Origin of the sequence: Streptomyces sp. 6N223 (assembly GCF_052246635.1) — a bacterium.
Lineage (GTDB): Bacteria > Actinomycetota > Actinomycetes > Streptomycetales > Streptomycetaceae > Streptomyces.
Genome location: NZ_JBQQCA010000055.1, coordinates 1 through 49,250 on the forward strand (window position 1 = coordinate 1; position 49,250 = coordinate 49,250).

Consider the following 49,250-nt stretch of genomic DNA (forward strand, 5'->3'; position numbering starts at 1 on the left):
CAGCTTCGCCCGCAACTGGATGGCCGAGTACAACGCCGGCCTGCCCCGCTACAACGAGTACAAGAAGGCCGACGGCGACCACCTCCTGGAGACCACCGGCAAGGAGCTGCGCAAGCTCATGAGCTGGATGAACGAGGACCAGTAGCCCCACCGCGCCACCGCTCGGGAGGAACGAGATGACAGAGACGACCGCCGCCCCGGAACGCGTACGCCGTACCGTCGACGACTATCTGGGTCCCGGCGAGAAGCGGTTCTTCGGAGCCGGTTACAAGCGAGCCGATCAGACCCTCGGGGACGTCGCGCTGGACGTCGGTCCGGACGGCGACGGAACCGTGCGGGCCCGGGCGTCCGTACGCTACCCGGAGGACTGGTCCAAAAAGGGGCAGCGGAGCCAGGCCCCCCACCTGAGCAGTATCGACGTACTGTTGCTGGCCGGTGAGGTCGCGGAGCTCTACCTCACCCACGCGCTCGGCCTCGACATCGGCCGCCGCAGCGAGATGCGGCTGCGCCGGGTCCGGATGAAGGCCGGCGTCAGCCCCGTTGAGGAGGCGCTCGACGGGTTCGACGTCCGGGCGGCGATCACCATGCTGCCAGCGGAGCAGGATGCCGAACGACGGGTCTGTGTGGCCGACTGCCAGGTGGGGGCATTGCGGGCCCGCTGCGAGATAGAGCACCCGGCCGGCACCGTACGCCCGGGCGCGGCCCGCTATGACGGCCCGGACGACCTGCTGGGGCCCGCCGGCCTCCGGCCGTTCCGGGCCGCGCACAGGTGCAAGAGCCAGCTCATCGACGATCTGCGGGTGGACTTCGCGCAGCAGCGCGCGCAGGCCACGGTGAGCTCCCGGACAGCAGCACCGGACGGGCTGCCGGTGCAGGGGATCGAGAGCTACAGCCACCGAGGCACGTCGATCGTCGACGTCTTCGTCTCCGCCATCCAGCTCGGGCAGATCCTGCTCTACGAACTCGACGGGGTGCCGCGCTCCGAGAGCAACACCCTCTGGATGCGCCAGGCCGCGCTCCACATAGGCGACACCCGGCGACCGGTGACGTCCCCCGCCCCACTCTCCGTCCGGCTGTCCGAGCCCCGGATGCTGACCACACGAGAAGGCGACACCTGGAGGTCCGTCGAGATCGTCGGGGAGCTCCAGCACATGTCCGTCACCTGCTCGGCCGCGCACCGGCTGCCGCAGCACCTGTCACGAAGGGACACAGCGATGAATGGTGACCATCATGCGCACACCCGCCGGGGCCGGTCATGAGCCGCGCCGCCGTCCTCACCGGCATCGGAGCCATGGTTCCGGACCGGATGGTGGACAATGACGAGATCTCCACCCTGGTCGACACCAACGACCAGTGGATACGCACCAGAACGGGCATACAGCGGCGCCACTGGGCCGACCCCGGCGTGAGCACCGGCGACCTCGCGGTGGAAGCGGGACGTCGGGCCCTGGAGTCGGCGGGCGTCGACTCGGTCGATCTGGTCGTCATGGCGACCAGCACCCCGGATCAGCCGATGCCCGCCACGGCCCCGCGCGTCGCCACCGACCTGGGCCTGGGCGGCACCCCCGGCTACGACCTCTCGGCGGCCTGCGCCGGATTCATCTACGGCCTGCACTCCGCGGCCGGAGCGATCACTTCCGGCAGCTGCGAGCGGGTCCTGGTGATCGGCGCCGATATCTGGTCCACCCGGCTCGACCCCGAGGACCGCGCGACCGCGATCATCTTCGGCGACGGCGCCGGTGCCGCCGTGCTGCGGACCGGGGACCCGGACGAGCCGGGCGTGCTCGCCGGGTTCGACTTGGGCAGCGACGGCGCCCACCAAGACCTGGCCGTACTGCCGGCCGGCGGATCGCGTCAGCGGTCGCGCAGGGAGCCGCTGCGCGAAGCGGACAACTACCTCTCCATGCGCGGCAAGGAGATCTTCGCCCACGCCGTCGACCGGATGGCCGGCTCCTCCACGGCCCTGCTGGGACGGATCGGCTGGCACACCGGTGACATCGACTGGTTCGTCGGCCACCAGGCCAACGCGCGCATCCTGAACACAGTCGCCGACGTGATGCACGTGGACCGCGAGCGCGTACTGCTCCACCTGGACCGGGTCGGCAACACCTCCGCCGCCTCCATCCCCCTCGCGCTCACTGACGCCGCGGCCGACGGCCAACTGCAGCCGGGACACCGTGTTCTGCTGACCTCCTTCGGCGGCGGCCTGAGCTGGGGCTCCACGGCCCTGCGCTGGCCCGACATCAAAGCGCTCGCCCCGCGCCCCTCGCCCCTGAGCCGGAACTCGTGCCCCTGAGCGGCGCCCCGGCACCCCTAGGCCATCCGACGGAAGGCACTCATGGACGCCATTGCCAAGCACATCGTGAACATCCTCGTGGAGAAGTTCTCCGTGGACGACGACATCACCGCCGCCACCGAGTTCTCCGCCCTCGAACTCGACTCGCTGGTCATGCTGGAGCTCTCCGTGATCATCGAGCGCGAGTACGGCCCGCGCATCCCCGAGGACGAACTGCTGGAGGCGGGCAGCGTCAACGGCATCGTCGCGCTGATCCGCGCCGACGTTCCGGCCGCATGACCTCGCGCCGTACCCACCCCGATGCAACCTCACTCAACCACCCCGTCGGCACGGCGTCACCGGCCGACGAGCAAGCAGGAGGCACCATGACGCTGAAGAACCGTTCAGGACAACCCGTCGCTCAGGGAGAGATCGACGCACTGCGCACCGTCGTACGCGGTGACGTCCTCGGCCAGGAGGACGAGGGCTACGCCGAGGCACGACTGGTGTGGAACGGCTATTTCAACCGCCACCCGGGGCTGATCGTGCGGTGCGCGGGTACGGCCGACGTGGTCGAGGCCGTACGGTTCGCCACTCGGCATGATGTGCTGCTCGCCGTACGCAGTGGCGGGCACAGCTATCCGGGGCACTCGACGATCGACGACGGCCTGGTCGTCGACCTGTCCCGGATGAAGGGCATCCGGGTCGACCTTCAGCGGGGCGTCGCGATCGCCGAGCCCGGTCTGCTGCTGGCCGACCTGGACGACGAGACCTACCGGTTCGGGCTCGCGGTGACCGGCGGCCAGATCTCGCACACCGGTATCGCCGGTCTCACCCTCGGCGGAGGCATCGGCTGGCTGTGCCGGGCGCAGGGCCTCACCGTCGACAACCTCCTGGCCGCCGATGTCGTCCTCGCGAACGGCGAGGTGCGGCGGGCGAGCGCGGACGACGACGTCGACCTCTACTGGGCGATCCGGGGCGGAGGCGGCAACTTCGGCGTCGTGACGTCGTTCGAGTACAAGCTGCACCCCCAGGGCGCCTGCCGTACCGGCGTCGTGGTCTACCGCGGCGCCGATCACCAGCGTGTCGCCGAGGGCCTGTCCGCGTTCGCCCGGACCGCCGCCGAACGGCTGGGACTGGCCGTGGGCTTCCTCGACCTGGAGGGCGGCGAGACGGGCATCGCCATCCGCTATGTCGACACCGCTCCCGCCAAGGACACGGACGCGCTGATCGACAGCCTCGCCGGGTTCGGTCCCGAGCCTGTCATGCGGACCACCGAGACGATGGACTACCCGAAGGTCCAGCAGCTCGGCGACGCGGACATGGTGCACCACCGCCGCTACTACACCCGGTCCTTCATGATTCCCGCCGTCACCGACGAGGCCCTCGTCACGCTGCTCGAAGGATTCCGGGAGCGCAAGTCGCCGCTGACCCAGGTGGGCCTCATGCTGCTCGGCGGACAGATGGCGCGGGTCGCGCCTGAGGCGACCGCGTTCCCGCACCGGAAGGACGGCTTCCTGGTGACCCTGCTGGGCGGATGGACCGACGCGAAGGACGACGACGCCAACACAGCTTGGTGCCGCGAGGTATACGACCGGATGCAGCGGTTCACCTCGGGCGGCGTGTACGTCAACGAACTCCTCGACGAGGGCGATCGGCGCATCCTGTCGGCCTACGGGCCGGGTCACTACGAGCGGCTGTCCCAGCTGAAGGCCAAGTACGACCCGCACAACGTGTTCCGGGTGAACCAGAACATCAAGCCGGCGCAGCCGGCGCAGCCGTGACCCGAAGGAACCGCCCGGGCGCACCTGATCGCCGATCCGCCTGCTGCGCGCACCGAACCGGGCGCCCGGGCCCGGGCATCGCCTGAGAGAGGACCATGGCCAACGCAGGTGTACCGCACCGCGCCCGGCCGACGCGTACGCCGAGTACGTGACCGCACCGGCCCGGCACTTCGCCCCCGCCCCACGGGCGCCACGTCCGCTGGCCGCCCTGACCGCGTGGCAGGCCCCTGGTGGCCACCGCGGACGGTTCGCTCCCTGCCGCCCCCGCCCCGGCGGAACGCCGGTCTCCCTGCTGCCCTTCGACGAGCTTCGACATGGGCCGAGCCCGGAGCCCGGACGTACGCGCCGTGTTCATGCTCGTGGAGCCGGATCGGGCCGTTCTGTCAGTGACCGCTTACCCCCCCGAGAAAGGGAAGACAGCCATGACCACCGCAGTACCGACCGCCCGCGAGGTAGTCACGTCCTTCTTCGACCGCTACGGAAGCGGGGACATCGCCGGTGCTCTCGACCTGTTCGCCGAGCACGTCGACTTCAGGGTCGGCGGGGCGGCCAACGTCCCCTGGGTCGGCGGCCGCTCCACCAAGGACGAGATAGCTGATTTCTTCGCCGTTCTCGGCCAGGAACTGAGCCCGGCAGAGGAATTCATCATCCACACCACGGTCGCCGAGGGGCAGCACGTGGTTGTCCTCGGCCGCAGTCGCTTCGAGGTGCGTGCGACTGGCAGGACGTTCACCAACGACTTCGCCCTGCACATCAGCGTGACCGACAGCGGAATCACCGTCTATCACATGTACGAGGACTCCCACGCCATCAGCTCGGCCTTCCCACCGGCCCCGGTGCGACAGCCCGCGGCCGGAGGCACGTCTCCGTCTGCCTCGCCGGAGTGTTGAACCGCACTTTCGCCGAGGAGTCCGCTACGTCGCGCACCCGCACTCTCATTGGGCCGGGTCCTCCCCTACAGGGCGACAGCGGAGGACCTGCCTCCATCACTTGCACATCACCACTTCCAGAAGCTCCCGCATCGACGCCTCCTTCGACGTGAACATGGTGCGCAACACGATGCGCACTCTCGCGTCGAAAAAGTTCGCATTCCCCGTCGGGGATACGCGCCGGCGGCACCCATGCAAACCGGGAGCGGACAGGGCGTGCCCGGCTGGCAATACCATCTCTCATGCCTCTCGTGCCCCTCGCCCTCGTGCACTGACCTCCAGGACGGAGCCACCGATGGTCGCCCCCCAACGCCTTCGCGCCGACGCGGCACGCAACCGCGCGAACATCCTGCGCGCGACGCGGGCCCTGTTCGCCACGCACGGCGAGGCGGTCGGCATCGACGACATCGCGCGCGAGGCGGGCGTCGCGGTCGGCACCCTCTACCGGCACTTCCCCACGAAGGCGGACCTCGTGGGCGCGGTGGCGTCCGAGCTGGCCCACCGGGTCTTCGCCGCCCTCGGCGAGGCCGTGGCCCGCGTCGAGGCCGAGGGCAGCGCCATGCGGGAGCTGGAGGTGCTGACCGAGCGCATCAGCACCACGGCCGGCGAGGACCGCGCGGTGAAGGTGGCGCTGCGCAACCTCGGCGTGGAGGAGCCGCGGGAGGAGCGGCAGAAGGCGCTGACCGACCTCTCCCGGATCGTGGCGGCCGCGCACCGGGAGGGATCGCTGCACCCGGACGTCACCGTCACCGACCTGGTGCTGGTGATGGAGACGCTGCCGGGCGACGAGCTGCCCGAGCGGGCGCGGCGCCGCTGGGTGCAGCTCATGCTGCGCGGCCTCGGCAGCGGCGCCGCCCCTCGGGACGGCGCCGCGCGCTCCCAGGTGCCCGCGCCCGCTACGGGCGGGCCGGCACGTACGGCGCGAGGAGCGCGGCCAGCTCCTCGCCCACCTGGGCCTTGATCAGCGTGCCCTGCCCGGTGTGCTCCTCGGAGAGCACCTCGCCCTCGGCGTGGACCCGCGAGACGAGCCCGCCCTCGGTGTAGGGCACCAGCGCCTCCAGCTCGATGCCGGGGCGCGGCAGCTCCGTCTCGATCCAGGCCATCAGCTCGTCGATGCCCTGCCCGGTGCGGGCGGAGGCGGTCACCGCGCGCCGCTCGGCGCGCAGCAGGCGTTGCAGCGTCAGCTCGTCCGCGGCGTCGGCCTTGTTGACCACGACGATCTCGGGCACCTCGTGCGCACCGACGTCGCGGACCACCTCGCGGACGGCCGCGAGCTGCGCCTCGGGCGTGGGGTGGGAGCCGTCCACCACGTGGAGGATCAGGTCGGCGTCGGCGACCTCCTCCATGGTCGAGCGGAACGCCTCGACCAGGTGGTGCGGCAGGTGCCGGACGAATCCCACGGTGTCGGTGAGCGTGAACCCCCGCCCGCCCGGCGTCTCCGAGCGGCGGACCGTCGGGTCGAGGGTGGCGAAGAGGGCGTTCTCCACCAGCACGCCCGCGCCGGTGAGGCGGTTGAGCAGCGAGGACTTGCCGGCGTTGGTGTACCCGACGATGGCGACCGAGGGGATCCGGTTGCGGCGGCGCTCGCGGCGCTTGATCTCGCGCCCGGTCTTCATCTCCGCGATCTCGCGGCGCACCTTCGCCATCTTCTCGCGGATGCGCCGCCGGTCGGTCTCGATCTTGGTCTCACCGGGGCCGCGCGTGGCCATGCCACCGCCGGCGCTGCCGGAGCCGCCACCGCCCATCTGGCGGGAGAGCGACTGGCCCCAGCCGCGCAGCCGGGGCAGCATGTACTGCATCTGGGCCAGCGAGACCTGCGCCTTGCCCTCGCGGGACTTGGCGTGCTGGGCGAAGATGTCGAGGATCAGCGCGGTCCGGTCGACCACCTTCACCTTGACGACGTCCTCCAGGTGGATCAGCTGGCCGGGGCTCAGCTCGCCGTCGCACACCACGGTGTCGGCGCCGGTCTCCAGCACCAGGTCACGCAGCTCCTGTGCCTTGCCGGAGCCGATGTACGTGGCCGGGTCGGGCTTGTCGCGGCGCTGGATGACGCCGTCGAGCACGAGGGCACCGGAGGTCTCGGCGAGGGCGGCGAGCTCGGCCAGGGAGTTCTCCGCGTCCTGGGCCGTGCCGGAGGTCCATACGCCGACGAGCACGACGCGCTCCAGGCGCAGCTGCCGGTACTCGACCTCGGTGATGTCCGCGAGCTCGGTCGACAGGCCGGCCACGCGGCGCAGCGCGGCGCGCTCCTCGCGGTCGAACTGCTCGCCGTCGGGCATGTCGTCCGCCTCGGCGTCCTGCCAGGCGACGTCCTCATCCATCAGGGCGTCTGCGCGGCGGCCGACGGCGGGGCGCTGGTGGTCCTGAGGGAGGGAAGAGAAGGTCAAGTCAGTCCTTAGGGGTGGGGTGCGTGTCCTGGGTGAACGCCGGTGAGCCGCGGATCATTCCCCCGGCCGCCGTGCCGGCCGCCGGGGCCGCCCCCATGGTGACACGGCCGATCGGCGGCGTCACGCGGATTAGCGCGCCGCCGCGCCGCCGCGCCGGGCGGGCGGCGAACGCCGGTCAGCCGGTGGCCCGCGAGGCCCGCGTCACGTCGTACACGCCGGGGACGCGGCGCATCGCGCGGATCAGGCGCGGCAGCCCGGAGGCGTCGGGCAGCCGCAGCGTGTAGGTGTGGGTGACGCGGTGCTGCCGCGGCGGGGTCACCTCGGCCTGCAGCACGGCCGCGCCGTGCGTGGCCAGCGCCTCGGTGAGGTCCGCCAGCAGATGCGGGCGGCCGAGCGCCTCGGCCTGGAGCGTCACCCGGCAGCCGACGGACTCCGAACGCCAGCTCACCGGCAGGGGGTGGCGCCCGGCGGCGGCCATCCGCACGGCGGCCGGGCAGCCCTCGCGGTGCACGGTGACGGTCCCGCCGTGCACCGCGAAGCCGCGGACGGCGTCGGGCGGGACGGGGGTGCAGCAGCCGGCGAGGCGGACGCGGGTGGCGGGGGCCCCGACGACGACGGCGGCCTGCTCGCGGCGCGCGGCGCGCCCGGCCACGCGGTCGCGCTCGCGCTCGCCGCCCCGTTCGGCGGGAGCGGGGGTTGCCTCGGCCTCGGCGGACGCGGGCGCGGCCTCGGGCTCCGCGCCCTCCGCCGCGTGGCCCTCGATCCAGCGGCGGATCGGGATCCGCGCGGCCGGGGTCACGGCGTGCTCCAGCCACTCCGGCGAGGGCCCCGAGGTGCCCTCGGGTGCGAGCAGCAGCCGCACGGTGTCGCCGTCGCGCAGCACGGTGCGCAGCGTCGCCAGCCGCCCGTTGACGCGGGCGCCGACGCAGGCGTGGGCGGCCTGGCCGTGGCGGGCGTACGCCGCGTCGACGCAGGTGGCGCCCGCCGGCAGGTGCAGCGGCCCGTCGTCGGGGGTCTCGCCGAAGACCGTGATCTCCCGGTCGCGGGCCAGCTCGTCGCGCAGCGCGGTCCAGAAGGTGTCCGGGTCGGGCGCCTGCCGCTGCCACTCCAGCAGCCGCGACAGCCAGCCCGGGCGGGTGGGGTCGGCCCGCTCGGCGTCCGCGCCCTCCTCGGGGTCCCCGCCGGCCGCCGCCTCGCCGCCCCGGTGCGGGTCGCCGAGGGCGACGACCCCGGCCTCGGCGACGCGGTGCATCCGGTGGGTGCGCACCAGCACCTCGGCGACCTGGCCCGAGGCGTCGGCGATGGCGGTGTGCAGCGACTGGTAGAGGTTGAACTTCGGGGCCGCGATGAAGTCCTTGAACTCCGCGACCACCGGCGTGAAGCAGGTGTGCAGCTCGCCGAGCACGGCGTAGCAGTCGGCGTTCTCCGCCACCAGGATCAGCAGGCGCCCGTAGTCGCAGAGGCCGAGCTCGCCGCGTTTGAGGCGTACGCGGTGGACCGACAGCACGTGCCGGGGCCGGATCTGCACCTCGGCGGCGATCCCGGCCTCCCGCAGCACGCCCCGGACCGCCTCCGCCACCTCGGCCAGCGGGTCGGGCCCGTCGCCGCGGTGCGTGCGGATCAGCTGCAGGGCGCGGGCGTGCTCCTGCGGGTGGAGCACGGCGAACACGAGGTCCTCGAGCTCCGTCTTGACGGTCTGTACGCCGAGCCGCTCGGCGAGCGGGATCAGCACCTCACGGGTGACGCGGGCGATACGGGCCTGTTTCTCGGGCCGCATGACGCCGAGGGTGCGCATGTTGTGCAGCCGGTCGGCGAGCTTGATCGACATCACGCGCACGTCGCTGCCGGTGGCGACCAGCATCTTGCGGAAGGTCTCGGGCTCGGCCGCGGCGCCGTAGTCGACCTTCTCCAGCTTGGTGACGCCGTCGACGAGGTGCCGGACCTCCTCGCCGAAGTCCGCCCGCACCTGATCGAGCGTCACCTCGGTGTCCTCGACGGTGTCGTGCAGCAGCGAGGCGGTCAGCGTGGTGGTCTCCGCGCCGAGTTCGGCGAGGATCAGCGTGACGGCCAGCGGGTGGGTGATGTACGGCTCGCCGCTCTTGCGCATCTGGCCCCGGTGGGCGGACTCGGCGAGCAGGTACGCGCGGCGCAGCGCGTCGAGGTCCGCGCCCGGGTGGTGGCGGCGGTGGACCTGGGCGATGTGCTCGATGGCGTCCGGCATCCGGTCCCGGTCGCGGGCTGCGGTGCCCGCGCGGAGGAACGCCGCCCGCCCGAGCTTGCGCAGCCTCAGCACGTCGCGGCGATGGCCGCGCCGCCCGGGCGGTGGTGGATGGCCGGCGTCGTGGACACCGGCATCACGGACACCGGAGTCGTGGATGCCCTCGCCGCCGGTCGTGTCGCTCGCGTCGACGGTGTCGCTCGGTGTGGTCGCCTTTGCGCTCATGGGGTGGCACCTCCCGCGGTCTCTGACCGGACCGCGGCCGATCCCCGTGATCCCCCGTGATCCCCTTGACTCCCCGTGATCCCGTGATCGCTCTGTGGTCCAGCAGCGGCGCCGGTGCTTGATGCTACCGAGCCCAGCGCCCTCCGCCGTCCCACGGCCGCCCGTCTCGTGGTGGATCACCCGCCCGAGTGACTTTTGTCTGGGGAAAGCTGGCCGAAAAACGGGGCCTGGCCGGGGGGATGACGGAGGTTCAGCGCAGCCAGTCGCGGTCGATGGTGCCCTCGGCCACGATGACGGCGGGGCCCGCGAGGGTGACGCCGCCGTCGGTCTCCTCGGTGACCAGCAGCCGCCCGCCGGGGACGTCCACGGTGTAGGTGGCGGCGCGGCCGTCGGCCGCCGGGTCGCGGCCCTCGCGGCGGGCCGCGGCCACCATGGCGGCGCAGGCGCCGGTGCCGCAGGAGCGGGTCTCGCCGACGCCGCGCTCGTGGACCCGCAGCGCGATGTGGCCGGGGCCGCGCTCGACGACGAACTCGACGTTGGTGCCGCGCGGGTACGCCCCGGCGGGGTGGACGGCGGGCGGCGCGAGCAGCGGCCCGGCCTCGGAGAGGTCGGAGACGAAGGCGACGGCGTGCGGGTTGCCCATGTCGACGTGGCGGGCGGGCCAGCGGCGGTCGCCGCCGGCGTCGGCGACGGTCACGGTGACGGTCTCCCCGGGGCCGCCGGGGAGCCGGGCCTGGCCCATGGCCACGGCGACGAGGCCATCCTCGCCGACCCGCACCCGCCGCACCCCGGCGCGGGTGGCGACGGCGAGCTCCCCCGGCTTTGCCAGCCCGGCGCGCAGCAGGTAGCGGACGAAGACGCGCACGCCGTTGCCGCACATCTCGGCGACGCTGCCGTCGGCGTTGCGGTAGTCCATGAACCACTCGGCCTCGCCGGCCATCCCGCGCGCCTCCGGATCGGCGGCGGAGCGCACGGCGCGCAGCAGCCCGTCGCCGCCGATGCCGGCCCGCCGGTCGCACAGCCGCGCCACCGTGGCGGCGGGCAGCGCGAGCCGCCCGTCCGGGTCGGGGAGGATCACGAAGTCGTTCTCGGTGCCGTGTCCCTTGAGGAAGGGCACGGGCTGCCGCGGGGGCGGGGCGGTGCTCACCCGGTCGATCCTAAGTCAACGCCGCGGGGCGGGGCCGGCCGGCGGCGCTCAGCGCAGCGCGGCCACCCGCCAGACGGCGAGGGCGGCGAGGACGGCCAGGCCCGCGCCGTAGAGCAGCAGCAGGCGCCAGTCGGGGGGGCGGCCGGAGCCGCGGGGCGGCAGCCCGGGCCAGGTGTAGCCGACGCGGCGGGCGGCCATCATGCCCCAGCCGGCGGCGCTGCACCCGATGAGCAGGCCGAGCATGGCGACCACGGCCCCCGCCTCGTCGAAGGCGAAGGCGAGGGGAAAGGCGAACATCAGGGAGCCGAGCAGGCTCAGCAGCGCGATCGGGGCGAGCTGGGTCAGCCGCAGCCGGCGGGAGGGCCGCAGCTCGGCGTAGGACTCCGACTCCGACTCGGACTCGCCGCCGTCGGCGGCCGAGGGCCCGGCGTCCTCCTCGTCCTCCGCCGTGTAGGGTCCGCCGGGCACGCCCGGCGCGGTGAAGTCGCTGAGCCCGGCGTCGGCGAGCGGCTCGTCGCCCAGGCGGCGCTGAGGGATGTCGCCGGTCCTGCCGTCGCTCTCCCGAGGGCTGGCCTCCATCGCCACGCGCCCTCCCAACTCAACGTCTTCACGGCTGCAGCATTGGTCGATGATGGCACGCTCCGCACCCGCTCCCGGCCGCCTGGAGCGTCCCGATGCCATCACGTGATCAGGATGTGACCGTCCGTTCGACGAGCTGCCAGGCGTGCGCCGCGAGGGCCTCGGGCGCGCGCTCCTGCCGCCCGGCGCGCAGCCAGTGGACGCGCCGGTCGCGGCGGAACCACGACTCCTGGCGGCGGGCGAAGCGGCGGGTGGCGCGGACGGTCTCCTCGCGTGCCTCCTCCACGGTGCAGTCGCCGGCCAGGGCCGCCAGCAGCTGCTGATAGCCGAGCGCGCGGGAGGCGGTGCGGCCCTCGCGCAGACCGGCCCGCTCCAGCTCGCGCACCTCGTCCAGCAGGCCCTCGCGCCACCAGCGGTCCACGTTGGCGGCGATCCGCTCGAACAGCTCGGGCCGGTCCACGGCGAGGCCGATCTGGAGGGCGGAGTAGACGCCCTCCGCCTCGCCGGCCTCGGGGAGCCGCGCGGTGAAGGGGCGGCCGGTCAGCTCAATGACCTCCAGGGCGCGGACGACGCGGCGGCCGTTGCTGGGCAGGATGGCGCGGGCGGCGCGCGGGTCGGCGGCGGCGAGGCGGGCGTGCAGCGCCCCGCTGCCCTCGCGGGCCAGCTCGGCCTCGAGCCGGGCGCGGATGCCGGGGTCGGTGCCGGGGAAGTCCAGCGGGTCGATGGCGGCGCGCACGTAGAGGCCGGAGCCGCCGACGAGCACGGGGGTGCGGCCCTGCGCCAGCAGCCGGTCGATCCGCTCCCGGGCCATGCGCTGGTACTCGGCGACGCTCGCGGTCTCGGTCACGTCCCACACGTCGAGGAGGTGGTGCGGGATGCCGCGCCGCTCGGCCGGGGTGAGCTTGTTGGTGCCGATGTCCATGCCCCGGTAGAGCTGCATGGAGTCGGCGTTGACCACCTCGCCGCCCAGGCGTGCGGCCAGCGCCACCGCGAGGTCGGACTTGCCCGCCGCGGTGGGGCCGACCACGGCGACGAGCTGGGGTGGGGAGGCGGGGCGGGTGGTCACGCACGCAGTGTCGCAGACCGCGGGGCGCCTCCCGAACCCGAACGAGCGACGTGACGCGCCGTCGCGGGCGTCGTTTCCCGTTTCGGGGTCAACCAGCAAGGTCAGGAGTTGATATGGGAGTTTTTGCCTGGTTCCGCCGCGGTGGACGGGGCGTGAAGCCGTCAACGGGCGCGTCAACGGGAGCCGGAGCCGGAGAGGCCGCGGGAGGGGCCGCCGGAGAAGGAGACGGCGAGGCCGTGCCGCGCGCCGGGGCCGCCGCCGACGGCGAGGCGGTGGCCATCCCGAGGCAGACGGTCGCGGCCGAGGCGGCGGACAGCGAGACGGGCGAGGGAGCCCGGCAGTAGGCGGCAGGCGGTAGGGGCCCGGCGGGCCGCGCGGCTCAGGACCAGGACGCGACGAGGTATCCGACGCCATAGGGAGCCTGGTCGAAGAGCAGCCGCCCGCCGAGCCCCGCCCCCGCCCCGGCGCCGCCGAGGAGCTGCCAGCAGGACCGGCCGGACGCCTTCAGCTCCTCGGCCAGCCCGGCGTCGAGCGCGGCCAGCCCGGCCGTGTCGGCCTCGCCCAGGGCCCTGGCGGCCTCGGCGTCGAAGGCGGCGGCGCGCTCGTCGAAGGACCCGGGCGCGCCCGGCGAGCGACACGCGCTGCCGTCCCCCATCACCAGCAGCGCCAGCCGCCCGGTGCCGGCCGCCAGGGCCCGCCCGGCCGCCGCGCAGCGCTCCGGCTCCAGCGGCTCCCCGACGCCCAGGCCCTCGGCGGGCGCCGCGTCCCAGCCGGCGCGGGTCAGCAGCCAGGCGCCGACGGTCAGCGAGGGCGGCAGCGGGCGTTCTCCCGCCTCGCCGTGCCCCAGGGCGACCTCCACGTCGACCCCGAAGCCGTGGAATGAGCCGCGCGTCCCGGCGGGGAAGGGCCCGCGGCCCTCGGGCTCCGCCGGACCCGCGACGACCAGCCGGTCGGGGCGGGCGGCGGCCAGCACGCCCAGCGCGTCGAGGCAGGCCGCCCGCGCCGCGTCCATCTCGGGCGCGGCACCGGCCGCCACTTCGGGCACCAGCAGCGGCGGGCAGGGACAGACGGCGGCGGCGACGAGCATGTGCCGCAGCCTAGCGCCGGCGCCTCACGCCTCAGTGGACGTGGCAGCCCTGGGCCGGTTCCGGCGCCGCGGCGGGCGCGCCGACGGTCGGCAGGCCCAGCATGACGCCGCGGGGCTTCCCGGCCGGGGCCGCGGTGCGCCGCTCCCAGGCATCGCCGGCGCGGGTGGGGCGCACGGCGCGGACGGGGCCCTCGGCCAGCAGGTGGTGGGGAGCGGCGTAGGTGATCTCGACGGTGGCGACGTCGCCGGGGCGGACGGAGCGCTCGGGGCGGGTGAAGTGCACCAGCCGGTTGTCGGGGGCCCGGCCGGACAGCCGCCGGGTGGCCTCGTCCTTGCGGCCCTCGCCCTCGGCGACCAGCACGTCCACGACGCGGCCGACCTGCCGCTTGTTCTCCGCCCAGGAGATCTCCTCCTGCAGCGCCACGAGCCGCTCGTACCGCGCCTGCACGGTCTCCTTCGGCACCTGGCCGTCCATCCCGGCGGCCGGGGTGCCGGGGCGCTTGGAGTACTGGAAGGTGAAGGCCTGCGCGAAGCGGGCCTCGCGCACCACGTGCAGCGTCTGCCCGAAGTCCTCCTCGGTCTCGCCGGGGAAGCCCACGATGATGTCGGTGGTGATGGCGGCGTCCGGGATGGCGGCGCGCACCTTCTCGATGATGCCGAGGTACCGCTCCTGCCGGTAGGAGCGGCGCATGGCGCGCAGCACCCGGTCGGAGCCGGACTGCAGCGGCATGTGGAGCTGCGGCATGACGTTCGGCGTCCCGGCCATCGCCTCGATGACGTCGTCGGTGAAGTCGCGCGGGTGCGGGGAGGTGAAGCGGACCCGCTCCAGGCCCTCGACCTCGCCGCAGGCGCGCAGCAGCTTGGAGAACGCCTGGCGGTCGCCGATGTCGGAGCCGTAGGCGTTGACGTTCTGCCCGAGGAGGGTGATCTCGGTGACGCCCTCGGCGACCAGCGCCTCCACCTCGGCGAGGATGTCGCCGGGGCGGCGGTCCTTCTCCTTGCCGCGCAGCGCCGGGACGATGCAGAAGGTGCAGGTGTTGTTGCAGCCGACGGAGATCGCGACCCAGGCGGCGTAGGCGCTCTCGCGGCGGGTCGGCAGCGTGGAGGGAAACTCCTGGAGCGACTCGGCGATCTCGACCTGGGCCTCGCGCTGGATCCGGGCCCGCTCCAGCAGGACCGGCAGGCGGCCGACGTTGTGGGTGCCGAAGACGACGTCGACCCACGGCGCGCGGCGCACGATGGTCTCGCGGTCCTTCTGCGCCAGGCAGCCGCCGACGGCGATCTGCATGCCGGGGCGGGCGGCCTTGCGGGGGGCGAGCTGGCCGAGGTTGCCGTACAGCCGGTTGTCGGCGTTCTCGCGCACGGCGCAGGTGTTGAAGACGACGACGTCCGCCTCGTCCGCGCCGGGCTGCGCCCTGACGTACCCGGCCTGCTCCAGCAGCCCGGCCATCCGTTCTGAGTCGTGGACGTTCATCTGGCAGCCGAACGTCCTGAGCTGGTAGGTGCGGGCGGCTTCGGGCATGGGATTCAGTCTACGCAGCCCGCCGCGGCTTGCCGGGGCGGGCGGTGAGCGCGCAGCATCACCCCATGCCCTCGCCGTCCCGGTCCCTCCTGCGCCGCCGCCCGGTGCGCGCCCTGCTCGTCCTCGGCGCGGCGCTGGCGCTGCTGGGGGCGCTGCTGTGGCGCCCCCTGTTCGGGGACGGCGAACGGCTGTCGGGCGAGATGGCGATGAGCACGGGCGTGCCGAGCGGCGTCTACACGCGCTACGGGCAGCTGCTGCGGGAGGAGCTGGCGCGGGACGCGCCGGGTCTCGAGGTGAGGCTGCGGCCCAGCGCGGGGTCGGTGGAGAACATCGAGCGGCTGATCGCCGGCGAGGCCGACTTCGCCATCGCCACGGCCGACTCGCTCGCGGCGTACCAGCAGTCCGGGGGCGGGGGCGCCGAGCGGCTGCTGGCCTGCGCGCGGCTCTACGACGACTACATGCAGCTGGTGGTCCCGGCCGACTCGCCGGTGCGCAGCGCCGCCGACCTGGCCGGGCTGCGGGTCGGGGTGGGCCAGGACCGCTCCGGCGTGCAGTTGGTCACCCGGGAGCTGCTGGCGGCGGCGGGGCTCGACATGGAGACGGACATCACGGCGGTGGAGGAGGGCATCGACGTGACGCGGACGATGCTGGAGGCGGGGCGGCTGGACGCCTTCTTCTGGTCCGGCGGGCTGCCGACCACGGCGATCAGGCACCTCGGGGACCTGATGGACATCCGGCTGGTGCCGCTGGGGGACCTGCTGCCCGAGCTGCGCGAGCGCGGTGGGTACGCCGCGCACTACCGCGCCGCCGTGATGCCGCCGGACGCCTATCCGCACATCGCGGGCGGTCAGGGGATCGAGACCGTCGCGGTGGCGAACCTGCTGGTCACGACCGACCGCAGCAGCGACGCGCTGACCGAGCAGGTGACGCGCTCGGTGATCAACGGGCGGGACCACATAGGGCGGGCGGTGCACGCGGCGCAGCGGGTGGACCTGCGGACCGCGATCTACACGCAGCCGCTGGACCTGCACCCGGGGGCGCTGGCGTACTACCGCTCGGTCAAGTCGTGATCACGCGGTGGCGGCGCGGGGGCGCGGCGCCGGCGCGTGCTCGGCGGGCTCGCGGGGGACGCGGACGATCACCTTCAGGCCGTGGGGCTCGTTGTGGGCGTACGCGATGGTGGCGCCGGCGGCGGCCAGCAGGGCGCCGACGATGGACAGGCCGAGACCCGAGCCCGAGACGTTCTGGTGACGGCTGCTGCGCCAGAAGCGGTCGCCGATGCGCTCCAGCTCCTCGTCGGCGAGGCCGGGGCCGTCGTCGGCGGTCTCGATGGTGACGACGTCGCGGCCCGGGGTGACGGTGACAGTGACGGTGCCGCCGCCGGGGGTGAACTTCACGGCGTTGTCCACGATCGCGTCGAGCGCGCTGGCCAGGCCCACCGGGTCGGCCCAGCCGGTGACCGCGCCGGGCCCGGCCTGGCGCAGCGCGACGCCCCGGCGTTCGGCGACCGGCCGCCAGGCGGCGACGCGTTCGGCGGCGAGCGCGGCCACGTCGGTGACCCGCAGGTCGGCGCGGCTGTGCTCGGCCAGCGCCAGGCCGAGCAGGGCGTCGAGCATCCGGGCCAGACGCTTGCCCTCCTCGCGCACGGAGGCGAACTCGGCGCTGCCCTCGGGCAGCTCCAGGCCGAGCAGGTCGATGCGCAGCAGCAGCGCGGACAGCGGGTTGCGCAGCTGGTGGGAGGCGTCGGCGACGAACGCCCGCTGCTGTTCGAGGACGGCCTCGACGTGGTCGGCCATCTCGTTGAAGGAGCGGGCCAGCCGCTGCAGCTCCGGGGGCCCGCCGGCGGCGGCGACCCGGGCGTTGAGGCGGCCGGTGGCGATGTCGTGGGTGGCCCGGTCCAGCACCCGGACCGGCCGCAGCACCCAGCGGGTCAGGCGGAACGCGGCGGCGACGGCCAGCAGCATGGCGCCGGCCTCGCCCGCGGCGATGGGCAGCCAGCCGGCGAGGATGCGGGAGCGCAGCGGGCCGGTGGGCGAGTCGGTGACGACGACGGCGATCACGTCGCCGTCCCGGATCACCGGCGAGGCGACGACCAGGCGTTCCTCGGCCTGCCAGGGCCAGATCTGGCCGGGCTGGTGGCTGCGGCGGCCGGCGAGCGCCTCGGCGAACTCGCTGCTGGCGACGCCGCCGGGCACGCGCCAGCTGTGGGGGGCGGTGGCCAGCGGGCGGCCGTCGCGGTAGAAGACGCCGGCGCGGATGGCGTAGACCTCGTGGTAGCGGTCGAGCTCCTGGCCGAGCGTGGCCAGCGGGTCGCCGCCGATCGCGTCGGGGGCACGGTCGGGGTCGGTCGTGGCGTCGGCGGCGAACTGCGCGAGGGAGGCGAAGCGCGCGGTGTCGTCGATGCGGTCGACGACGACGCGCTGCTGCTCGGAGCCGGCGAGGCTGATGGCGAGCGGCACGCCGAGGGCGAGCAGCACGCCGGCCAGCAGCATGGTCAGGAGAGGGAGGAGGCGCGAGTGCATGGGCGTGGAGGCGGCGGAGTCGGGCTGGCCGGCGGCGGTCAGGAGGCGGGGAGCGCGAGTCGGTAGCCGACGCCGCGGACGGTCTCGACCAGCTCGGGTCTGCGGAGCTTGGCGCGGAGCGAGGCGATGTGGACCTCCAGGGTGCGGCCGGTGCCCTCCCAGCTGGTCTGCCAGACATCGCTGATGATCTGCTCGCGGCGGAACACGACGCCGGGGCGCCGGCCGAGCAGCGCCAGCAGGTCGAACTCCTTGCGGGTCAACGCCACGCGCTCGCCGTCCACGGAGACCCGGCGGGTGTGCAGCTCGACGACGACGGGGCCGAGCGACAGCACGCCGTCGCGGGCGCCGGGGGCGTCCGCCCGGCCGCGCGCGCCGGTGCCGGTGCCGGCGTCGATGCCCGCGGTGCCGCCGAATCCCGCCGCCCCGGAGCCGGCGCCGGTGCGGCGGCTCACGGCGTGGATGCGGGCCAGCAGCTCACCGGTGTCGTAGGGCTTGACGATGTAGTCGTCGGCGCCGAGGTTCAGCCCGTGTATGCGGGAGCGGACGTCGGCCCGCGCGGTGACCATGATCACCGGCACCGGGCTGGCCCGGCGGATCCTGCCGCACAGCTCGAAGCCGTCGGCGTCCGGGAGCCCGAGGTCCAGCAGCACGACGCCGAAGGAGCCCTCGCGCAGCAGGCCGAGCGCCTCCTCGCCGCCGCTGGCGTGCGCGACCTCGAAGCCGTGCTTGCCGAGCACGGCGACCAGGGCGGCGGCGACGTGCTCATCGTCCTCGACCAGGAGCAGTCTCATACACTCCCTCCTTCCATCGCCTTTTACAGGTCATTACAGGTCCCGCCCACTCGCTCTGCCTCCGAGCATCCCTGTGACATTCACCCAACGCATCAGCACTCGATCAGATCGTTATCCTCAATTTCCGCTCAAGTCTGCTGACGCGGTATCCCACCGTCGTTAGGGTCCGTGCAACCAACGAGGATGGAGCAGCCCCACGATGAGCGAGACATCGCTGACCAAGGACCCGGAGGACGCCTCGCCGCTGGCGGAGGACCTGGTCGTCCTGGACAGCGTGAACAAGCACTTCGGTGCGCTCCACGTGCTGCAGGACATCAACCTGACCATCAAGCGGGGCGAGGTGGTCGTCGTGATCGGCCCCTCCGGCTCCGGGAAGTCCACGCTGTGCCGGGCGATCAACCGCCTGGAGACGATCGACTCCGGCATGATCACCATCGACGGGGAGCCGCTGCCGCAGGAGGGCAGGGAGCTGGCCCGGCTGCGCGCGGACGTCGGCATGGTATTCCAGTCCTTCAACCTCTTCGCCCACAAGACCGTGCTGCAGAACGTGACGCTCGGGCCGGTCAAGGTCCGGCGCGAGTCCAAGGAGACGGCGACACTGCGGGCCCGCGCCCTGCTGGACCGCGTGGGGGTGGGCAACCAGGCCGACAAGTACCCGGCCCAGCTCTCCGGCGGCCAGCAGCAGCGCGTGGCGATCGCCCGCGCGCTGGCGATGCAGCCGAAGGTCATGCTCTTCGACGAGCCCACCTCGGCCCTGGACCCCGAGATGATCAACGAGGTGCTGGAGGTCATGCAGCAGCTGGCGCGGGAGGGGATGACCATGGTGGTCGTCACGCACGAGATGGGCTTCGCCCGCTCCGCCGCCAACCGCGTGGTCTTCATGGCCGACGGTCGCATCGTCGAGGAGGCCGAGCCCCACCAGTTCTTCGACAATCCGCGCAGCGACCGGGCCAAGGACTTCCTCTCGAAGATCCTTCAGCACTGATCCGCATGCGGAACCCGATCGCTGGACCCCGAAAGAACCCTCGACACAAGGACATGACAACGATGAGAATCCGCAAGGCAAGCGCTCTGGCCGCCGCCGTTTTCGCTCTCTCGCTGGCCGCCACGGCCTGCGGTTCCGACGACGAGAGCGGCGACGGCGGCTCCGAAAGCAGCGGCGGCTCCGGCGACGGTGGCGGCGGCGAGGAGCTCCGGATCGGCATCAAGTTCGACCAGCCGGGCATCGGCCTGGAGAACTCGGAGGGCGAGTACTCCGGCTTCGACGTCGACGTGGCCACCTACATCGCGGGCGAGATGGGCGTCGCCCCCGAGGACATCGAGTGGGTGGAGGCGCCCAGCGCCGACCGCGAGACGATGCTGCAGAGCGGCGACGTGGACTTCATCGTCGCCAGCTACTCGATCAACCCCGAGCGCATGGAGCTGGTCGACTTCGCCGGGCCGTACTTCCTCGCCCACCAGGACCTGCTGGTCCGCTCCGACGCGGAGGTGAGCGAGGACGCCATCAACGAGATGACGCTGTGCACGGTCGCCGGGTCCACCTCGGCGCAGAACGTCCAGGACTCCATCGCGCCGGACGCCGCCACGCAGGAGTTCCCCACCTACTCCGAGTGCGTCCCCGCCGTGCAGCAGGGCACCATCGACGCCCTGACCACCGACGACTCCATCCTCGCCGGCTACGCCGCCCAGGACGAGTACGAGGGCCAGTTCAAGCTCGCCGGCTTCGACCTGAGCGACGAGTACTACGGCGTGGGTGTGCCGAAGGGCGAGACCGAGCTGGTCGACGAGATCAACACCGCGCTGCAGAAGATGATCGACGACGGCTCCTGGGAGCAGGCCGTGGAGTCCAACTTCGGGCCGGCCAACTACGACTACGAGGACGCTCCCAAGGTTGGGGATCTGTCCGTCGTGGAGGAGTGACGACCGGGCCGGCCTCCGTCTGAATTCCGTGGCGCGCCGCCCTCTCCACCGGCGGCGCGCCACGCCTCTATTCCGCATCCCCTAGGGAACCTGCGAGATCTTGTGTTCGACTTCCTTGATCTAGACGAGTACGACCTGTTCGGGGCGTTCTGGATGACGGTGCAGCTCACCGTCTTCTCCGCGATCGGCTCGCTCATCTGGGGAACCATCCTGGTGGCGATGCGGGTCAGCCCCGTACCGGTCATGCGGGCGTTCGGCACGCTCTACGTGAACATCTTCCGCAACACCCCGCTCACGCTCATCATCCTCGCCTGCTCGCAACTCCTCGCCCTCACGCTGGGGATGACGCTGTGGGCCGACGTCGCCACCGACAGCGCCAACTTCCGGCTGGCGGTGCTGGGCTTCGTGGTCTACACCTCGACCTTCGTCTGCGAGGCGCTGCGCTCCGGCATCAACACCGTGCCCGTCGGCCAGGCCGAGGCCGCCCGCGCGCTGGGCCTCAACTTCTCGCAGGTGCTGACCCAGATCGTGCTGCCGCAGGCGTTCCGCTCGGTCGTCGGGCCGCTGACGAACGTGCTGATCGCGCTCACGAAGAACACCACGATCGCCGCCGTGATCGGCGTGTCGGAAGCGGCGCTGCTGATGAAGGAGATGATCGAGAATGAGGCCAGGCCGATCGAGGTCGCGAGCATCTTCGCCCTCGGCTTCCTCGTGCTCACCCTTCCGACCGGGCTGCTGCTGGGCTGGGTCGCCAAGCGCGTGGCGGTGAAGCGATGAGCGACGGCCGTTCTGTTCTGTACGACGTCCCCGGCCCCCGGGCACGGGCGCGCAACGTCCTGTACACCGTCCTCTTCCTCGCCGTGCTGGCCCTGGTCGCCTGGTGGGTGCTGACCATCATGAACGACAAGGGCCAGCTGGAATGGGACCTGTGGAAGCCCTTCTTCACCGACTCCGACGTCTGGACGACGTGGCTGCTGCCGGGCCTGTACGACACCCTCACCATGGCGGTGCTCGCCATGGTGATCGCGCTGCCGCTCGGCGCGGCGCTCGGCATCGGGCGCCTGTCCGACCACCGGTGGATCAGGATTCCCGCCAACGCCGTCGTCGAGTTCTTCCGCGCCATCCCGGTGCTGGTGCTGATCCTGTTCGCCAACCAGGCCTACATCGAGTGGTCGGATCTCGACCCCGACCAGCGGCCCATGTACGCGGTGGTGACCGGGCTGGTCCTCTACAACGCCTCGGTGCTCGCCGAGATCGTCCGGGCCGGCGTCCTCGCCCTGCCACGCGGCCAGACCGACGCGGCACACGCCATCGGCATGCGCAAGGGCCAGCTCATGATCAGCGTGCTCCTGCCGCAGGCCGTGACGGCCATGCTGCCGGCGATCGTCAGCCAGCTGGTGGTGATCGTCAAGGACACCGCGCTCGGCGGCGCCCTGCTCCGGACCACCGACCTGATGGGCGTGTCCTCCACCATCAGCGCCAACTACGGTGCCAACGTCGTCGCGACCATGACCGTGATCGCCGCGATCTACATCGTGGTGAACTTCCTGCTCACCAGCCTCGCGAGCTGGCTGGAGAGCCGGATCCGGCGCGGCAAGCGCAGCACCGGCGCCGTGGTGGTGGCGGGGCTCGGCGACGAGCTGGACGCGGAGCGGCCGGGTGAGGCGCCGATCGTGATCGGCGCGCCTGGGGTGACCAAAGAGGGCGGCTGACTCCGGGCGGTGGGCCGACGGCCCGCTATGCCGGCCGTCGGCCCCGACTTGACGCGTGAACACCCGCTGGGTTGCATACATGCTGTGCTGCCCGTGATCATTGCCGGCGCGGGCCCCACAGGGCTCGCGCTGGCGCTCGCCCTGGCCCGGCACGGCGTCCCCACCATCGTCATCGACGGCCAGTCCGGCCCCTCCCCCAGGCGTCTGGCCCGCAGCTGTGTGCTCCCCCCGGACATCGCGCACTGGGCCCGTCTGCTGCCCGGCGCCGACCGGGATGCGACGGGGTGGACAGCGTGGCGCACCACCCACCGGGGGCGGACCCTGCGGCGCCTGGAGCTCTCCGAGCCGGGCGACGGGCCGGTGCACCTTCCCCAGCACGCCCTCGAGCGGGCACTGCGCGACGCCGCGGGCGGTGAGCCGCTGATACAGCTCGCCGCCGGCCGGCGGCTCGCCGCCCTGGAGCAGCACGAGCGGCACGTCGAGGTGCGGGCCACCGAGACGCACGGCGCCGACGGGCGGGACCGCCGGTGGCGCGGCAGCTTCCTCGTCGGCTGCGACGGGGCCCGCTCGACCGTGCGCAAGCTGCTCGGCGTCGCGTTCCCCGGGCGCACCGGGGTGGAGCGGTACGCGGTGGCCGCGCTCCGCGTCGAACTGCCGTGGCCGGGCGAGGCGGGGGTCCACCGCGGGCTGCCCCACGGCGAGGTCACGGCGCGGCCGCTGGCGGGCGGCGCCTGGCGGCTGGACTGGCCGCTGCCGCCCGACGGCGGGCTGGTGACCCCCGAGACCGTGCTGGAGCGGGTCGACGCCACCCTCGCCGCCTGGCACGACGGCGCGGTGCCGGAGCACGAGCTGCTCGACACCGGCGTCCACATCTGCCACCAGCGGCTGGCCCGCCGCTGGCGCTCGGGCCGCGTCTTCCTGGCCGGGGACGCCGCGCACCTGCTGGGCGCCCTGGGCACGCAGCAGGTCGCCGAGGGGCTGCGGGACGCGGACAACCTCGCCTGGAAGCTGGCCATCGCCTGCCGGGAGGGCGGCGCCGAGCCGCTGCTGGACAGCTACGAGGCCGAACGCCGCACCGCCGTCGGCGACCGGCTGCGGGCGGTGGACCAGGCGCTGCCGCTGGTGCGCGGCCGGGGCGGGCTGGCCGCACGGCTGACGGGGCGCGGCCAGTCCAGGCTGGCGCTGCTGGACGGCGGCAATGTGGGCCGCGGCGCGCTCGGCGCCCCGGCCCGCTACGCCGCCTCCCCCATCGCGCACGCCCCCGCCCGGGCCGCCGCCGCGGACACCGCCCCGGGCGCGCCGGTCGCCGACGTGCCGGTGACCGCCCTCAACGGCGACCAGGGCCGCCTGCGGGAACGGCTGGGCGGCCCGCTGCTGCTGGTGCTCACCGCGCCCGGCGCCCGGGTCTGGGACGCCAAGCACTGGCTCTCGGCCGGTCTGATGCCGGAACTCGCCACCGCCGCCCGCACGTTGCCGCTGCCCGCCGAGCTGCTGGTCACCGAGGAGTACCCGGGCGCCGGGCCTCACACCCTGCTGGTCGTCCGCCCCGACGGGCACCTCGCCGCCGCCCTGCCGGGCGCGGACCGGGACGGGCTCCTCGCCTGCGTACAGACCCTGCGCGGCGGCGCCGCGGACCGGCCGCGGGACATCCCGCGACAGGGCGACCCGGCAGGGGGCGACGCGCCGCGTGCCGACCCGGCACCGGGCGACCCGGCCGCCAGCGGCCAGTCGCAGAGCCCGGCCGGCCGCTGAGCCGCTAGACGGCGCCGTCGGGGAAGAGGCGCTCCAGCATCTCCGGGTCCTCCCCCTCCTCCCGCAGGGCCTCGCGCACCACCCGGAGGGCGACGCCCTCGGGATACCCCTTGCGGGCGAGCATGCCGACCAGCCGCCGCAGGCGCTTGCCCTCCTCCAGCCCTCTGGTGGCGCGGAGCCGGCGGGCCACCAGGGCGCGCGCGGTCTCCTCCTCCTGCTCGCTGTCCAGCCGCGACACGGCACGGTCGACGGTGGCGGGGTCCACGCCCCTCCTCCGCAGCTCGCCGGCCAGCGCCTTGCGGGCCAGGCCCCGCCCGTGGTGCCGCGACTCGACCCAGGCGTCGGCGAACGCCGCGTCGTCGATGAGCCCCACCTCCTCGAACCGGTCGAGGACCGACGCGATCGCCCGCTCCGAGAACCCCCGGGTGCGCAGCGCGTCGGAGAGCTGGCGCCGGGTGCGCGGCGCCCCGGTGAGCAGGCGCAGGCACACCGCCCGGGCCCGCTCCGCCTCCTGCTCCGGAGCATGCGGTGGCTCCGCCCCGGCCCTCGACGGGACGGAACCACCGCGGTCTTCGGCCGGATCCCCTGCCGGCGCGGCCGACAGCCTCCCCCGGGGCCCCGGGGACCCGGGAGGCACGCCCGTGCTGCGGCGGGTCACCGTCAGCTCTTGGCCGCCGCGGCCTTGGCCCCCGCGGCGGCGGCCTTGGCGCCCGAGGCGCGGACAGCAGCGCTACCCGGGGACCCGGCCGGTGCGGCGCCGTTCGCCGCGCCGTTCGCGCTCGCCGCGTCGGCACTGGGCTGGCCCTCGGGCGCCTGGGGCTTGGCGCCGATGCCCAGCTTCTCCTTGATCTTCTTCTCGATCTCGTTGGCCAGATCGGGGTTGTCGCGCAGGAAGTTGCGCGCGTTCTCCTTGCCCTGGCCGAGCTGGTCGCCGTCGTAGGTGTACCAGGCGCCGGACTTGCGGATGAAGCCGTGCTCCACCCCCATGTCGATCAGCCCGCCCTCGCGGCTGATGCCGATGCCGTAGAGGATGTCGAACTCCGCCTGCTTGAAGGGCGGGGCCACCTTGTTCTTCACCACCTTGACGCGGGTGCGGTTGCCCACCGCATCGGTGCCGTCCTTCAGGGTCTCGATGCGGCGGATGTCCAGCCGCACCGAGGCGTAGAACTTCAGCGCCCGGCCGCCCGAGGTCGTCTCGGGAGAGCCGAACATCACGCCGACCTTCTCGCGGAGCTGATTGATGAAGATCGCGGTCGTCTTCGCCTGGTTCAGCGCGCCGGCGATCTTCCGCAGGGCCTGGCTCATCAGCCGCGCCTGCAGGCCGACATGGGAGTCGCCCATCTCGCCCTCGATCTCCGCGCGCGGCACGAGCGCGGCGACGGAGTCGATGACGATCAGGTCCAGGGCGCCGGAGCGGATCAGCATGTCGACGATCTCCAGCGCCTGTTCGCCGTTGTCCGGCTGAGAGAGGATCAGCTGGTCGACGTCCACCCCGAGTCGCTTGGCGTACTCGGGGTCAAGCGCGTGCTCCGCGTCCACGAAGGCGACCGTGCCGCCGGCCTTCTGGGCGTTGGCCACCGCGTGGAGCGTCAGCGTGGTCTTGCCGCTCGACTCCGGGCCGAACACCTCGACCACACGCCCGCGCGGCAGCCCGCCGACGCCCAGGGCCACATCCAACGCCGTGGAGCCGGTGGGGATCACCTCGACCGGCTCGTTGGGCCGCTCGCCCAGGCGCATCACGGCGCCTTTGCCGAACTGCCGCTCAATCTGCGCGAGAGCGGCGTCGAGCGCCTTCTCGCGGTCCGTACCTGCCATGGGTGCCACCCGGTCCGTCTGGTTCGATCGCTTCACACCAAGGACGCTAGCGCCCGCCACTGACAATCGGCCCCGGGACGCCGTCACGCATCCCCCATAAGAATGGTTGTTCGATTTTTGTGTCAAGCGAATCCGGGAAGCTCGGCACACTCAGCGCAGGTGCTCGGGCACCTCGACGGAGACGCACACCGCCCGCCACACGTCCTTGGCGTCCCAGCCCTCGGCCAGCGCCTCGTGCACCGTCCGCCCTCCCAGGGCGGCCATGACGTGGTCGCGCGCGAAGGAGTCCGCGTACGCGGCACCGAAGTGCTCGTTCATCCGCTCCCAGAAGTCCGTCAACCGCATGCCCTCAGTATCCCGCCGCGAGAGTGCAACCCGGCCCGATCCCGTGACCTGGGCCCTCCCCTCGCCTTACCGTCGCTGTGATGTCTGCCAGCGGATCCTCCCGGCTCGCCCGCGCCGAGCACTTCCTGTGGCTGACCGCCCGCGTGCTGGAACAGCGGCGGTTCGCCTGTCACTTCCTCGACGGCTCACCCGACGCCGTCGAGGCCGCGCTCGGCGCCTACCGCAACCCCGACCACGGCTACGGCCACGCCCTCGACCCGGGCCTGCGGGGCCCGGCCAGCCAGCCGCTCCACGCCGTGGCCGCGCTGCGCACGCTCGACGAGATCGGCCGCTGCAACGGGCGCCGGGCGGAGCGGATCTGCCGCTACCTGACCGGCGTTTCCAACCACGACGGCGCCCTGCCCGCCCTCCACGCCGCCGGGCAGGACCACCCCGTCGCGCCCTGGCTGGCGCCCCCGGCGGAACGCCCGGGTGAACGCCCGGTGGAGCGGCCCGCGGAGGGCCAGGGACGGCAGGGCAGCCGGGAGGCCGGCGAGGCGGCGCCCAGCGATCTGATCACCACCGGTCCCGTCGTCGGCCTGCTGCACCGCAACGGGGTGTGGGACGCGTGGCTGTTCCGCGCCACCGACTACTGCTGGGCGGCCGTCGAGCGCGCCGAGCGCGACCCCAACCGGGTGGGCGCCGCGCTCGCCTTCCTCGACGGCGTCCCCGACCGCCCGCGCGCCGAGGCGGCGGCCGACCGGCTCGGCAGGCTGGTGCGCCGCAGGCGTCTGGCGGTCACCGGCCCGGACCGGCGCGGCTACCACCTCGCCTGCGACTTCGCGCGCGTCCCGGACTCGCTCGCCCGGCGCTGGTTCTCCGACGCGGAGCTGGAACGCAGCCTCGACATGCTCGCCGCCCAGCAGCAGGACGACGGCGGCTGGCCCGTACGCCGCCGCTCCTGGCCGCCCGGCAGCGCCGCCGTGTGGCGCGCCATCGCCACCGTCGAGGCGCTGCGCACGCTGCGCGCGTACGGCCGGGTCTGAGGCGGCCGGGACCCGGGCGTCGGCCGCCCCCGGGCCGGGTGTCAGTGGCAGGGTGCACCATGGGCGCATGGCTCCAGACCAGGCCCCCGACGACGCTCTCGGCGCGTTCTCCCCCGCCACCCGCGCGTGGTTCTCGCGGGCCTTCCGCGAGCCCACGTCGGCTCAGCACGGGGCGTGGCGGGCGATCGCCGAGGAGTCCGACGTGCTGGTGGTGGCGCCCACCGGCTCCGGCAAGACCCTCGCCGCCTTCCTCGCCTCCCTCGACCGGCTGGCCGCCGAGCCGCCGCCCGCCGAGCCCAGACGCCGCTGCCGCGTGCTGTACGTCTCGCCGCTGAAGGCCCTGGCGGTCGACGTCGAGCGGAACCTGCGCAGCCCCCTGACCGGCATCCGGCAGGAGTCGGTGCGGCTGGGGCTGCCGGAGCCCGAGGTGAGGGTCGGCATCCGCACCGGCGACACGCCCGCCACCGAGCGCCGCTCGCTCGCCACCCGGCCGCCGGACATCCTCATCACCACGCCCGAGTCGCTCTTCCTGATGCTGACCTCGGCGGCCCGGGACGCGCTGTCGGGCGTGGAGACGGTCATCCTCGACGAGGTGCACGCGGTGGCGGGCACCAAGCGCGGCGCGCACCTGGCGGTCTCCCTGGAGCGGCTGGACGCGCTGCTGGAGCGCCCCGCCCGGCGCATCGGGCTGTCGGCGACGGTGCGCCCGGTCGACGAGGTGGCGCGGTTCCTCTCGCCGCAGCGCAAGGCGAAGATCGTGCAGCCGCCCTCGGCGAAGGAGTTCCGCCTCGAGGTGGTGGTGCCGGTGCAGGACATGGGCGAGCTGGGCGGCTCTCGGGTGCCGGACATCCCGGGAACGCCGGGCGTGCCCGACGCGCCCGGCGCGGGGGGCGAGCGGCCGTCGATCTGGCCCTCGGTGGAGGAGCGGATCGTCGACCTGGTCCAGGCGCACCGCTCCACGATCGTCTTCGCCAACTCCCGCCGCCTGGCCGAGCGCCTGTGCAACCGGATGAACGAGATCGCGTACGAGCGGGCCGCCGGCGAGTCCCTCCCCGAGGGGCACGACGCGGCGGAGCTGATGGGCGGCTCGGGCGCGGGGAAGGGGGCGCCGCCGGTGCTGGCGCGGGCGCACCACGGCTCGGTCTCCAAGGAGCAGCGGGCGCTGATCGAGGAGGACCTGAAGGCCGGGCGGCTGCCCGCCGTGGTGGCCACCTCCAGCCTGGAGCTGGGCATCGACATGGGCGCGGTGGACCTGGTCGTCCAGGTCGAGTCGCCGCCCTCGGTCGCCTCCGGGCTGCAGCGGGTGGGCCGCGCGGGCCACCAGGTGGGCGCGGTGTCGGCCGGGGTGGTCTTCCCCAAGTACCGGGGCGACCTGGTGCAGTCGGCCGTCGTCACGGAGCGGATGCGGTCAGGGGCGATCGAGTCGCTGCGCGTCCCGGCCAACCCGCTGGACGTGCTGGCGCAGCAGCTGGTCGCGATGGCGGCGATGGACACCTGGGACGTCGACGAGGTGCTGACGCTGGTGCGCCGGGCGGCGCCGTTCGCCGCGCTGCCGGAGTCGGCGTTCCACGCGGTGCTGGACATGCTGGCCGGGCGCTATCCCTCCGACGCGTTCGCGGAGTTGCGTCCGCGCCTGGTGTGGGACCGGGTGGCCCACACGGTGCGGGGGCGGCCGGGGGCGCAGCGGCTGGCCGTCACCTCGGGCGGCACCATCCCCGACCGCGGCCTGTTCGGCGTCTTCCTGGCCGGGGCCGACCCGAAGAAGGGCGGGGGCCGGGTCGGGGAGCTGGACGAGGAGATGGTGTACGAGTCGCGGGTCGGCGATGTCTTCACGCTCGGCACGACCTCCTGGCGCATCGAGGACATCACCCGCGACCGGGTGCTGGTCTCGCCCGCGCCGGGTGTGCCGGCCCGGCTGCCGTTCTGGAAGGGCGACCAGCTCGGCCGCCCGCTGGAGCTGGGCCGGGCGCTGGGGGCGTTCCTGCGGGAGACGGGGCGGCTGGAGCCCGAGGCCGCGCGGGAGCGGCTCGCGGCGGCGGGCCTGGACGCCTGGGCGGTGGACAACGTGCTGGCGTACCTGGAGGAGCAGCGGGAGGCCTGCGGCCACATCCCCGACGACCGGACGATCGTGGTGGAGCGCTTCCGGGACGAGCTGGGCGACTGGCGGGTGGTGGTGCACTCGCCCTTCGGCGCCCAGGTGCACGCGCCGTGGGCGCTGGCGCTCGGCGCCCGGCTGACGGAGCGGTTCGGGCTGGACGCGCAGGTGCTGCACGCCGACGACGGCATCGTGCTGCGGCTGCCCGACACCGACCTGCTGGGCGGGGAGGACCTGGGCGGGGACGCGGGCGGGCAGGCGCTCGCGCCGCTGGGCGCGGCGTTCGACGACGGCCCGCCGCCGATGGGCGCCGCCGACGTCGTCATCGACCAGGGCGAGGTGGAGCAGCTCGTCACCGACCAGGTGGGCGGCTCGGCGCTGTTCGCCTCGCGGTTCCGCGAGTGCGCGGCGCGGGCCCTGCTGCTGCCGCGTCGCAGGCCGGGCAGCCGTACGCCGCTGTGGCAGCAGCGGCAGCGCGCGGCGCAGCTGCTCTCGGTGGCCAGCGAGTTCGGCTCGTTCCCGATCGTCCTGGAGGCGGTCCGCGAGTGCCTGCAGGACGTCTTCGACGTGCCGGGCCTGACGGAGCTGATGGGGGACATCGAGGCCCGCAGGGTCCGGCTGGTGGAGGTGACCACGCGGGAGCCCTCGCCCTTCGCCCGCTCCCTGCTCTTCGGCTATGTCGCGCAGTACCTGTACGAGGGCGACTCGCCGCTGGCCGAGCGCCGTGCCGCCGCGCTGTCGCTGGACTCCCGGCTGCTGGCGGAGCTGCTGGGCCGGGCCGAGCTGCGGGAGCTGCTGGACGCCGGGGTGCTGGCGGAGCTGGAGCGCGAGCTGGGCTGGCTGAGCGAGGACCGGCGGCTGCGGGACGCCGAGGGGGTCGCCGACCTGCTGCGGGTCCTGGGGCCGCTCACCGACGCGGAGCTGGCCGAGCGCGGCGCCCGCCCGGAGTGGGCCGGGGAGCTGGCGGCGGCACGCCGCGCGATCCGGGTCCGCATAGCGGGCGAGGAGCACTGGGCCGCGATCGAGGACGCGGGCCGGCTGCGGGACGCGCTGGGCGCGGCGCTGCCCGTGGGGGTGCCGGAGGCGTTCACCGAGCCCGTGCGGGACCCGCTGGGCGATCTGCTGGCGCGGTACGCCCGCACCCACGGCCCGTTCAGCTCGGAGTCCGCCGCCGCGCGCTTCGGCCTCGGCACGGCCGTGGCGGACGGCGTGCTGCACCGGCTGGCCGCCGACGGCCGCCTGGTGCAGGGCGAGTTCACGCCGGGCGGGGTCGGCCACGAGTGGTGCGACCCGACGGTGCTGCGGCGCCTCAGGCGACGCTCCCTCGCCGCGCTGCGCCAGGAGCTGGAGCCGGTGCCGCCGGCCACCCTGGCCGCGTTCCTGCCGCGGTGGCAGCAGGCCGGGAGCCTGCCGCCGCGGGGCGGGCTGCGCGGCATCGACGGCCTGCTGCGGGCGGTGGAGCAGCTGCAGGGTGCCCCCGTCCCGGCCTCGGCGCTGGAGCGGCTGGTGCTGCCCTCCCGGGTCCAGGGGTATGCCTCGCCGCTGCTGGACGAGCTGACGGCCTCCGGCGAGGTGGTCTGGGCGGGCGCGGGGGCGCTGCCCGGGACGGACGGCTGGATCGCGCTGTATCCGGCGGACGCGGCCCCGCTGCTGCTGCCGCCGCCCCGGCCGCTGGAGCTGTCGCCGGTCCACCGGGCCGTGCTCGAGTCCCTGGCCGGCGGGTACGGGCTGTTCTTCCGGCAGATCGCCGAGCAGGTCGGGGCGGCGGGCCACGAGCTGCCCGACGCCCGGCTCGCCGAGGTGATCTGGGAGCTGGCCTGGTCCGGGCGGCTGACCAATGACACGCTCGGCCCGCTGCGTTCCCTGCTGGGAGCCGGGCGCACCGCGGGGTCGGTCGCGCACCGGGCCCGCCGCCCGACGCCGCGGGGCAGGTACGGGGGGCTGACGGCGGCCGTCGGCGGGCGGCCCGCCCGGGCCCCGGCCTCCCGCACCGGGCCGCCCACCGTCGCGGGCCGGTGGTCGCTGCTGCCCGAGCGCGAGACCGACAGGACGCTGCGCGCCCACGCGCTGGCCCGTACGCTGCTGGACCGGCACGGGGTGGTCACGCGGGGCGCGGTCGCCGCCGAGGGCGTGGAGGGCGGCTTCGCCGCCGCGTACCGGGTGCTCTCGGCCTTCGAGGAGAGCGGCCAGGCCCGCCGTGGGTACGTGGTGGAGGGGCTGGGTGCGGCGCAGTTCGCGATGGACGGGGCGGTGGACCGGCTGCGGGCGATCGCCACGGCGGCTGAGCGCTCCGGCGGGGAGCCGGAGCGGCGGGCGGTGGTGCTCGCCGCGGCCGACCCGGCCAACGCCTACGGGGCGGCCCTGCCCTGGCCGGACGCGCCGCAGGCGGCGGGGCACAAGCCGGGCCGCAAGGCGGGTGCGCTGGTGGTGCTGATCGGCGGCGAGCTGACGCTGTACGTGGAGCGCGGCGGCAGGACGCTGCTGGCCTGGCCCGCCGAGGGCGATCCGGAGGCGGCCCAGGAGCCGCTGCGGCGGGCCGCCGAGTCCCTGGCGCAGGCGGTGCGGCAGGGCGCGGTGGGCACGCTCACGGTGGAGCGGGTCAATGGTGTGCCGGTGCTGGCCGACCCCTTCTGGGCCAGGCTGCTGGAGGAAGCGGGCTTCCACGCGACCCCGCGCGGGCTGCGGCTGCGGCACTGAGCCCTTGGCGCGCCCTTGGCGCCGGGCGTACGGCGGCAGCCGCACAGTGGCGCATCGGATGCCGCGCCGGCCCGAGGAGGCTCATGAGGCGGGCGGTCCTCCACCTCGAGTGGAGCAGTGGTGGAGCGATGGGGGTGCCCGGGGAAGATCGGCGGGGCGCCGGGACTGTCAGGCGGTCATCAGGCGGTCGTCAGGCGGCGACGACGTCGACGGCCTCGCTCGGCGCCTTGATGGTGACGTGGTCGTCCGGGCGGTGCGTGACGGATGTCACGCGAACCGGGTTGAGCATCGGGCTGCGCTCCATGGGGCGCTCCAGCCCACGACCGGGCGGCACGCCCAGGGACGGCACGGTGTCGCTCGCGGACTGCGCCAGCTCCGCGAGCGCCAGCTCGTCGCTGACCTCGCGCAGCAGCTCGGACATCCGCAGTTCGAGCGCGTCGCAGATGGCGGACAGCAGTTCGGAGGAAGCTTCCTTCTGCCCGCGTTCCACCTCGGAGAGGTACCCCAGGGAGACCCGCGCCGAGGAGGACACTTCACGCAGGGTGCGGCCCTGACGTTGGCGCTGCCGACGCAGCACGTCACCCAGCAGGCGACGGAGCAGGATCATCGGTGGCTCCCTCCTCGGACCGTTGGCCTCGCTTGCTTCATGCCCCACCGTACCGCCTCGGACTCCAACCGGCCGGGGAGCGATGTCTTGTTCACTCAGGGCTGCAAACATCCATCGTCTCCGTTCTGTTCCGTATCCTGCCCCGCCCCGGCGGCAGTGAAGATCAGCTCGTTGCGTAGCAGAGCCAGCACCGCGCGCACGCTGCCGGCCCGGACCCTGGCCCGGTCTCCGGAGAGATGGAGCCGTTGAGCCACGACTCCCCCGGTTCCGGGAGCCGAAACCGCAACGTGGACGGTGCCCGGCCACTGGCCGTCCTGAGGGTCGGGCCCGGCCACCCCCGTGGTCGCCGCTCCCCAGTCCGCGCCCAGCCGCTCCCGCACCCCCCGCGCGAGCTGCCGGGCGACCTCCGCGTCGACGGCCCCGCGCTCGGCGAGCAGCGCGCCGTCCACGCCGAGCACCCGGCGTTTCACCTCGGTCGCGTACGCCGTGACCGAGCCGCGGAAGACCCGGGAGGCGCCCGGCACGCCGGTGAGGGCGGCCGCGACCAGGCCGCCGGTCAGCGACTCGGCGACGGCGAGCGTCTGGCCGCGCCGGACCAGCAGCTCCAGCACCTCGGCCGCCAGCTCCTCGGCCGCCGGCTCCTCCGGCGCGTTCTCCTCAGCGCCCATCCGCCCGCCCCCGCGCGAGACCGGCACGCCGCGTGCTGATCGCCCGCCCCACGTAGTCCAGTCCGGTGCCCACGGTGAGCGCGACCGCCGCCGCCATCACCCACCAGCGCAGCGTGGCGAGCACGCCGGTGAGCGCCAGGATGTACATCCCGACGCCGATGCCCTGGGCGAGCGTCTTGAGCTTTCCGCCCTTGCTCGCGGGGATCACGCCGTGCCGGATCACCCAGAAGCGCAGCAGCGTGATGCCGAACTCCCGCGTGAGAATCGTCACCGTCACCCACCAGGGCAGGTCGTCCAGCGCCGACAGGCACACCAGCGCCGCCCCCATGATCGCCTTGTCCGCGATGGGGTCGGCGATCTTGCCGAAGTCGGTGACGAGATTGCGGCGCCTCGCCAGTTCCCCGTCGAGCAGGTCGGTGATCATGGCGATCGTGAAGGCGGCCCAGGCCAGGGAACGCCACCCGGCGTCGTGCCCGCCTCCCGCGAACATCAGCAGCACGAAGCCCGGCACCAGCAGCAGCCGCACCATCGTGAGGATGTTGGCGATGTTCCACAGGCCGGGCTCGGTGGCCACCGGTCGCGGGCCGGACCGTTGTCCGTCCCCCGCGGCCGCCGCCGGCACGTCGGTCATCTCCCCGTCCCGGCGCGGACACGCCGGGCGACGAGGTCCACCCCCCGGGCGGCGACGATCTCGGCCTCGACGACCTGCCCGACGCGCGGCGCGTCGCCGAGCGGGCCGGTCAGCAGGATCTGCCCGTCGGTCTCCGGCGCCTGGTGCGCACCGCGCCCGACGGCGATCACGCCCTCCCCGCCGGTGTCCAGCGCGTCCTCGCCGTCCCCCTCCGGGTCGCCCAGCGCCTCGACGAGAACGCCGGCCCGCTCCCCGATCCGCTCCTCGGCGCGCTGGGCCATCAGCTCCTCGGCGAGTTCGGTGACGCGCGCCAGCCGCTCGGCGACGACCTCGGGCGCGTGCCTGCCCTCGTACGCCGCGGCCTCGGTGCCGTCCTCGTCGGAATACCCGAAGACGCCGATCGCGTCGAGCCGGGCCTCGGTGAGGAACCGCTCCAGCTCGGCCAGCTGCGCCTCGCTCTCGCCGGGGAAGCCGACGATGAAGTTCGACCGGATGCCGGCCCGCGGGGCTCTGGCCCGGATGGCCGCGATCAGCTCCAGGAAGCTCTCGGTGTCCCCGAAACGCCGCATGGCGCGCAGCACGCCGGGGGCGGCGTGCTGGAAGGACAGGTCGAAGTAGGGAGCGACCTTGTCGGTGCCGGTGAGGACGTCGATGAGCCCCGGCCGCATCTCGGCGGGCTGCAGGTAGCTGACGCGGATCCGCTCCAGCCCCGCCACCCCGGAAAGCTCGGGCAGCAGCGTCTCCAGCAGCCGGATGTCGCCGAGGTCCTTGCCGTAGGAGGTGTTGTTCTCGGAGACCAGCATGATCTCGGTGACGCCCTGCCCGGCCAGCCAGCGCGCCTCCGCCAGCACCTCGGCGGGGCGGCGGGAGACGAACGAGCCGCGGAAGGACGGAATGGCGCAGAAGGAGCACCGCCGGTCACAGCCGGAGGCGATCTTGACGGAGGCCACCGGGCCGCCGCCCAGGCGGCGGCGCAGCGGCGCCCTCGGCCCGGACGCCGGGGCGACGCCTTCGGGCAGGTCCGGCGGCGGCTCGGCCGGCGCGGCGTGCCCCGGCACCGCCACGGCGTTCTCCCCGGCGAGGGCGGCGGGCCGCTCCACCGGGCTGATGGGCAGCAGCGAACGCCGGTCGCGCGGCAGGTGGGGCGCGTGCACCCCGCCGCCGAGTATGGTCCGCAGCCGGGTGGAGATGTCCGCGTAGTCGTCGAAGCCGAGCACGGCGTCGGCCTCGGGCAACGCCTCGGCCAGTTCCTTGCCGTACCGCTCGGCCATGCATCCCACGGCGACGACGGCCCGGGTGCGGCCCGCGCCGTCGCCGCCGTGCGACGCCTTCAGCTCGCTGGCCTCCAGCAGCGCGTCGACCGAGTCCTTCTTGGCGGCCTCGACGAAGCCGCAGGTGTTGACGACGGCGACCTCGGCCTCGGCGGCGTCGTCCACCAACTCCCAGCCGTCCGCCGCCAGTCGGCCCGCCAGCTCCTCGGAATCCACCTCATTACGGGCGCAACCAAGGGTGACCAGGGCGACGGTGCGGCGTTCGGACATGATCTCAGCCTACTTCGTCCCGGGCCCCTGCCCGGCACGGCCGAGGGGCGAGGATCAGCCTTCCTCGGGGTCGCCCGGCGTGTAGCTCAGGCGCTGCACCTGCCCCATCTCGCCGACGTCGTCGATCTCCCGGCCGTTGACGTGCAGCTGCACGGCCCCGGCGTTGCCCAGCACGAGGTCGATCTGCTCGTCGTCGGTGAAGGTCTCGGACTCGCCGTCCTCCAGCACGCCCTCGTACAGCAGCTGCCCGCTGGCGTCGTGGGCGGAGAGCCAGCAGCTGCTGCCCGACACCGTCACCTTGACCGTGACCTTGTCGGCGGGCACGCCGGCCACCGCGCTCTCGGAGGGGTCGGGCTCCGGCTGCGTCGGGTTCACCGGCTCGGGCCGGTCCTCGTTGCCGCTCTGCTGCTCGGTGCCGGTGGGCTCGCCGGGGGTCTCGGTGCCCTCGGCAACGGCGCCCGGATCCTCCTCGCCGCCGCTGCTGAAGAAGGTGAAGCCGACGAAGCCGATCACCGCGACGATGGCGGCGACCATGGCGGCCGTCCAGTTGGGGCGGCGCGGCTCGGGCCGGATCCGCTCGGCCTCGAAGATCGGCCCGGTCGGCACGGGCTGCGGGGCGGTGACGCCCTGCTGGGCGTTGTACAGCTCGATGACCTCGGCCGGGTCGAGGCCGACGGCCCTGGCCAGGGTGCGGATATGGCCCCGGGCGTAGACCTCGCCGCCGCAGCGGGAGAAGTCGTCCTGTTCGATGGCGTGGACGATCGGGATGCGCACGCGCGTGGACGAACTGACCTCGTCCACGGTCAGTTTCGCATCGATACGCGCCTGCTGAAGGGTTCGACCGACGGAAGGCCGGTCCTTGGCGGAGGAGTTGCCATGGGACACGGGGGCGCCTTTCGAGCGTGAAGCCACGTGCTGCGTACTCAAGTCTAGGGGGGTCGTGAAAGGAGGGAGCAAGCGGGCCGTGGAACTTTGTCCGCCAAGCGGATGGCCATACTTCCCCGCGGCCCTTCCTGATGGCGGCCCGTCCCACCGTTCACTGGCGGCACACGCGATGCGCCCTTATGGGTGAGTCTCCCCACGGATGAGGGCGAGCACTCCGTCGAGTTCCTCCGGCTTGACCAGCACGTCGCGGGCCTTGGATCCCTCGCTCGGCCCGACCACGCCCCGCGACTCCATCAGGTCCATCAGCCGGCCCGCCTTGGCGAAGCCGACCCGCAGCTTGCGCTGCAGCATGGAGGTGGACCCGAACTGCGTGGAGACCACCAGCTCGGCCGCCTGGCACAGCAGGTCGAGGTCGTCGCCGATCTCCTCGTCGATCTCCTTCTTCTTCTGCGAGCCGACGGTGACGTCGTCCCGGAAGACCGGGGTCATCTGGTCCTTGCAGTGCGCGACGACGGCCGCGACCTCCTCCTCGGTGACGAAGGCGCCCTGCATCCGCACCGGCTTGTTCGCCCCCATGGGCAGGAAGAGAGCGTCGCCCTTGCCGATCAGCTTCTCGGCGCCCTGCTGGTCGAGGATGACGCGGCTGTCGGCGAGCGAGGAGGTGGCGAAGGCGAGCCGCGAGGGCACGTTGGCCTTGATCAGGCCGGTGACCACGTCGACGCTGGGCCGCTGGGTGGCCAGCACCAGGTGGATGCCGGCGGCGCGCGCGAGCTGCGTGATGCGCACGATGGCGTCCTCGACGTCGCGCGGGGCCACCATCATCAGGTCGGCCAGCTCGTCCACGATCACCAGCAGGTAGGGGTAGGGCACCAGGTCGCGCTCGCTGCCCTCGGGCGCGGTGACCTTGCCCGCGCGAACCGCGGCGTTGAAGTCGTCGATGTGCCGGTACCCGTACGCCGCGAGGTCGTCGTAGCGCAGGTCCATCTCGCGCACCACCCACTGCAGGGCCTCGGCGGCCTTCTTGGGGTTGGTGATGATCGGGGTGATCAGGTGCGGGATGCCCTCGTACGCCGTCAGCTCGACCCGCTTGGGGTCGACGAGCACCAGCCGCACGTCCTCGGGGGTGGCGCGCGTCATCACGGAGGTGATCAGGCAGTTGATGCAGGATGACTTGCCGGATCCGGTGGCGCCGGCGACCAGCAGGTGCGGCATGCGCGCGAGGTTGGCCATCACATAGCCGCCCTCGACGTCCTTGCCGAGGCCGACGCTCAGCGGCTGGTCCTCGCCCATCGCCTCGGCGGTGCGCAGCACGTCCCCGAGGTTGACCATCTCGCGGTCGCTGTTGGGGATCTCGATGCCGACCGCGGACTTGCCGGGGATGGGGCTGATGATCCGCACGTCCGGGCTGGCCACCGCGTAGGCGATGTTCTTGGTGAGCGCGGTGATCTTCTCGACCTTGACCGCCGGGCCGAGCTCCACCTCGTAGCGGGTGACGGTCGGGCCGCGCGTGAAGCCGGTGACCCGCGCGTCGACGCGGAACTCCGTGAAGACGTTGGTGAGGGAGGCGACGACGGCGTCGTTGGCGGCGCTGCGGCTGCGGCCGGGGCCGCCGCGGCGCAGCAGCTCCAGGGAGGGCAGGGCGTAGGTGATGTCCCCGGAGAGCTGGAGCTGCTCGGCGCGCTGCGGCAACTCCTCGGCGGGTGGCGGGACGTTCTTGGTCAGGTCCGGCACGACGCCGCCGTCGGCGGCCGGGCGCGGGGGCTCGACGGCCTCGGCGGGGGTGGCGGCCTCGGCCCGCTCCGCCTCCGTGGCGGGCCGGCCGCGCCCGCCGCCGCTGCCCGCCGTCTCCCCCGTCCTGCCTGCCTTGCCCGCCTTGCCGCGCCTGCCCCTGCCCGTGGTGACCTGGCTGCTCAGGTCGGCCACCAGCGGTGAGGGCTGAACGCCGTGCACCACGGCGCCGTCGAGCGCCGCAGCGGCCTCGCTGGCCACCTCGACCGGGTCCCCGCCCCTGGCGGACGAACGCCGCGAGGCGCGGCGGCCCGGCGGGCGGCGGCGTTCCAGGGCCTGCTGCTCGGCCCGCAGCGGATCCCCCTCCGGGTGGGGCCGCCACTCGGCCACCATCCCGTCGTCCGGGTCCTCGCCGTCGGCGTCGGCCTCGCGGCCCGCCCGGCGGCCCCGGCCCCGGCCGCCGCGGCCCGCTCGCTCCCCGCGCGTCTCCGGGACCAGCCCGAGCCGGGCCGCGCCCTGGCGCAGCCGGCGGGGCACGGCGTTGACGGGCGTGGCCGTGACGACCAGCAGCCCGAAGACGGTCAGCAGCGACAGCAGCGCCACCGCCAGCGGCTCGCCGACCGCCTGGCCGAGGGGGTGTGACATGGCCCAGCCGATCTGCCCGCCGGTGTCGCGCAGTTCCTGGGCGCCCTCGTCCCGGCCGGGGGAGCCGGTGGCGATGTGCACCAGGCCCAGCACGCCGGCCAGCAGGGCGGTCAGTCCGATGACGACCCGTCCGTTGGCCTCCAGCTTGTCCGGATGCCGGAAGAGGCGGACGGCGATGACGCCGATGATGAGCGGGAACAGCAGGTCGAGGCGGCCCATCGCGCCGGTGATGACGTGGGTGACCGCCTCGCCCACGGGGCCCTGCAGGTCCGACCAGGTGCCGACGGCGGTGACGAGGGCGACGCCGAGCAGCAGCAGCGCCAGGCCGTCCTTGCGGTGGGCCGGGTCCAGGCCCTTGGCGCCCCGCCCTATGCCGCGCAGCAGGGCTCCCACGGGCCACGCGATGCCCATCCACAGCCCGCGGGCGATCTGGAAGGTGATGCGCAGCACGGGCGAGGACGGCGAAGGGGGCTTCGCCGCCGGCTTCTTGGCAGTGCTCTTCTTGGCCGCGGGCTTCTTGGCCGCGGGCTTCTTCGCGGCCGTCTTCCCGGCTCCCCCGCCGCCGCGCCCGGCGCGCGCGCTGTGGGAGCCCCTGCCGGACGTTTGTGAGGCCATGGGGGTGAGAGTACCGGGGTGGGGGAAACGGGGCACTGACCGAGACGCCCGAACCCGCCCGGCCAGGGCGTTCAATCAGCCGCGGCTCAGCGGGAGTCCACGGACTGCGGCTCCTCCTCGGCGCCGGGCTGGAGGGCGTCGAGCGCGCGCCGCAGCCCGGCGAGCTTGCGCTCCAGGTGGGCGGCGGTGGAGACCGCCGGGCCCGCGCCGGACCCGGCCAGCTCCTTGGTCAGGGCCTCGGCCTGCTCCTCGACGGCGGCCAGCCGCGCGGACAGCTCGGGCAGCAGGCCACCTGCCGCGTACTCGGCGTCGGCCAGACCGCCGCCGCTGCCCTGCCCGCCCTGGCCGCCCTCCAGCTCGCGGCGGAGCAACGCCGCCTGCTCGCGCAGCTGCACGTTCTTCTTGTGGAGGTCGACGAAGACCGACACCTTCGCCCGCAGCACCCAGGGGTCGAAGGGCTTGGAGATGTAGTCCACCGCGCCGGCCGCGTACCCGCGGAAGGTGTGGTGCGGCCCGTGGTTTATGGCCGTGAGGAAGATGATGGGGATGTCGCGCGTGCGCTCGCGCCGCTTGATGTGAGCGGCGGTCTCGAACCCGTCCATGCCGGGCATCTGCACATCCAGCAGGATGACCGCGAAGTCATCCGTGAGCAGCGCTTTGAGCGCCTCTTCCCCTGACGATGCCCGGACCAGTGTCTGATCGAGCGCCGAGAGAATCGCCTCAAGTGCCAGGAGATTCTCGGGCCGGTCATCGACCAGGAGGATCTTGGCCTTCTGCACCATGGCCCGTCCTCCTCGCCCCTGCGGCGCGGTGCGGCGCCGCCGTTGTGGACGGCGCCCTCACGCCGTCCGGTCCTGTGCCGGACATGTTGACATCATCGCCGACCCCCGTGCCAGCGTTCCGGGGTCACCCCTTCGAGTGTGGTGACCCCCGGCCCGGTGCTCGCTCCTTCGCGAGACACCGCAATCATTCCGGCCAAACCCCCGCTCCACCAGCTTTTATCCCGTCCAGTCGACCGCCGGTCGACCCCGCAAGGCGCCTGGTGATCAGCGCATCGCGCTGCGTCACCCTACCACGCCCGCTCAAGCACGGCGAACCGTTCTGCACGCACTGCGACAACGCCTCGCGGCCGCGGATGGTTCCGCTCAACGCGCCCAGTGGGACGGATCACTTGCCGCCCCGCTTCCCGTCGCCGCCCCTTCCCTTCCCCGCGCCCTCGCCGTTGCTCTGCCCGTCCAGCCACTGGCTCATGACGCTCAGCAGCTGGTCGGTGTCGACGGGCTTGGTGACGTGGTCGGAGGCGCCGGACTCGATGCTCTTCTCGCGGTCGCCCTTCATCGCCTTCGCGGTGAGCGCGATGATCGGCAGCCCCGAGAACTGCGGCATCCGCCGGATCGCCGCGGTCGTGGCGTAGCCGTCCATCTCCGGCATCATGATGTCCATCAGCACCAGCACGATGTCCTCGTTGGACTCCAGCACCTCGATGCCCTCCCTGCCGTTCTCGGCGTAGAGCACCTTGAGGCCGTGCTGTTCGAGGACGCTGGTGAGGGCGAAGACGTTGCGGACGTCGTCGTCGACGATCAGCACCTTCCGGCCCCGGAAGTCCCGGTACTTGCGCCGCCGCTTCGCCTCCCCGGCGTTCCTGGCCTTCGCCCCGTCCGCGCCGGGCCCGGCCGCCTCCGGCACCGCCAGGGGCTCGGCCGTCCCCGGCGACGCGGCGGCCTCCTCGCGGCGCAGGCCGTGCTCGGCGGCCGAGCGCTCGCGGTGCCGCCGGGTGAGCGACTCCGCGGCCCGCTCCGCCGCCACGGCGGCCTTGCGGCCCGGGCTCACCGGCGGCTCGGCGTCAGCGGTCTCACCCGCCGCCGAGGGCGCCGACGGCGCCCGCGACGCCCGCGGTGCCGCCGCGCCCGCGGCGCCCTCGCGGGCGTCCGCGACGCCCGGGACCGCGGCCCCGGTCCCGGTCCCGGCGCCGCGCTCCCCCTCGTTCTCGCCCTCGTTCTCGCCCTGGTCCCGGGTCTCTCCCGTCGTCTCCTCCGCGCCGAGAGTGTCGCCGGTCAGCCGGCCGTAGCCGGGCGGCGGCAGCTCCGTCGGCTGCAGCGGCAGGTAGAGGGTGAAGGTCGAGCCGCGGCCCGGCTCGCTGGCCGCGTGGATCTCGCCGCCGAGCAGCCGCGCGATCTCCCGGCTGATCGACAGCCCGAGGCCGGTGCCGCCGTACTTGCGGCTGGTGGTGCCGTCGGCCTGTTTGAACGCCTCGAAGATGACGCGCATCTTGCTGGCCGCGATGCCGATGCCCGTGTCGGAGACGGCGAAGGCGATCAGCGGGGCGTCGGCGTCGCGCACCGAGCCGTTCTCCAGCATCTGCTCCCGGATCTCCTGCGGCGCGTCCGAGCCGGCGGGCCGGATCACCAGCTCCACCGAGCCGGAGTCGGTGAACTTCGCGGCGTTCGACAGCAGGTTGCGCAGCACCTGGATCAGGCGCTGCTCGTCGGTGTGCAGGGTGGCCGGCAGCTCCGGCGAGACGCGCACCGCGAACTCCAGGTTCTTCTCGGCGGTCAACGGCCGGAAGGACGCCTCCACGTAGTCCACGAGCTGCACCAGCGCGATGCGGCTGGGCGTGACGTCCATCTTCCCGGCCTCGACCTTCGACAGGTCGAGGATGTCGTTGATCAGCTGCAGCAGGTCTGACCCGGCGCCGTGGATCGTCTCGGCGAACTCCACCTGCTTGGGCGACAGGTTGCCCTCGGCGTTGTCGGCCAGCAGCTTGGCGAGGATGAGCAGCGAGTTCAGCGGGGTGCGCAGCTCGTGCGACATGTTCGCCAGGAACTCCGACTTGTAGCGCATCGCGACCATGAGCTGCTCGGCGCGCTCCTGCAGGCCCCGCCGCGCCTCCTCGATCTCGCGGCTCTTGACCTCGATGTTGCGGTTGGTGACGGCCAGCAGATCCGCCTGGTCCTTCAGTGCCGCGTTGGAGTCCTGCAGCTGCCGCCGCTGCTGCTCCAGCTGGTCGGAGCGGCCCTTGAGCTGGTCGGCCAGCTCCCGCGACTGCTTGAGCAGCATCTCCGTCTGGGTGTTGACGCTGATGGTGTTGACGCTCGTCGCGATCATCTCCGCCATCTGGCTGAGGAAGTCGCGCTCGATCTGGGTGTAGGGCCGGAACGACCCCAGCTCCAGAACGCCCAGCACCCGGCCCTCGAAGAGCACCGGCAGCACGATCCCGTACGCGGCGGGCGACTCGCCCAGCGCCGAGGAGATCTTCAGGTAGTTCTTGGTGGTCGGCCCGAAGGTGATGGTGCGCCGCTCGTCGGCGGCGGTGCCGACGAGGGACTCGCTCGGCCGGAAGGTCAGGTTCTGCGTGCCCTTGGCCGCGCCGTGGGAACCGATCATGCGCAGCAGGTACGAGCCGTTCTCGCCGGGCCCGGCGACCACCTTGGAGTCGCTGTCGGTGGGCACGGCCAGGAAGAACGCCCCGACCTGCGCGCCGACCGCCGGCGCCACCTCGCTCATGATCAGCTTCGCCACGTCCTGCAGCTCGCGGCGGCCCTGCATCAACGCCGAGATGCGCGCGAGGTTGCCCTTCAGCCAGTCCTGCTCGACGTTGGCCTTGGTGGTCTCGCGCAGGTTGCTGATCATGGTGTTCAGGCTCTCCTGGAGAGCCAGGATCTCGCCGGCGGCGTCCGCGTCGATGTTGACGCCGTGGTCGCCGCGGGTCACCGCGTTGGCCACGCGGGCGATGTTGCGCACCTGCGCCGTGAGGTTGCCCGCCATCTCGTTCACCGAGTCGGTCAGCTGCTTCCAGGTGCCCGCGACGCCGGGGACGCGGGCCTGCCCGCCCAGCAGGCCCTCGGTGCCCACCTCCCGCGCCACCTTGGTGACCTGCTCGGCGAAGGACGACAGCTGGTCGACCATGGTGTTGATGGTGTTCTTCAGATCGAGCATCTCGCCCCAGGCGTCGATGTCGATCTTCTTGGTGAGATCGCCGTTGGCGATGGCCTTGGTGACCATCGTGATGTTGCGGACCTGGCCCGTGAGGTTCGAGGCCATGGAGTTCACGGACTCCGTCAGGTCCTTCCAGGTCCCCGACCCGCCCGGCACCTCGGCCTGGCCGCCGAGCTTGCCCTCGGTCCCCACCTCGCGCGCCACGCGCGTGACCTCGGAGGCGAAGGAGGAGAGGGTCCTCACCATGCGGTTGACGGTGTCGGCGAGCTGCGCGACCTCGCCCCGCGCCTTGACGGTGACCTCCTTGGACAGGTCGCCGTTGGCCACCGCCGTCGCGACCACGGAGATGTCGCGCACCTGGTCGGTGAGGTTGCGCGCCATGAGGTTGACGTTGTCGGTCAGGTCCTTCCAGGTGCCGGAGACGCCCTTCACCTCCGCCTGACCGCCCAGGCGGCCCTCCGTGCCCACCTCGCGGGCGACCCGGGTCACCTGGTCGGCGAACGACGACAGCTGGTCCACCATCGTGTTCACCGTGGTCACCAGGTCGAGGATCTCGCCCCGGGCGTCGACGGTGATCTTCTTCGACAGGTCGCCGTCGGCGACGGCCTTGGTGACGTCGGCGATGTTCCGCACCTGCGAGGTCAGGTTGTTCGCCATGTCGTTGACGGAGCGGGTGAGGTCCTTCCAGGTGCCGGAGACGCCCTTCACCTCCGCCTGACCGCCCAGGCGGCCCTCGGTGCCCACCTCCTGGGCGACCCGGGTGACCTGCTCGGCGAAGGAGGAGAGCTGGTCCACCATGGTGTTCACGGTGTTCTTGACCTCGAGAATCTCGCCCCGCGCGTCCACCGAGATCTTCTGCGACAGGTCGCCGCGTGCCACCGCGGTGGCGACCTGTGAGATGTTCCTCACCTGATCGGTGAGGTTGGACGCCATGTCGTTGACGGAGTCGGTCAGGTCGCGCCACACGCCGGCCACGCCGGAGACCTGGGCCTGGCCGCCCAGGCGGCCCTCGGTCCCCACCTCGCGCGCGACCCGCGTCACCTGCTCGGCGAACGACGACAGCTGGTCCACCATCGTGTTCACGGTGTTCTTGACCTCGAGAATTTCACCGCGCGCGTCCACGGTGATCTTCTTGGACAGATCGCCGTCGGCGACCGCCGTCGTGACCTCCGCGATGTTGCGGACCTGGTTGGTCAGGTTCCGCGCCATGCCGTTCACGGAGTCGGTCAGCTGTTTCCAGGTGCCGGTGATGCCATCCACCTTCGCCTGGCCGCCGAGGCGCCCCTCGATGCCGACCTCGGTCGCGACGCGCGTGACCTCGGCCTGGAAGGCGGAGAGCTGGTCCACCATCCGGTTCACGACGTTCTTCAGCTCCAGCATCTCGCCGGAGACGTTCACCGTGACCTTCTGCGACAGGTCGCCCGCGGCGACCGCCTTCGTCACGTTGGAGATGTCCCGCACCTGCCCCGTGAGGTTGCGGAACGCCGTGTTCACGGAGTCGGTCAGGTCCTTCCAGGCGCCGGCCACCCCCAGCACCGACGCCTGGCCGCCCAGCACGCCCTCGTCGCCGATCTCCCGGGCGACCCGGGTCACCTCCGACTGGAACGACGACAGCTGGTCCACCATCTTGTTGACGGTGATCTTCAGTTCGAGCATCTCGCCCGCGACGTCGACGGTGATCTTCTGCGACAGGTCGCCGTTGGCCACCGCCGTCGTCACCTGCGAGATGTCCCGCACCTGGCGGGTGAGGTTGCGGAACGCCGTGTTGACGGAGTCCGTGAGCTCCTTCCACGTCCCGGCGACGCCCGGCACCCGCACCTGGCCGCCGAGGCGCCCCTCGGTCCCGATCTCGCTGGCGGTCCGGATCACCTCGTCGGCGAACGAGTTCAGCGTCCCGGTCATGGCGTTGATCGTCTCGGCGAGCTGAGCGACCTCGCCGCTCGCCGACACGTTGATCGTCTGCGACAGGTCACCGCTGGCCACGGCGGACGTCACCTGGGAGATCTCCCGCACCTGTTTGGTGAGGTTCCCGGCCATCACGTTCACCGAGTCGGTGAGGTCCTTCCACACGCCGGACACGTTGGCCACCCGGGCCTGGCCGCCCAGCACGCCTTCCGTGCCGACTTCACGGGCGACTCGCGTCACCTCCTCCTGGAAGGAGGAGAGCTGCTCGACCATGGTGTTCACGGTGTTCTTGACCTCCAGCATCTCGCCGGAGACATGCACCGTGACCTTCTGCGACAGGTCGCCCGCGGCCAGCGCCTTCGTGACGTTGGAGATGTTCCGCAGCTGGGCCGCGAGCCGGGCCGCCATGGAGTTCACCGAGTCGGTGAGGCCCTTCCAGGAGCCCGACGTGCCGCGCACCTGCGCCTGACTGCCGAGCTTGCCCTCGGTGCCGACCTCGTACGCCACGCGCGTGACCTCGTCGGTGAACTCCTGCAGCTGGTCGACCAGCCCGTTCACCGTGCGGCCCACCTTCAGGAACTCGCCGCGCAGCGGCCGGCTGACGCTGCCGGTCTGCGCCCGCAGGTCCATCCGCTGCTCCAGGTCGCCCTCGGCGATCGCCGCCAGCATCCGGCCCATCTCGGACACCGGGCGTACCAGGTCCTCCAGCAGGTCGTTGGAGTCGTCGATCGCCTTGGCCCAGGCGCCCTCGCAGGCCCCGGTCTCCAGACGCTCCGTTAGCTTGCCCTCACGGCCCACGACGCGGCGTACGCGCGCGAGCTGCCCGGTGACGTGCATGTTACGGTCCGCCACCTGGTTGTACACGGCCGCGATCTGCGCCATCGGACCGTCGCCGGTGACCGTCAGACGTTTCCGGAGGTTCCCGTCGCGCATGGACTCCAGAGCGGACAGCAGCCGCTCCAGGGCAGCGGCGTCCACTTCGACGGTGCCGTTGCTCCGAGACCTGCCCGTACGCCCCGTGCGCGCACGCGCCGCGGCGCGCGCCACCGCTGTGTCAGACACCACTGTGTCCCTCCCGCAGGGTCGACCACTTCGCCCGCCCGTACACGTCGAGCGCCTCCAGTGTTTCACTCCCACCCGACCGGGCGATAACAGTTCGGCAGCATCGCATGCCGCTGTTCTCCCGGTCAGGGGGAAAAGCCCGGATGCACCGTCCGAGGGAGCAGACGAGGTCAGTAACCTGGCAACCGGCTGTCTTTCGGGCATCCGGGTAGTGACGAGAAACCTCTTGGGGGATTGACGTGATCACCGCGCGGGCCGCGGCCACCTTCGAACCGGTCGGGCGCTCAGTCGCGACCGCGCGCGGATTCGTCCGGGACACGCTTCAGGGCTGGGGCATGGCCGACCTCATCGAGGACGCCGTCGTGCTCACCAGCGAGCTCGTCACCAACGCCGTGGTCCACGCGGGCACGGCCGCCGAGGTGCGCTGCCTGCGCGACGCCCGCGGCGTCCGCGTGGAGGTCGTCGACCGTCACCCCGAACGCGAACTGCCCCTGGCCGAGGTCTCCCGCGGCCACGTCGACCTCAACAGCGAGGGCGGGCGCGGCCTGATGCTCTGCGCCGCGCTGGCCTCCCGCTGGGGCGTCGACTACACCACGACCGACAAGTGCGTCTGGTTCAGGCTCGACCAGCAGTCGCTCCCCGTCGGCACCCGCTCGGCGGGCCCCGTCCTGCCCGACGACGAGCTGCCCCTCGGCGACAGCCGGGTCCGCGTCGCCGTCGTGCAGATCGACCGCACCGACACCGTCAGCGCGTGGAACGAGGACGCCACCAAGCTCTTCGGATACGCCGCCGAACAGGTTGTCGGCAAACCGCTGGCCGACCTCGCGGCCTGGCCGCAGACCCCCGGCACCGGCACCGGCATCGCCGAGGCCCTCTCCCTCTCCCGCTGGGAGGGCAGCTATGGCCTGCGCGACGCCAACGGCCGCACGATCCCGGTCTACGCCTGCCACCTGCGCGTCCGCGACGCCCGCGGTGAGCCCTCGACGGTCTGCCTCATCGTGCGCGAGCAGGAGCGCGCCATCCTGCAGAGCCCCACCCGCGTCCCGCTGCACGGTGCCATGGGCGAAGGGCTCGACCGCGCCGGCGCCGACCCCCTCGACATGCTGATCGGCTCGCCGCCCCCGGACGACCTGGACGGCCTGCTGCAGCGCACCGTCGAGCGGGCCCGCGACATGCTCGACGGCGACGCGGCGTTCCTGCTGCTGGCCACCGACGACGAGACGGAGCTGGAGGTGCGCGCCACCACCGGCCTGCCCTCCGCCCGCCAGCGCTTCGCCCGCGTCCCGGTCGAGACGGGCAGCGGGCGGTACGGCTCGGCGCGGATGCCGGCCGTCCACCAGGACCTGGCCACCGCGCCCGGCGCCGTGCCCCTGCTCTCCGGCACGGGGATGCACGCGGTGGTGACGGTGCCGCTGAAGGTCGAGGGCCGCCTCACCGGCTCGCTGGGCGTTGCCTCCGAGACGCCGGGCCGGTACGGCAACGAGGAGGCGCTGCGGCTGCAGTTCGCCGCCGACCGGATCGCGCTCGCCGTGGAGTCCGCGCGCCTGACCGAGCTGGAGCGGCTGCGCCGTGGCTCCCTCGCCTTCCTCGTCGAGGCGTCCGAGCTGCTGGCGGGCACCCTGGACCGCGACCAGACGCTGGCGCTCATGGCCCAGATGATCGTGCCGACCCTCGCCACCTGGTGCGCCGTCTACACCATCCCGGAAGCCGGCTCGGATCCGGTGCTGTCGTACGTGCTGCACGAGGACGAGGACCAGATCGACGGCATCAAGAAGCTCCTGGAGCGCGTCCCGCCGCCCGATCCCGGCAGCGGTCTCGGCGTACGCCTCTGGACGGCCCCGGCGGACGCCGCGCACAACACCACCCTGCGCACCTCGCTGCGCAGCCTGGCCCTGGGCAAGGTGCCGCCGCCCCGTGCGCCGGAGCCGAGCCTGAACACGGCCGCGGCGGTCGGCGGCGAGACGGTGGTGCTGCCGCTGCTCGCCCGCAACCGCGTCATCGGGCTGCTGGCACTCGGAAAGCCGACAGACGAACGGTTTCGCCAGGACATCCTGGAGCTCGCCGAGGACCTCTCCCGCCGCGCGGCGCTGGCGTTGGACAACGCCCGCCTGTACAGCGAGCGCACGGCCATCAGCCAGTCGCTCCAGCGCAGCCTGCTGCCGCCGGAGCTGCCCGAGATCGAGGGCGTGGACGTCGAGGTCATCTACCGCGCGGCGGGCGAGGGCAACGAGGTCGGCGGCGACTTCTACGACGTCTTCCCGATCCGCGAGGGCGCCTACGGGTTCGCCATCGGCGACGTGTGCGGCACGGGTCCGCTCGCCGCGGCGGTGACCGGACTCGCCCGCCACGCGCTGCGGTTGCTGGCACGCGAGGGCCTCGGCGGCCCGGCGGTGCTGGAGCGGCTGAACGCGGCCATCCTCGAGGAGGGCCCGCGGGGCCGCTTCCTCACGCTGCTGTACGGGGAGCTGTGGCCGCAGCCGGAGGGCGGCGCCCTGCTGAAGATGGTGTGCGCCGGTCACCCCCTGCCGCTGCGCCTCGCGCCGGACGGCCAGGTCATGACGGCCGCGACGCCTCAGCCGCTGCTGGGCGTCATCGACGACCTGGAGCTGTTCGAACAGACCGTGACGCTCAGCCCCGGCGACGTTCTGCTGTGCGTCACCGACGGCGTGACGGAACGCCGGGAGGGCACGCGCATGCTCGGGGACGACGGCTTGGCCGATGTCCTCAGCACGTGCACGGGAATGACCGCCGGCGCCGTCGCCTCGCGCGTACTGCGGGCCGTCGAGCGCTTCGCCGCTGACGCTCCCTCAGACGACATGGCGATCCTGACGCTGCGCATTCCCGAATGAGCCACGACAAAATGTCGACACAAAAGGTGAAGGGCAAGGACCCGATGGCCCTTGCCCTTTCATGATTTCTCTGTTACTGGAGCCCCAAAACGGAATCGAACCGTTGACCTTCTCCTTACCATGGAGACGCTCTGCCGACTGAGCTATTGGGGCAATTGTGTCCGGCGGTGTCCTACTCTCCCACACGGTCCCCCATGCAGTACCATCGGCGCTGGGAGGCTTAGCTTCCGGGTTCGGAAAGTAACCGGGCGTTTCCCTCCCGCCATGACCACCGGCACAAATCTC

35 protein-coding genes, 1 tRNA gene, 1 rRNA gene and 1 pseudogene are annotated in these 49,250 nt (G+C 73.2%); 16 read left to right on the top strand and 22 right to left on the bottom strand.

Features of this window, described 5'->3' with window-relative positions; genetic code table 11:
- The 7 genes and pseudogenes from ACTWQH_RS26580 to ACTWQH_RS26610 all read left to right on the top strand — a co-directional run.
- Positions 1 to 145 (top strand): annotated as a pseudogene (locus ACTWQH_RS26580) (ketol-acid reductoisomerase); the annotation flags it as partial.
- Between the two features lie 31 nt (positions 146 to 176).
- Entirely contained in the window at positions 177 to 1,259 is a 1,083-nt protein-coding gene (locus tag ACTWQH_RS26585; protein WP_443289289.1) for an AvrD family protein, read from the top strand.
- Positions 1,256 to 2,296 (top strand): beta-ketoacyl-ACP synthase III, encoded by a 1,041-nt coding sequence (locus ACTWQH_RS26590; protein WP_443289290.1) that lies wholly within the window; start codon positions 1,256 to 1,258, stop codon positions 2,294 to 2,296. The genes ACTWQH_RS26585 and ACTWQH_RS26590 overlap by 4 nt, the downstream gene beginning before the upstream one ends.
- 42 nt (positions 2,297 to 2,338) lie before the next feature.
- Positions 2,339 to 2,575, top strand: a complete 237-nt coding sequence (locus ACTWQH_RS26595) for an acyl carrier protein (protein WP_443289291.1) — start codon at positions 2,339 to 2,341, stop codon at positions 2,573 to 2,575.
- Between the two features lie 86 nt (positions 2,576 to 2,661).
- Positions 2,662 to 4,059 carry an FAD-binding oxidoreductase gene (locus ACTWQH_RS26600; protein ID WP_443289292.1) on the top strand — a complete coding sequence of 466 codons (1,398 nt, stop codon included), beginning with the start codon at positions 2,662 to 2,664 and terminating at the stop codon, positions 4,057 to 4,059.
- 422 nt (positions 4,060 to 4,481) lie between these two features.
- The gene (locus tag ACTWQH_RS26605; RefSeq protein WP_443289293.1) at positions 4,482 to 4,949 is read left to right on the top strand and encodes a nuclear transport factor 2 family protein; all 468 of its coding nucleotides are present in this window, start codon (positions 4,482 to 4,484) and stop codon (positions 4,947 to 4,949) included.
- Positions 4,950 to 5,283: 334 nt separating this feature from the next.
- The gene (locus ACTWQH_RS26610; RefSeq protein ID WP_443289294.1) at positions 5,284 to 5,949 is read left to right on the top strand and encodes a TetR/AcrR family transcriptional regulator; all 666 of its coding nucleotides are present in this window, start codon (positions 5,284 to 5,286) and stop codon (positions 5,947 to 5,949) included.
- Here the strand turns inward: ACTWQH_RS26610 and hflX are convergent.
- The 7 genes from hflX to miaB form a co-directional block, all read right to left on the bottom strand.
- Positions 5,885 to 7,375, bottom strand: a complete 1,491-nt coding sequence (hflX, locus tag ACTWQH_RS26615) for a GTPase HflX (RefSeq protein WP_443289295.1) — start codon at positions 7,373 to 7,375, stop codon at positions 5,885 to 5,887. The two genes, ACTWQH_RS26610 and hflX, sit on opposite strands and share 65 nt — an antisense overlap.
- 175 nt (positions 7,376 to 7,550) lie before the next feature.
- Positions 7,551 to 9,818, bottom strand: coding sequence for a RelA/SpoT family protein (locus tag ACTWQH_RS26620; protein ID WP_443289296.1), 2,268 nt, complete (start codon positions 9,816 to 9,818; stop codon positions 7,551 to 7,553).
- 250 nt (positions 9,819 to 10,068) lie between these two features.
- On the bottom strand, positions 10,069 to 10,965 hold the full coding sequence (gene dapF, locus ACTWQH_RS26625; RefSeq protein ID WP_443289297.1) for a diaminopimelate epimerase: 897 nt from the start codon (positions 10,963 to 10,965) through the stop codon (positions 10,069 to 10,071).
- A gap of 48 nt (positions 10,966 to 11,013) precedes the next feature.
- On the bottom strand, positions 11,014 to 11,544 hold the full coding sequence (locus ACTWQH_RS26630; protein WP_443289320.1) for a hypothetical protein: 531 nt from the start codon (positions 11,542 to 11,544) through the stop codon (positions 11,014 to 11,016).
- 109 nt (positions 11,545 to 11,653) lie between these two features.
- The gene (gene miaA / locus ACTWQH_RS26635; RefSeq protein ID WP_443289298.1) at positions 11,654 to 12,610 is read right to left on the bottom strand and encodes a tRNA (adenosine(37)-N6)-dimethylallyltransferase MiaA; all 957 of its coding nucleotides are present in this window, start codon (positions 12,608 to 12,610) and stop codon (positions 11,654 to 11,656) included.
- Positions 12,611 to 12,989: 379 nt separating this feature from the next.
- Positions 12,990 to 13,697, bottom strand: a complete 708-nt coding sequence (locus ACTWQH_RS26640) for a class III extradiol dioxygenase subunit B-like domain-containing protein (protein ID WP_443289299.1) — start codon at positions 13,695 to 13,697, stop codon at positions 12,990 to 12,992.
- Positions 13,698 to 13,728: 31 nt separating this feature from the next.
- Positions 13,729 to 15,219, bottom strand: a complete 1,491-nt coding sequence (miaB, locus tag ACTWQH_RS26645) for a tRNA (N6-isopentenyl adenosine(37)-C2)-methylthiotransferase MiaB (RefSeq protein ID WP_443289300.1) — start codon at positions 15,217 to 15,219, stop codon at positions 13,729 to 13,731.
- Positions 15,220 to 15,284: 65 nt separating this feature from the next.
- Between miaB and ACTWQH_RS26650 the strand changes: the two genes are divergently transcribed.
- The gene (locus ACTWQH_RS26650; RefSeq protein WP_443289301.1) at positions 15,285 to 16,289 is read left to right on the top strand and encodes a TAXI family TRAP transporter solute-binding subunit; all 1,005 of its coding nucleotides are present in this window, start codon (positions 15,285 to 15,287) and stop codon (positions 16,287 to 16,289) included.
- Here ACTWQH_RS26650 and ACTWQH_RS26655 read toward each other — a convergent pair whose 3' ends face one another.
- On the bottom strand, positions 16,290 to 17,741 hold the full coding sequence (locus tag ACTWQH_RS26655) for a sensor histidine kinase (protein ID WP_443289302.1): 1,452 nt from the start codon (positions 17,739 to 17,741) through the stop codon (positions 16,290 to 16,292).
- Positions 17,742 to 17,779: 38 nt separating this feature from the next.
- Complete coding sequence (locus ACTWQH_RS26660; RefSeq protein WP_443289303.1) at positions 17,780 to 18,532, bottom strand: response regulator transcription factor; 753 nt, start codon at positions 18,530 to 18,532, stop codon at positions 17,780 to 17,782.
- Positions 18,533 to 18,731: 199 nt separating this feature from the next.
- Here ACTWQH_RS26660 and ACTWQH_RS26665 point away from each other — a divergent pair, with 199 nt between their 5' ends.
- The 5 genes from ACTWQH_RS26665 to ACTWQH_RS26685 all read left to right on the top strand — a co-directional run bounded on the left by ACTWQH_RS26665 (position 18,732) and on the right by ACTWQH_RS26685 (position 23,916).
- Positions 18,732 to 19,517: an amino acid ABC transporter ATP-binding protein gene (locus ACTWQH_RS26665; protein ID WP_443289304.1), complete on the top strand. Its 786-nt coding sequence runs from the start codon at positions 18,732 to 18,734 to the stop codon at positions 19,515 to 19,517.
- Positions 19,518 to 19,579: 62 nt separating this feature from the next.
- Positions 19,580 to 20,452, top strand: coding sequence for a glutamate ABC transporter substrate-binding protein (locus ACTWQH_RS26670; RefSeq protein ID WP_443289321.1), 873 nt, complete (start codon positions 19,580 to 19,582; stop codon positions 20,450 to 20,452).
- Between the two features lie 102 nt (positions 20,453 to 20,554).
- Complete coding sequence (locus ACTWQH_RS26675; RefSeq protein WP_443289305.1) at positions 20,555 to 21,229, top strand: amino acid ABC transporter permease; 675 nt, start codon at positions 20,555 to 20,557, stop codon at positions 21,227 to 21,229.
- Entirely contained in the window at positions 21,226 to 22,164 is a 939-nt protein-coding gene (locus ACTWQH_RS26680; RefSeq protein WP_443289306.1) for an amino acid ABC transporter permease, read from the top strand. The genes ACTWQH_RS26675 and ACTWQH_RS26680 overlap by 4 nt, the downstream gene beginning before the upstream one ends.
- Positions 22,165 to 22,248: 84 nt before the next feature.
- Positions 22,249 to 23,916, top strand: coding sequence for an FAD-dependent monooxygenase (locus ACTWQH_RS26685; RefSeq protein WP_443289307.1), 1,668 nt, complete (start codon positions 22,249 to 22,251; stop codon positions 23,914 to 23,916).
- A gap of 4 nt (positions 23,917 to 23,920) precedes the next feature.
- Here ACTWQH_RS26685 and recX read toward each other — a convergent pair whose 3' ends face one another.
- The 3 genes from recX to ACTWQH_RS26700 all read right to left on the bottom strand — a co-directional run bounded on the left by recX (position 23,921) and on the right by ACTWQH_RS26700 (position 26,076).
- Positions 23,921 to 24,580: a recombination regulator RecX gene (gene recX / locus ACTWQH_RS26690; RefSeq protein ID WP_443289322.1), complete on the bottom strand. Its 660-nt coding sequence runs from the start codon at positions 24,578 to 24,580 to the stop codon at positions 23,921 to 23,923.
- Entirely contained in the window at positions 24,577 to 25,731 is a 1,155-nt protein-coding gene (gene recA, locus ACTWQH_RS26695) for a recombinase RecA (protein ID WP_443289308.1), read from the bottom strand. Before recA ends, recX begins: the two co-directional genes overlap by 4 nt.
- Before the next feature lie 150 nt (positions 25,732 to 25,881).
- Positions 25,882 to 26,076: a DUF3046 domain-containing protein gene (locus ACTWQH_RS26700; RefSeq protein ID WP_443289309.1), complete on the bottom strand. Its 195-nt coding sequence runs from the start codon at positions 26,074 to 26,076 to the stop codon at positions 25,882 to 25,884.
- Positions 26,077 to 26,156: 80 nt separating this feature from the next.
- Here ACTWQH_RS26700 and ACTWQH_RS26705 point away from each other — a divergent pair, with 80 nt between their 5' ends.
- Both ACTWQH_RS26705 and ACTWQH_RS26710 read left to right on the top strand, forming a co-directional pair.
- Positions 26,157 to 27,101, top strand: a complete 945-nt coding sequence (locus tag ACTWQH_RS26705) for a hypothetical protein (protein WP_443289310.1) — start codon at positions 26,157 to 26,159, stop codon at positions 27,099 to 27,101.
- Positions 27,102 to 27,168: 67 nt separating this feature from the next.
- On the top strand, positions 27,169 to 31,893 hold the full coding sequence (locus ACTWQH_RS26710) for an Lhr family helicase (RefSeq protein ID WP_443289311.1): 4,725 nt from the start codon (positions 27,169 to 27,171) through the stop codon (positions 31,891 to 31,893).
- Between the two features lie 190 nt (positions 31,894 to 32,083).
- Here the strand turns inward: ACTWQH_RS26710 and ACTWQH_RS26715 are convergent, their stop codons facing one another.
- From ACTWQH_RS26715 to ACTWQH_RS26750, 8 genes are all read right to left on the bottom strand, one after another.
- The gene (locus tag ACTWQH_RS26715; RefSeq protein ID WP_443289312.1) at positions 32,084 to 32,500 is read right to left on the bottom strand and encodes a helix-turn-helix domain-containing protein; all 417 of its coding nucleotides are present in this window, start codon (positions 32,498 to 32,500) and stop codon (positions 32,084 to 32,086) included.
- A 95-nt stretch (positions 32,501 to 32,595) separates the two neighbouring features.
- Complete coding sequence (locus ACTWQH_RS26720) at positions 32,596 to 33,168, bottom strand: CinA family protein (protein WP_443289313.1); 573 nt, start codon at positions 33,166 to 33,168, stop codon at positions 32,596 to 32,598.
- A complete protein-coding gene (pgsA, locus tag ACTWQH_RS26725; RefSeq protein ID WP_443289314.1) occupies positions 33,158 to 33,799 on the bottom strand; it encodes a CDP-diacylglycerol--glycerol-3-phosphate 3-phosphatidyltransferase in 642 nt (213 codons plus the stop codon). The genes ACTWQH_RS26720 and pgsA overlap by 11 nt, the downstream gene beginning before the upstream one ends.
- Positions 33,796 to 35,340, bottom strand: coding sequence for a MiaB/RimO family radical SAM methylthiotransferase (locus ACTWQH_RS26730; protein WP_443289315.1), 1,545 nt, complete (start codon positions 35,338 to 35,340; stop codon positions 33,796 to 33,798). The genes pgsA and ACTWQH_RS26730 overlap by 4 nt, the downstream gene beginning before the upstream one ends.
- A 54-nt stretch (positions 35,341 to 35,394) precedes the next feature.
- Entirely contained in the window at positions 35,395 to 36,225 is an 831-nt protein-coding gene (locus ACTWQH_RS26735) for a helix-turn-helix domain-containing protein (protein ID WP_443289316.1), read from the bottom strand.
- 177 nt (positions 36,226 to 36,402) lie between these two features.
- Positions 36,403 to 39,213 carry a DNA translocase FtsK gene (locus ACTWQH_RS26740; protein ID WP_443289317.1) on the bottom strand — a complete coding sequence of 937 codons (2,811 nt, stop codon included), beginning with the start codon at positions 39,211 to 39,213 and terminating at the stop codon, positions 36,403 to 36,405.
- An 86-nt stretch (positions 39,214 to 39,299) separates the two neighbouring features.
- Complete coding sequence (locus ACTWQH_RS26745) at positions 39,300 to 39,995, bottom strand: response regulator (RefSeq protein WP_443289318.1); 696 nt, start codon at positions 39,993 to 39,995, stop codon at positions 39,300 to 39,302.
- A 385-nt stretch (positions 39,996 to 40,380) separates the two neighbouring features.
- Entirely contained in the window at positions 40,381 to 45,987 is a 5,607-nt protein-coding gene (locus ACTWQH_RS26750; protein WP_443289323.1) for a HAMP domain-containing protein, read from the bottom strand.
- A gap of 368 nt (positions 45,988 to 46,355) precedes the next feature.
- On the opposite strand from ACTWQH_RS26750, the gene ACTWQH_RS26755 reads away from it, so the two are divergent.
- Positions 46,356 to 48,965, top strand: a complete 2,610-nt coding sequence (locus tag ACTWQH_RS26755) for a SpoIIE family protein phosphatase (RefSeq protein WP_443289319.1) — start codon at positions 46,356 to 46,358, stop codon at positions 48,963 to 48,965.
- A 77-nt stretch (positions 48,966 to 49,042) separates the two neighbouring features.
- On the opposite strand, the gene ACTWQH_RS26760 is transcribed toward ACTWQH_RS26755, so the two are convergent.
- Both ACTWQH_RS26760 and rrf read right to left on the bottom strand, forming a co-directional pair.
- Positions 49,043 to 49,118: transfer RNA gene (locus ACTWQH_RS26760), tRNA-Thr, on the bottom strand.
- A gap of 6 nt (positions 49,119 to 49,124) precedes the next feature.
- Positions 49,125 to 49,241, bottom strand: a 5S ribosomal RNA gene (gene rrf / locus ACTWQH_RS26765).
- Positions 49,242 to 49,250: the final 9 nt, after the last annotated feature.

Bases quoted from the DNA above. Each gene is read 5' to 3' on its own strand.
- ACTWQH_RS26585 (WP_443289289.1), top strand. From the start codon at position 177: ATGACAGAGACGACCGCCGCCCCGGAACGCGTACGCCGTACCGTCGAC.
- ACTWQH_RS26590 (WP_443289290.1), top strand. From the start codon at position 1,256: ATGAGCCGCGCCGCCGTCCTCACCGGCATCGGAGCCATGGTTCCGGAC.
- ACTWQH_RS26595 (WP_443289291.1), top strand. From the start codon at position 2,339: ATGGACGCCATTGCCAAGCACATCGTGAACATCCTCGTGGAGAAGTTC.
- ACTWQH_RS26600 (WP_443289292.1), top strand. From the start codon at position 2,662: ATGACGCTGAAGAACCGTTCAGGACAACCCGTCGCTCAGGGAGAGATC.
- ACTWQH_RS26605 (WP_443289293.1), top strand. From the start codon at position 4,482: ATGACCACCGCAGTACCGACCGCCCGCGAGGTAGTCACGTCCTTCTTC.
- ACTWQH_RS26610 (WP_443289294.1), top strand. From the start codon at position 5,284: ATGGTCGCCCCCCAACGCCTTCGCGCCGACGCGGCACGCAACCGCGCG.
- ACTWQH_RS26620 (WP_443289296.1), bottom strand. From the start codon at position 9,818: ATGAGCGCAAAGGCGACCACACCGAGCGACACCGTCGACGCGAGCGAC.
- ACTWQH_RS26630 (WP_443289320.1), bottom strand. From the start codon at position 11,544: ATGGAGGCCAGCCCTCGGGAGAGCGACGGCAGGACCGGCGACATCCCT.
- ACTWQH_RS26640 (WP_443289299.1), bottom strand. From the start codon at position 13,697: ATGCTCGTCGCCGCCGCCGTCTGTCCCTGCCCGCCGCTGCTGGTGCCC.
- miaB (WP_443289300.1), bottom strand. From the start codon at position 15,219: ATGCCCGAAGCCGCCCGCACCTACCAGCTCAGGACGTTCGGCTGCCAG.
- ACTWQH_RS26650 (WP_443289301.1), top strand. From the start codon at position 15,285: ATGCCCTCGCCGTCCCGGTCCCTCCTGCGCCGCCGCCCGGTGCGCGCC.
- ACTWQH_RS26655 (WP_443289302.1), bottom strand. From the start codon at position 17,741: ATGCACTCGCGCCTCCTCCCTCTCCTGACCATGCTGCTGGCCGGCGTG.
- ACTWQH_RS26660 (WP_443289303.1), bottom strand. From the start codon at position 18,532: ATGAGACTGCTCCTGGTCGAGGACGATGAGCACGTCGCCGCCGCCCTG.
- ACTWQH_RS26665 (WP_443289304.1), top strand. From the start codon at position 18,732: ATGAGCGAGACATCGCTGACCAAGGACCCGGAGGACGCCTCGCCGCTG.
- ACTWQH_RS26670 (WP_443289321.1), top strand. From the start codon at position 19,580: ATGAGAATCCGCAAGGCAAGCGCTCTGGCCGCCGCCGTTTTCGCTCTC.
- ACTWQH_RS26680 (WP_443289306.1), top strand. From the start codon at position 21,226: ATGAGCGACGGCCGTTCTGTTCTGTACGACGTCCCCGGCCCCCGGGCA.
- recA (WP_443289308.1), bottom strand. From the start codon at position 25,731: ATGGCAGGTACGGACCGCGAGAAGGCGCTCGACGCCGCTCTCGCGCAG.
- ACTWQH_RS26700 (WP_443289309.1), bottom strand. From the start codon at position 26,076: ATGCGGTTGACGGACTTCTGGGAGCGGATGAACGAGCACTTCGGTGCC.
- ACTWQH_RS26705 (WP_443289310.1), top strand. From the start codon at position 26,157: ATGTCTGCCAGCGGATCCTCCCGGCTCGCCCGCGCCGAGCACTTCCTG.
- ACTWQH_RS26710 (WP_443289311.1), top strand. From the start codon at position 27,169: ATGGCTCCAGACCAGGCCCCCGACGACGCTCTCGGCGCGTTCTCCCCC.
- ACTWQH_RS26715 (WP_443289312.1), bottom strand. From the start codon at position 32,500: ATGATCCTGCTCCGTCGCCTGCTGGGTGACGTGCTGCGTCGGCAGCGC.
- ACTWQH_RS26720 (WP_443289313.1), bottom strand. From the start codon at position 33,168: ATGGGCGCTGAGGAGAACGCGCCGGAGGAGCCGGCGGCCGAGGAGCTG.
- pgsA (WP_443289314.1), bottom strand. From the start codon at position 33,799: ATGACCGACGTGCCGGCGGCGGCCGCGGGGGACGGACAACGGTCCGGC.
- ACTWQH_RS26730 (WP_443289315.1), bottom strand. From the start codon at position 35,340: ATGTCCGAACGCCGCACCGTCGCCCTGGTCACCCTTGGTTGCGCCCGT.
- ACTWQH_RS26740 (WP_443289317.1), bottom strand. From the start codon at position 39,213: ATGGCCTCACAAACGTCCGGCAGGGGCTCCCACAGCGCGCGCGCCGGG.
- ACTWQH_RS26745 (WP_443289318.1), bottom strand. From the start codon at position 39,995: ATGGTGCAGAAGGCCAAGATCCTCCTGGTCGATGACCGGCCCGAGAAT.
- ACTWQH_RS26750 (WP_443289323.1), bottom strand. From the start codon at position 45,987: ATGCGCGACGGGAACCTCCGGAAACGTCTGACGGTCACCGGCGACGGT.